44 protein-coding genes are annotated in these 44,202 nt (G+C 60.6%); 20 read left to right on the top strand and 24 right to left on the bottom strand.

The features are described from left to right. Positions 1-112 precede the first annotated feature (112 nt). A complete protein-coding gene (locus tag NW848_RS12875) occupies positions 113-400 on the bottom strand; it encodes a DUF6464 family protein (protein WP_414402640.1) in 288 nt (95 codons plus the stop codon). A gap of 177 nt (positions 401-577) precedes the next feature. On the opposite strand from NW848_RS12875, the gene NW848_RS12870 reads away from it, so the two are divergent. Continuing rightward, positions 578-1,660, top strand: a complete 1,083-nt coding sequence (locus tag NW848_RS12870; protein WP_011429455.1) for an Mrp/NBP35 family ATP-binding protein — start codon at positions 578-580, stop codon at positions 1,658-1,660. On the opposite strand, the gene NW848_RS12865 is transcribed toward NW848_RS12870, so the two are convergent. The 4 genes from NW848_RS12865 to cysE form a co-directional block, all read right to left on the bottom strand. Beyond that, positions 1,657-2,025, bottom strand: coding sequence for a hypothetical protein (locus tag NW848_RS12865; RefSeq protein WP_011429456.1), 369 nt, complete (start codon positions 2,023-2,025; stop codon positions 1,657-1,659). The genes NW848_RS12870 and NW848_RS12865 overlap by 4 nt on opposite strands. Positions 2,026-2,089: 64 nt before the next feature. Then, the gene (locus tag NW848_RS12860) at positions 2,090-3,913 is read right to left on the bottom strand and encodes a BamA/TamA family outer membrane protein (protein WP_228375416.1); all 1,824 of its coding nucleotides are present in this window, start codon (positions 3,911-3,913) and stop codon (positions 2,090-2,092) included. A gap of 393 nt (positions 3,914-4,306) precedes the next feature. Beyond that, positions 4,307-4,654, bottom strand: a complete 348-nt coding sequence (locus tag NW848_RS12855) for a hypothetical protein (RefSeq protein ID WP_414402639.1) — start codon at positions 4,652-4,654, stop codon at positions 4,307-4,309. A gap of 368 nt (positions 4,655-5,022) precedes the next feature. Further along, entirely contained in the window at positions 5,023-5,826 is an 804-nt protein-coding gene (gene cysE / locus NW848_RS12850; protein ID WP_011429460.1) for a serine O-acetyltransferase, read from the bottom strand. Between the two features lie 186 nt (positions 5,827-6,012). Between cysE and grxD the strand changes: the two genes are divergently transcribed. The 3 genes from grxD to NW848_RS12835 are packed head-to-tail and all read left to right on the top strand — an operon-like array spanning position 6,013 to position 7,052. Then, positions 6,013-6,351 carry a Grx4 family monothiol glutaredoxin gene (gene grxD, locus NW848_RS12845; RefSeq protein ID WP_168173360.1) on the top strand — a complete coding sequence of 113 codons (339 nt, stop codon included), beginning with the start codon at positions 6,013-6,015 and terminating at the stop codon, positions 6,349-6,351. Between the two features lie 8 nt (positions 6,352-6,359). Continuing rightward, a complete protein-coding gene (locus NW848_RS12840; RefSeq protein ID WP_099812425.1) occupies positions 6,360-6,662 on the top strand; it encodes a BolA family protein in 303 nt (100 codons plus the stop codon). Between the two features lie 39 nt (positions 6,663-6,701). Continuing rightward, positions 6,702-7,052: a phage holin family protein gene (locus NW848_RS12835; protein ID WP_099812424.1), complete on the top strand. Its 351-nt coding sequence runs from the start codon at positions 6,702-6,704 to the stop codon at positions 7,050-7,052. A gap of 409 nt (positions 7,053-7,461) precedes the next feature. On the opposite strand, the gene topA is transcribed toward NW848_RS12835, so the two are convergent. Continuing rightward, positions 7,462-10,227 carry a type I DNA topoisomerase gene (gene topA / locus NW848_RS12830; protein WP_414402638.1) on the bottom strand — a complete coding sequence of 922 codons (2,766 nt, stop codon included), beginning with the start codon at positions 10,225-10,227 and terminating at the stop codon, positions 7,462-7,464. A 200-nt stretch (positions 10,228-10,427) separates the two neighbouring features. Between topA and NW848_RS12825 the strand changes: the two genes are divergently transcribed. Next, a complete protein-coding gene (locus tag NW848_RS12825; protein WP_011429465.1) occupies positions 10,428-10,847 on the top strand; it encodes a VOC family protein in 420 nt (139 codons plus the stop codon). A gap of 227 nt (positions 10,848-11,074) precedes the next feature. On the opposite strand, the gene NW848_RS12820 is transcribed toward NW848_RS12825, so the two are convergent. From NW848_RS12820 to ebsA, 5 genes are all read right to left on the bottom strand, one after another. Further along, positions 11,075-13,153, bottom strand: a complete 2,079-nt coding sequence (locus NW848_RS12820; RefSeq protein WP_011429466.1) for a DNA polymerase III subunit gamma/tau — start codon at positions 13,151-13,153, stop codon at positions 11,075-11,077. An 88-nt stretch (positions 13,154-13,241) separates the two neighbouring features. Continuing rightward, a complete protein-coding gene (locus tag NW848_RS12815) occupies positions 13,242-13,715 on the bottom strand; it encodes a hypothetical protein (RefSeq protein ID WP_187147164.1) in 474 nt (157 codons plus the stop codon). A gap of 91 nt (positions 13,716-13,806) precedes the next feature. Next, entirely contained in the window at positions 13,807-14,499 is a 693-nt protein-coding gene (gene coaE, locus NW848_RS12810) for a dephospho-CoA kinase (RefSeq protein ID WP_099812421.1), read from the bottom strand. A gap of 99 nt (positions 14,500-14,598) precedes the next feature. Beyond that, positions 14,599-16,266: a citramalate synthase gene (gene cimA, locus NW848_RS12805; RefSeq protein ID WP_414389665.1), complete on the bottom strand. Its 1,668-nt coding sequence runs from the start codon at positions 16,264-16,266 to the stop codon at positions 14,599-14,601. Then, positions 16,256-16,627 carry a type IV pilus biogenesis protein EbsA gene (gene ebsA, locus NW848_RS12800; protein WP_414401301.1) on the bottom strand — a complete coding sequence of 124 codons (372 nt, stop codon included), beginning with the start codon at positions 16,625-16,627 and terminating at the stop codon, positions 16,256-16,258. The genes cimA and ebsA overlap by 11 nt, the downstream gene beginning before the upstream one ends. Positions 16,628-16,915: 288 nt before the next feature. Between ebsA and larE the strand changes: the two genes are divergently transcribed. From larE to NW848_RS12785, 3 genes are all read left to right on the top strand, one after another. Further along, complete coding sequence (larE, locus tag NW848_RS12795; protein ID WP_011429471.1) at positions 16,916-17,740, top strand: ATP-dependent sacrificial sulfur transferase LarE; 825 nt, start codon at positions 16,916-16,918, stop codon at positions 17,738-17,740. Between the two features lie 47 nt (positions 17,741-17,787). Next, positions 17,788-19,614, top strand: coding sequence for a DUF3769 domain-containing protein (locus NW848_RS12790; protein ID WP_414402636.1), 1,827 nt, complete (start codon positions 17,788-17,790; stop codon positions 19,612-19,614). A gap of 280 nt (positions 19,615-19,894) precedes the next feature. Then, positions 19,895-20,176, top strand: a complete 282-nt coding sequence (locus NW848_RS12785) for a DUF1830 domain-containing protein (protein ID WP_011429473.1) — start codon at positions 19,895-19,897, stop codon at positions 20,174-20,176. A gap of 24 nt (positions 20,177-20,200) precedes the next feature. Here NW848_RS12785 and NW848_RS12780 read toward each other — a convergent pair whose 3' ends face one another. The 3 genes from NW848_RS12780 to NW848_RS12770 are packed head-to-tail and all read right to left on the bottom strand — an operon-like array spanning position 20,201 to position 21,916. Continuing rightward, positions 20,201-20,575: a hypothetical protein gene (locus tag NW848_RS12780; protein ID WP_011429474.1), complete on the bottom strand. Its 375-nt coding sequence runs from the start codon at positions 20,573-20,575 to the stop codon at positions 20,201-20,203. 31 nt (positions 20,576-20,606) lie between these two features. Continuing rightward, the gene (locus NW848_RS12775; RefSeq protein ID WP_414402635.1) at positions 20,607-21,332 is read right to left on the bottom strand and encodes a hypothetical protein; all 726 of its coding nucleotides are present in this window, start codon (positions 21,330-21,332) and stop codon (positions 20,607-20,609) included. A gap of 41 nt (positions 21,333-21,373) precedes the next feature. Continuing rightward, positions 21,374-21,916 carry a DUF3110 domain-containing protein gene (locus tag NW848_RS12770; protein WP_011429476.1) on the bottom strand — a complete coding sequence of 181 codons (543 nt, stop codon included), beginning with the start codon at positions 21,914-21,916 and terminating at the stop codon, positions 21,374-21,376. 481 nt (positions 21,917-22,397) lie between these two features. On the opposite strand from NW848_RS12770, the gene speD reads away from it, so the two are divergent. From speD to NW848_RS12755, 3 genes are all read left to right on the top strand, one after another. Continuing rightward, on the top strand, positions 22,398-22,856 hold the full coding sequence (gene speD, locus NW848_RS12765; RefSeq protein ID WP_099812417.1) for an adenosylmethionine decarboxylase: 459 nt from the start codon (positions 22,398-22,400) through the stop codon (positions 22,854-22,856). A gap of 28 nt (positions 22,857-22,884) precedes the next feature. Beyond that, positions 22,885-23,823 carry a polyamine aminopropyltransferase gene (locus tag NW848_RS12760; protein WP_011429478.1) on the top strand — a complete coding sequence of 313 codons (939 nt, stop codon included), beginning with the start codon at positions 22,885-22,887 and terminating at the stop codon, positions 23,821-23,823. Positions 23,824-23,922: 99 nt separating this feature from the next. Next, positions 23,923-25,074 carry an NAD-dependent epimerase/dehydratase family protein gene (locus NW848_RS12755; protein ID WP_011429479.1) on the top strand — a complete coding sequence of 384 codons (1,152 nt, stop codon included), beginning with the start codon at positions 23,923-23,925 and terminating at the stop codon, positions 25,072-25,074. On the opposite strand, the gene NW848_RS12750 is transcribed toward NW848_RS12755, so the two are convergent. The 9 genes from NW848_RS12750 to NW848_RS12710 form a co-directional block, all read right to left on the bottom strand. Then, the gene (locus NW848_RS12750) at positions 25,071-25,982 is read right to left on the bottom strand and encodes a histone deacetylase (protein ID WP_414508685.1); all 912 of its coding nucleotides are present in this window, start codon (positions 25,980-25,982) and stop codon (positions 25,071-25,073) included. The genes NW848_RS12755 and NW848_RS12750 overlap by 4 nt on opposite strands. A gap of 49 nt (positions 25,983-26,031) precedes the next feature. Then, complete coding sequence (locus NW848_RS12745) at positions 26,032-26,352, bottom strand: hypothetical protein (RefSeq protein ID WP_011429481.1); 321 nt, start codon at positions 26,350-26,352, stop codon at positions 26,032-26,034. Positions 26,353-26,932: 580 nt separating this feature from the next. Next, positions 26,933-27,304, bottom strand: coding sequence for a ribosome silencing factor (rsfS, locus tag NW848_RS12740; RefSeq protein WP_414508684.1), 372 nt, complete (start codon positions 27,302-27,304; stop codon positions 26,933-26,935). 42 nt (positions 27,305-27,346) lie between these two features. Continuing rightward, positions 27,347-27,943, bottom strand: coding sequence for a bis(5'-nucleosyl)-tetraphosphatase (symmetrical) YqeK (gene yqeK, locus NW848_RS12735; RefSeq protein WP_414508683.1), 597 nt, complete (start codon positions 27,941-27,943; stop codon positions 27,347-27,349). Continuing rightward, positions 27,936-29,747 carry a translation elongation factor 4 gene (gene lepA, locus NW848_RS12730; RefSeq protein WP_011429485.1) on the bottom strand — a complete coding sequence of 604 codons (1,812 nt, stop codon included), beginning with the start codon at positions 29,745-29,747 and terminating at the stop codon, positions 27,936-27,938. Before lepA ends, yqeK begins: the two co-directional genes overlap by 8 nt. A gap of 266 nt (positions 29,748-30,013) precedes the next feature. After that, positions 30,014-30,538 carry an NYN domain-containing protein gene (locus NW848_RS12725; protein ID WP_011429486.1) on the bottom strand — a complete coding sequence of 175 codons (525 nt, stop codon included), beginning with the start codon at positions 30,536-30,538 and terminating at the stop codon, positions 30,014-30,016. Positions 30,539-30,685: 147 nt separating this feature from the next. Next, entirely contained in the window at positions 30,686-31,672 is a 987-nt protein-coding gene (gene glyQ, locus NW848_RS12720) for a glycine--tRNA ligase subunit alpha (protein WP_414403009.1), read from the bottom strand. A 45-nt stretch (positions 31,673-31,717) separates the two neighbouring features. After that, positions 31,718-32,488, bottom strand: coding sequence for a peptidase (locus NW848_RS12715; RefSeq protein ID WP_414508682.1), 771 nt, complete (start codon positions 32,486-32,488; stop codon positions 31,718-31,720). 59 nt (positions 32,489-32,547) lie between these two features. Next, positions 32,548-33,978 carry a DUF697 domain-containing protein gene (locus NW848_RS12710; RefSeq protein ID WP_414508689.1) on the bottom strand — a complete coding sequence of 477 codons (1,431 nt, stop codon included), beginning with the start codon at positions 33,976-33,978 and terminating at the stop codon, positions 32,548-32,550. 176 nt (positions 33,979-34,154) lie between these two features. Here NW848_RS12710 and NW848_RS12705 point away from each other — a divergent pair, with 176 nt between their 5' ends. The 9 genes from NW848_RS12705 to NW848_RS12665 all read left to right on the top strand — a co-directional run bounded on the left by NW848_RS12705 (position 34,155) and on the right by NW848_RS12665 (position 42,984). Beyond that, positions 34,155-34,439: a DUF427 domain-containing protein gene (locus tag NW848_RS12705; RefSeq protein WP_011429490.1), complete on the top strand. Its 285-nt coding sequence runs from the start codon at positions 34,155-34,157 to the stop codon at positions 34,437-34,439. A gap of 23 nt (positions 34,440-34,462) precedes the next feature. Beyond that, a complete protein-coding gene (locus NW848_RS12700) occupies positions 34,463-35,077 on the top strand; it encodes a TolB family protein (RefSeq protein WP_414511179.1) in 615 nt (204 codons plus the stop codon). Positions 35,078-35,111: 34 nt separating this feature from the next. Beyond that, positions 35,112-36,296, top strand: a complete 1,185-nt coding sequence (locus tag NW848_RS12695; protein ID WP_414508681.1) for an LL-diaminopimelate aminotransferase — start codon at positions 35,112-35,114, stop codon at positions 36,294-36,296. Positions 36,297-36,912: 616 nt separating this feature from the next. Continuing rightward, positions 36,913-37,656: a hypothetical protein gene (locus NW848_RS12690; protein WP_414511178.1), complete on the top strand. Its 744-nt coding sequence runs from the start codon at positions 36,913-36,915 to the stop codon at positions 37,654-37,656. A 246-nt stretch (positions 37,657-37,902) separates the two neighbouring features. Beyond that, complete coding sequence (hisD, locus tag NW848_RS12685; RefSeq protein ID WP_011429494.1) at positions 37,903-39,216, top strand: histidinol dehydrogenase; 1,314 nt, start codon at positions 37,903-37,905, stop codon at positions 39,214-39,216. A gap of 49 nt (positions 39,217-39,265) precedes the next feature. Next, a complete protein-coding gene (locus NW848_RS12680) occupies positions 39,266-40,090 on the top strand; it encodes a hypothetical protein (RefSeq protein ID WP_041438096.1) in 825 nt (274 codons plus the stop codon). 96 nt (positions 40,091-40,186) lie between these two features. Further along, complete coding sequence (locus tag NW848_RS12675) at positions 40,187-40,492, top strand: hypothetical protein (protein WP_011429496.1); 306 nt, start codon at positions 40,187-40,189, stop codon at positions 40,490-40,492. A gap of 24 nt (positions 40,493-40,516) precedes the next feature. Further along, positions 40,517-41,701, top strand: a complete 1,185-nt coding sequence (locus NW848_RS12670) for a tetratricopeptide repeat protein (protein ID WP_414508679.1) — start codon at positions 40,517-40,519, stop codon at positions 41,699-41,701. Positions 41,702-42,213: 512 nt separating this feature from the next. Then, the gene (locus NW848_RS12665; protein ID WP_414402964.1) at positions 42,214-42,984 is read left to right on the top strand and encodes an RNA polymerase sigma factor SigF; all 771 of its coding nucleotides are present in this window, start codon (positions 42,214-42,216) and stop codon (positions 42,982-42,984) included. 195 nt (positions 42,985-43,179) lie between these two features. Here NW848_RS12665 and NW848_RS12660 read toward each other — a convergent pair whose 3' ends face one another. After that, entirely contained in the window at positions 43,180-43,950 is a 771-nt protein-coding gene (locus tag NW848_RS12660; RefSeq protein WP_414402963.1) for a hypothetical protein, read from the bottom strand. Positions 43,951-44,202: the final 252 nt, after the last annotated feature.

Here is a 44,202-nt window from a genome sequence, read left to right as displayed (position 1 = left end):
ATTCTCGGAAGCTCCCGTCTACAGCCCGTCAGGGCTTAGCGGGAGAGGATGTCACACTCTTGTCTAGATCCACACACGAATTCTGTAAGATACCCGCACGAGACCAGGGGGACTAACCTGTTGACCCCGCTCCTGGGTCGGTGGAGCTCTGGCAACGCGCGACGTAGTGGGGGCAGCGACAGGGGCCCAGGGGGTTCACAGCACAGGGCAGATAGGGCGAGCGAGAAAAGTAGCGGCAGGAGGGATCCCAACTCGAGGTGGGCTGCAGCTGGTGGGAGGGAGTGGGCTCATCCCAGCTTGAGGGGCGACGGGAGCCTCTCTTTTCCAGCAGAGGGAGCAACTGGGCCAAGAACGTCAGGCCCAACCACAAACCGACTCCCAGGATCAGCGCTGGCACCATTGCCCTCCTCCGTCGGCCAACAGCCTTGTCTTCCAACCAGAACCAGCCTAGGCCAGCCGGTTGGCAGAGGGCCAGCCTTGGCAGACAGTTTCGCAACTGTCCTGGTTAGCCAGCGAAGAGCCGGGAGAAAAAACGACTAGAGTGAGAAATGGAGCCGTTACCTCGTTTTTGAATGCCATGACCACCTCCACCCTCGATGCTGCCGCCATCCTTGAGGCGTTGCGCCCGGTTCAAGATCCGGAGCTGCGCCGCAGCCTGGTGGAACTGAACATGATCCGCGACATTCGCGTCGAGCCCAAGCGGGTGGCCTTTACCCTGGTGCTGACCACGCCGGCCTGCCCCTTGCGGGAATTCATTGTGGACGAGTGCAAAGCTGCCATCCGCCGCTTGGCCCCAGTTGAAGCCATTGATGTCACAGTAACGGCGGAAACCCCCCGCTCCCCTTCTCTGCCGGATCGCCAGTCTGTCCCCGGCGTGCGCAACATCATCGCCATCTCCAGCGGCAAGGGAGGCGTGGGCAAAACCTCCGTCTCGGTCAATGTGGCCGTGGCCCTGGCCCAGAGCGGAGCGCGGGTGGGGCTGCTGGATGCCGATATCTACGGCCCCAATGTGCCGCTGATGCTGGGCCTCCAGGATCGCTCTTTGTTGGTGCGCAAGCGGGAGGACGGCGGCGAAGACATCTTCCCCCTGGAAAATTACGGCGTCAAGATGGTGTCGATGGGCCTGCTGGTGGGGCGGGATCAGCCGGTGATCTGGCGGGGGCCAATGCTCAACGGCGTCATCCGGCAGTTTCTCTATCAGGTGCAGTGGGGGGAGCTGGACTATCTCATCGTGGATATGCCCCCCGGCACCGGCGACGCCCAACTGACCCTGGTGCAGGCGGTGCCCTTGGCCGGCGCCGTGATCGTCACCACACCGCAGTCGGTGGCCCTGCTGGATAGCCGCAAGGGCTTGAACATGTTTCGCCAGTTGGGGGTGCCCATCCTCGGCATTGTCGAGAACATGAGCTACTTCATTCCCCCCGACCTGCCGGATCGCCAGTACGACATCTTTGGCTCAGCAGGCGGAGAGACCACGGCCCGCGAGCTGGGTGTCCCACTGCTGGGGCGGATCCCGCTGGAAATTGCCCTGCGGCAGGGGGGAGATGCGGGCCAGCCCATCGTGGTCGGTCAGCCTGAGTCTGCTTCTGCCCAAGCTCTGCAGCAGATCGCCAAAACCTTGGCCGGCCGCGTCTCCATGCTGGCCTTGGGGGCCGGCTAGAAGCGCTCCGCTTCCACCAACGACACCCCGAAGCTGCGTCCTCCCAAGACAATGCCCTCTTGGGCCTTGCCGCGCACGGTTACGGTGCTGTTCATGGCCGGCAAGCCCTTGTCGGTGATGACCCAGAGGGAGCCGCTGCTGTCTTGGATCTCGTACACACCCTGGCCGAACACCCCTATCTGGTTGACCACGCGACCGCGGACGTACACATTGGTGTAGCGGGAAGGATTTTGTTCGATCTGGGCAATCGGGGTTGTGCCAATGCCTAAGCGCGCCAACGGCCCACATCCTGTCAGGGCTAGGCTGGCACAGAACAAGAGTACCAGGGATCCACCGCGGAACGATTGGCCGAGTTGCCGTTTCATGGGTTGCTTCCCTCACGAGCCCTTGCTCTCACCATAGCAAGCCGGCAGCAGATCCACCGCCAAGCTAGAACTTCTCGCCAATGCCAAAGTGCAGTTGAGGCCGGCCGGCCTCCCCTTGCCCGATGGCGTAGTCGATGCGCAGCGGCCCCAAGGGAGATTGGATGCGGATGCCGGCCCCCAGCCCCAAGCCGCTGCCCGGCTTGTTGCGCACCGCCGCCGGATTGCCGATGACCGCCGCGCCGCTGCCCAGATCGGTGCCGTAGTCGGCGAAGACCACCGCCCCCACCGGGTCGAACAGGGGGAAGCGCAACTCCGCCGTCGCCGTGGCAAAGCTGCGACCGGAGCCGACGCCGCCCTCAAAAAATCCCCGCACCGAGCTGCCCCCGCCGATGGGGAAAGCATCGTAGGGAGCCAAGTCGCCAATCGTGGTGCCCGCCCGCACGTCAAAAGCCAGCACCTGCGGTCGCTCGCTGCGCGTCTCGAACAGCTTGACGGGAATGAACTGGCTGTAGCTGGTCTCGAGGCGGTTGGCGTTGAGGCCGTTCTCCAACAGACGGACCGACTGTTCGGTGGAGAGGCGAAAGACGGATCCCTGGCTGGGGCTGTTGGGGTTGTCGCGGCTGTCGTGGACAAGGCCGAACCGCAGGGTGGTGTAGCTGTCTTGGCCGCTTGCGCTGAAGGTAATCGGGTTGCCCAGCACATCGAAGCGCTCCTGCTCGCCGTTGCTGTTGCGGGCTTCCACAAATTGGACGCGGGTGCCCAGGCTGGCCCGCCAATTGCCCCCAATGGGACGGGAGAAGGTGACGCCGCCGCCCAGCCGGTTGATGCGCACGGGATCCCCGTTGGGCAGGGTCAATCCCTCGTTGAAGACAAAGCTGGAGCTCTGCTGGTTGGCGATGTTGACGTTGTAGGAGGTGGGGATCTCCAGCGTGGCAATGCGCGGGTCGGTGAAGTTCAAATCGAACAGAGTTTCGTTGGTGCCCACCTGCACGTTGAAGCTGGCGCTTTGGTTGTTGCCGCCCAAGTTTTCTTCCGAGACGTTGAGGCCGGCAAAGACCCCTGTGGCCGAGCTGACGCCGATGGTGCCGCTCAAGGTGCCGGTGCGGCGCTCTTCCACGTTCACCACCACCACCACCTTGTTGGGATCCTGGCCAGGGTTGAGCCCAACATTCACATCTTGAAAAAGGTTAAGGTCGAAAACTGCCTGGAGATCCTTCTGGATTTGGTTGCGGTTAAACACATCCCCTGGCTTGGTCTTGAGCTCGCGGGTGATGATGAAGTCGCGGGTTCTGGTGTTGCCTTGAACGCGAATGTCCTCGATCTCCCCTTCGGCAATTTCCAGAGTGAGGGTGCCATCTTCGGAGGAGCGCACGTCGGTCACCTTGGCCAGCACGTAGCCCTTGTCGGCGTACCACTGCTCGATCTCGGCCACTGCCGCTTGCAGCTCGCCAAAGTTGAGCACCCGCCCTTCTTGATCGGCAAAGGCCTTCTTGAGCACCTCCGGATCCAGAACTTTTGCCCCTTCTGTGCGCACGGCTTTGAGGATCGGATTGGGCTTGACCTCAAAGGTAACCCGCACCCCCAGGGGCGTATCGGAGGGCACCGCCCGCACATCGGCAAAAAACCCAGTGGCAAACACAGCATTGATGTCTTCCCGCAGTTGGGAGCGAGTGGAGACCTCGCCGGCCCGCGTGCGAATAGCCTTGTAAACCTGCTCGATCAACTCTGGGTCGTCGGTTCCTTCCACCACCACTTCCGCTACCAAAACTTCTGGCTCGCCAGCGGCTGGGGTAGGTGTAGGGGAGGGTTGGGCGGGGGTATCGCCATTGGTGCGCAGATCCAGGGTGCCGGGCGGGGGAGCTGATTGCGCCCAAGCCGCGGATCGCATCGACAGACCGTTCGCGAAAGCGGTGCGTAGCACTACCCCACAGGCGAACACTGAAGCAAGCCGGAGTCCGAGTTGCTGGGAACGGTTCATAGGGATCCCTCACACACCGCCAAAATCCAAAGAGCTAAGTTGCAGAACTTCTTATTGCCCGGCAGCGGACAATTGCCCTGAATTATATCAACCCCGACCCGGGCAGAGCTGAGCATTGCCGCGAGCCGGATTGCGGGCTTGGGCAGTGTAAACTACCCGACTCCAACCGCTAGGCGGCACGAAGCAGGCTTTCAGTAGCCCCCAGTCCCCCTTCGCCCCCCGTACACGGGGGGTGTGGGGGGTGGGGAGTCCAGTGCGGGGCTCCTGCGGCTTCTAGCTGAAGTACAAGCAGCAGCCTCTTCTTTACGGCAGGCGCAGGGATCCCTGGCAGCGCTGGCCACAGGTCTGGGGCTCGGCTGCCTCGGCGGACAGGTTGGCTTGGGAGTTGAGGATAAGAATTGTCATGGGGGCGGGGGGCGGTGAGGGGCTGCTGTGCCAACCCCACCTGCCGGCGAAGTGCCGCGTTGGGGCGCTGGGCACAACGAAGACGATGTTTTGTAGGACATTGCCTTGTAGAGGGGTGGCGCTGTTCTGTCTGCTGTCGAGGAGCACTGTTTGCTGCGGGAGGAGTGTCTGGGCCAGAGCGGCTGGAGCGGATCCCAAACTGAGCAGAGCTGCCAGACCAGAAAAGATGAGCTTGCTCGGCAACATCAGCCTTCCTCTCCAAAATGCTGGGACGCCGGCACCTTAGCTAGTTCCATCCAAAAAGCTCTATCGACTTGCCGCAAAAAAAGCTACGCTCTAGAGCAAAATTTCTCCTGGGCACAGAGAGCTTGCAGAAACGCCCTCCTCCTCTCAGGAAGCTGCAAAAAGGTTGTGGGCAAAAATTCTGGACAGCCCAATCGGGGTTGAGGGCAAACAGGCCGACTGGGCTCGAGGGGTTATCCCGGGCAGACAGCCAGACGGGCAAAGCTGAGCAGAACCGCCCTGGGTGCTGCCCCTTTTCCCAGGAGTTCTGAGCCGCCAACCTGCCCTACAGTTAGCCGGCACCAAGGATGCTCCCCGCCATAGCCGCAGCCTCATTCGCATCTGACCTGATCCTGGCGGTCCTGTTCCCGCTCTTGGTTGAGGCGGGCCACCTGGGCTTCCAGCTCTTGAATGCGGTGCAACAACTGCTCGATCGCCCGTCCCACTGGGTCAGGCATGAGGTGGTGATCTAGGTCGATGCCATGGGCGGGGATGCGGCGTTGATGGGGTGGGATGACCGCTCGACCTGGGATCCCGACCACCGTCATGCCGGGGGCCACATCTTGAATCACCACTGCGTTGGCTCCGATGCGGGCTCTAGCACCGATGCGAACCGGCCCCAGGATCTTCGCCCCTGTGCCCACAATCACCCCATCTTCTAGGGTGGGATGCCGTTTACCTTTGGTCCAAGAGGTGCCCCCCAAGGTAACCCCGTGGTAGAGGGTGACGTCATCGCCAATTTCCGCCGTCTCCCCGATCACCACGCCACAACCATGGTCGATGAAAAAGCGCCGTCCAATCCGGGCTGCCGGGTGAATTTCGATCAACGTAAAGGAGCGAGAAATGAAACTGAGCAAGCGGGCCAGAAAAAAGCAGCGCCGTTTCCACAGCCAATGGGCGATGCGGTGCAGGAAGAGAGCATGTACCCCTGGGTAGGTGAGAAGCACCTCCCAGCGGTTGCGCGCCGCCGGATCCCGCTCGAAGACACAGTCGATGTCTTCCCAGAATTGCTGCCAGAACCCCAGTTTTGGCTCCGGCTTGGCAGAAGAGGGAGAATCACTCCCCCCTGTCTCGGGGCTTTCCACCGCCGACGGCAAGGACTTCGTCCCGCTAACACGAGAGGACTCTGTTAGCATGAATGGCCTCCGGTGAGAAACCTCCACTGCTTCCCCTTCTAGCACTTTTTGTTGTCAGCAGGGGGATCCCCCGCCAAGCTCCAGGATGCCTGTTGACGCTTTTCGTCAAAAGCAGATGAAAATGAGATCACGATAGGAGCCGAATTGGCCTGTCCCCTGTTGTCGCTAAACTGGCTGGCTACCATGCTGGATCCCCTTTTGGAAGAGAAAATCCGCAACCAGGTCCGCACGCACAAGGTGCTGATTTACATGAAGGGCACCCCAGAAATGCCCCTGTGTGGGTTTTCCTACGCCGCCGTTCGCATATTGGATAGCTTGGGCTTCCCCTACACGGCAATTAACGTGCTGGAGGATCCTGAGCTTCGCCAAGGGATCAAAGAGTTTTCCAACTGGCCGACCATTCCGCAGATCTATATTGACGGGGAGTTTGTGGGCGGCTGCGACATCCTCCAAGAGATGCACGCCCGCAACGAGTTGCGTCCCCTGGTCGAGGCGGCTTTTGCCAAGGCCGGCACTCAATCTTAAAGGATCCCATGCTCACCTCGAACCGCCTTCGGCAGCTCTTGGCTGAGAAGCTGCAAGCCCTCTACGTCCACGTGGAGGACGAATCACACCGCCATGCCGGCCATGGGGAACGGCAACAGGGATCCGGGGGGCACTACCGCGTGCAGGTGGTGTCGCCTCTGTTTGCCGGCAAAACTTCTCTGCAACGGCATCGCCTGGTGTACGCCGCCCTGGCCGAGGAGATGGGGCAGAGTATCCATGCTTTGGCGTTGCAAACTTACAGCCCGGAAGAGGTGCCGACAGCCGGGATCCCTCACAATTGGATAGCATAGAGGGCGAAATGGCTGCCCCAGCGGGGTAAGGGAGGAAGTATGGCAGCTCTTTTGGCCACCTGGCTGATGTCGGCCTTGAGCGTGATGATTTTGGCCTGGCTTTTGCCCGGGATCCACGTCTCCGGGTTTGGAGGTGCCTTGGTGGCGGCGCTGGCCATTGGGCTAGTCAACAGCTTGGTGAAGCCGTTTCTGCAGTTGATCACCCTGCCGATTACAATCCTGACGCTAGGTTTGTTTTGGCTGATTTTAAACGGCATCTGCTTAGCCATTGCCGACTTTTTGGCCGGGGATGCTTTCAATATCGACAACTTTGGTTGGGCGTTTGTCGGCGCCATCGTGCTCTCCATCGTCAGCGGCTTGGTTCAGCGCGTCTTCGAGCAAGCCAGCTAGGCTTGAATTTCTCGTAAACTACCCGGCTCCGACCGCCCCCCCTACATCCCCCCTTGCGGGAGGGAGAGAGGCTGAGACGAGCTGCCCTCCAATGGAGCCGCCGAATCTCCCCGCGTCAGGATTACCGGTGAGAACTCTGTTCCGCTTGGGCGAGCAGCAGCGGCGCCTACCGTTGGGGTCTACGGCCCGCTAACCCAGGTGGGTCTCCCCAGTCGTTGGCTGGAGCACTCCGCGCCGAGTCATGCGAGGCCGAGTCAGTTCCCCTATGCCCCACGGTACTGGGCAGCTTCAAAGACCAAAACCTTGAACCTGCGTCTTTAGGGCCTACGGCCCGCCAAAGGCGAACCGCGCAGCGGTAGGACGGGGCTTTGGACCCATTTTTTGGGGTAACAAGCTGGAGAAACGGTTCTCAGGCCCGCGCTTTGGGAGTGACCTCTAGGATGGTGGGACGGGATCCCGTTTGGGCCGTCTCTTGAACATGGCTCGCCTTGGCCGTCCCATTGCTGCTAGGGCGGCTTTGCGAGGTGCGCTCCTTTTGGGATCCTGCCGACGGGACAGCTCCCTCAGCCTTCCTGGCCGTGGTGCTGGCTTTTGCCTGCGCCTTGCCGGTTGAGCGACCCTTCCCTTTGGCGGAGGAACCTTCTTTTTCCGCCAGCAACTCCAGCGCCATCTCCAGCGTCACGGCTTCCGGGGAGAGATCTTTGGGCAGTGAGGCGTTTACCTTGCCGTGCTTGACATACAGACCATAGGGGCCGTCGTGCAAGGTGACCGGCTCGCCATCCTCAGGATGGGATCCCAGCTCGCGCAGGGGCTTGGCCGAGCCGCGCCCACGGCCTTTTTTGGGCTGGGCCAGCAGCTCTAGCGCCCGCTCTAGGCTGATGGTCAGCACATCCTCATCGGCAGGCAGCGAGCGGAAATCCCCGTCGCAGACCACGTAGGGGCCGAAGCGGCCAATGCCGGCCTGCACCTTTTTCCCCGATTCCGGGTGCTCCCCCAACGTGCGGGGCAGGCTGAGCAGCCCCAGGGCAATCTCAGGGGTGACCTGCTCCGGCTTCAGCCCTTTGGGCAGGGAGGTGCGCTTGGGCTTTTTGTTCTCCTCCGACACCTCTCCCAACTGCACATAGGGGCCGTAGGGACCCTGGGGAATTACGTAGACCGGCTCTTGGGTTTCCGGGTGGAAGGCGATGGGCTTGGGACCTTCCTGCTTGCGCCGGATGAGCTCCTCGATGTGTTCGGCGCTGAGATCGGCGGGGGGAATATCCTCCGGCAGGTTGGCGCGCACCTCTCCTGATTCAGTCTCTACCGACACATAGGGGCCGTAGGGGCCGATGCCGATCTTGACGGGCAGGTTCTCCAGGTAAATGGAGCGGGCCAGGCCGGAGTCGATTTCCAACTCGCGCGCCTTCACCTGGCCTTCTAGGCCCTGCTCGCCCAGGAAGAAATGGCGCAAGTAGGGCAACCAGTCTGCCTGGCCAGAAGCGATGTCATCGAGGGTTTGCTCCATCTCGGCAGTGAAGCGGGTGTTCACCAGGTTGGGAAAGTATTTTTCCAGCAGCTCGGTCACCGCAAAGGCGGTGTAGGTGGGCACGAGGGCGTTCCCCATCGACCTGACGTAGCCGCGGCTCATGATGGTGTTCAGGATGGTGGCGTAGGTGCTGGGGCGGCCAATGCCCTCGCTTTCCAACACCTTGACCAAGGATGCTTCCGTATAGCGAGGCGGCGGCTGGGTTTCGTGGCCCACCGGCTCCAACTGCAGGCAGCTCAAGGGATCCCCCTGCCGCAACAGGGGCAGATGCACTTCCCGATCTTCCAAAGCCGCCTCTGGGTCGTCGGATCCCTCCACATAGGCGCGGAAGAAGCCGGGAAAGTCAATGCGCTTGCCGCTGGCCCGAAACACCGCATCGTCCACCGCGATGAGCACGATGGTGTGGGTCTGCCGCGCCTCGGCCATTTGGCTGGCGACAGTGCGCTTCCAGATCAGGTCGTAGAGGGCCAGCTCCTGCCCTGTGAGGGGGGTTTGGCTGGGCAGGCGAAACTCCGAGCCGGCGGGACGAATGGCCTCGTGGGCTTCTTGCGCCCCTTTGGTTTTGGTGGTGTACTGCCGAGGTTCGGGGCTGAGGTACTCCTTGCCGTACATCGACTCCACGCAGGCGCGGGCGGCGCGGATGGCCTGTTCCGACAGGTGTACCGAGTCGGTGCGCATGTAGGTGATGTAGCCCTCTTCGTAGAGCTTTTGGGCGATGCGCATCGTCTGCTGAGCCGACAGGCGCAGCTTGCGGTTGGCCTCCTGTTGCAGCGTGGAAGTGGTGAAGGGAGGGGCGGGCTTGCGGGTGGAGGGGCGTTCTTCGACCGAGCTGACGACCCAAGCTTTCCCCAGCAGGCGATCCCGTAGGGCCTCGGCCTGGGCTTGATCCAACAGCACCACATCCCGTCCGGCTATGAGCTGCCCGGTGCTGGGATCGAAGTCTTGCCCGCTGGCCAGACGTTTGCCGCCCAGGCTCACCAGCTCTGCCGGGAAAGAGGCCGCTTGGCTTGCTGTCCTCGGTTGCAAATCCGCTTTCAGATCCCAGTAGGTGGCTTTTTTAAAGGCGCGACGCTCCCGCTCCCGATCCACCAAGAGCTTCACCGCCACCGACTGCACCCGACCTGCCGAGAGTTTGGGGGCAATTTTTTTCCACAGCAGCGGCGACAGAGTGTAACCCACCAGGCGATCCAAGATGCGGCGCGTCTCTTGGGCCCGCACCAGTTGCTCGTCCACCTCACGGCAATTTTGCAGCGCCTCCTGAATGGCCTCGCGGGTGATCTCGTGGAACACCATGCGGCGGGTGGGCACCTTGGGCTGCAGCACCTGTTGCAGGTGCCAACTGATACTTTCCCCCTCCCGGTCTTCGTCAGTGGCCAGAATTAGCTCGTCGGCTTTCTTAAGCGCCTCCTTCAGCTGTTTGACTACCTTTCTTTTGTCCTTGGGGATCACGTAGAGAGGCTCGAAGTTGGCGTGGACATTGACCCCGAGACGGCTCCACTCTTCTCCCTTCACCTCTTCGGGAATGTCAGAGGCCGACTCCGGCAGATCGCGTACATGTCCCATCGAGGCTTGCACCTCATAGCCGGCGGGCAAGAAGCCGCGGATGGTACGGGCTTTGGTGGGAGATTCGACAATGACCAGCTTGGGCATGATGATGTTGACTAGAAGGAATCGACTGAAGGTGGTGAGCCTCCCGACCCAGGGGTGCGGCGGATCGGCGCCCACAATCGGGTCTACCTATGGATCTATCGCTACTTCTTCTGGAGCCTAGCAAGTCTGCTTGTGCTTGGCTAGCGATCCTGGGCGGTTGACCTGGGCAGTCTGCTCCTATTCGACCTCTTAGCACAACCATGAAGCTGCATCACTTTTCCATTCGCACCGCCGATATTTTTCGCTCCATCGCCTTTTACGAGGGTCTGGGCTTTGTGGTGGAAGAACGGTTTACCGCTGGGATCACCTTAGCCTGCTGGATGCTCAGCCCCTGGGGTCGCCTGGAGCTGATGCAGGTGCCGCAGCCCCATCCTGCGCCGGATCCTTTCGGGGATCCCCACTATGTGGGCTACTACCATCCCTCTTTGGAGATCGGCCCTGAATGGGGATCCCTGGCCGACTATCTACAGCATCTGGAGGCACAGGTGCCCCTTACCTTGCTGTTGCCGCCGCAGTGCCAGCAAATTGGCGGCCAAGTCTATGAGGTGGCGTTCATCGCCGATCCCGATGGCCTGCCGATCGAACTCATCCGCCCCCAGGGATGCCCAGGATCAGAATAAGGTTTGCCCCGACGCAGGGATCCAGGAGATATCTCCTCAATTGACGGAACGGGTGGAGGCGGTCGCTCTCTCTAGCTGGGCTGGCCCTTAAGGATCCCAGCGCTAGAGGCGTTCCTTGATGGGCCAGCCAAAGTGGCAGGGGCAGAACCAGCGCCCAGTCCGGCGCCTGCGCCGAGAAGCGGATCAGATCATGGGGCCCAAGGGTCAAGACAATCCCAAAGTAACGCCTAGAAAGGTAGCTCCTCCTCTGCGGGGGCTAGGGGGGACTGGGTTGCCGGCGGGCCGTAGGCTTCACCCAGATCCGGGGATCCCTCTGCTTCCAGGCTCTCGAGAGCGGACAGTTCTGCCGTCGCCTCCTCGGGCGAGGCCAGGATCCCTTGCAAATCTATCAGGCTGCCGTTGAAATGGTCGGCAAAGCGGCGGGCCACCTCCGCCAGCTCGTGGGCAAGGTGGTAGGAGGGAGGCTTTGCCGCTTGCGCTGGCGGGATGGAGTTCTCGCCAGGGGTCTCTGGCTCAGCAGGAGGAGGTTGCCCGACTCTACCGTAGCTTTGGGATCCCGCCTTGGGAGATGGCGATAAGTCTTTGGGGAGGTTGTCGCCCCTGGGGGTTCGGCTCTGCAACTTTGCAGGGGCGAGGGGTGGAGCCTTTTCGCGACCTGAGGTTTCGCCAGCACTCCCCTCACGATGGCGGGACGAAGGTCCCTGCTGCACCACCAAATTTAGCCGCACCGGGCGCTGCAGCAGGTTGTGGAGCGCAGAGCAGAGCTCGGCTTCTTTGCTGCGCACCTTGTCCACTAAGCCCTTATTGGGAAAAGCAAGGGTAATCTCTAAGGTCTCCGTCCCGTCAGAGCCAACGAGAGACTCCTGCTGCAAATAGCCGGATGCCAATAGGCCTCTGGTGATGGGGCGAAGGTTTTCAAGAAACTCCTCCCACCGGGGCCGCAGCAGCTTGAGGGGATGCGGATCTTTCGCTTTTTCCGGGCTGGCCGGCTTCTCCCGACTTGGCTTTGCCGTTTGCGACGGCGGGAGGGATCCCCCTGTTGCAGCAGGGGAAGGGGCTGGGGTCTCTGGAAGGGTTGTCGTAGGAGCTGTCAGCTCCTCGCTGGCTGGGACGGTGGGGCTAGGGGTCTTTCCGACCGTTGGCGGGCCGACGGCTGGGAGCGGCTCTCCGCCTTTGGCCTCTATTGACGGCAGCGGGACGGCACTCTGGCGAAGCTGGCCCAGCAGATCCAGCAGGGCGATCTCCAACCAAAGCTGGGGTTGCCCGCTCTGGCGAATTTGCGGCTCGCACTGGCGCAGGTGGCTCTGGGCCGCCAGCAGCATCTCCACCGAGTAGCGAGGAGCCCGCTGCTGCAGAGCTGCCCAGGTGGGATCCGTTACGGCCGCCAACTGCCGCTGTTGGGGGGCCGTCTTGGCCAGCAGCAGATCCCGGTAAAAAACCACCAGGCTCTGCAGCACCACCAGGGGCTCTCTGCCCCGCTCCAGCAATTGTCGCGTCTGGGCCAGCACCGCCTGCACATCCTGAGCCAGCAACGCATCGGTCAAATCCAAAAGCTGCCGCTCCGGGATCCCGCCCACCAAGTCCCATACGGCTTCTGGGGTGATGGATCCCTCCAGCAAGCTGAGCTGATCCAACAGGCGCTCGGCGTCCCGCAGCCCGCCCTGGGCCAGTTGGGCCACCAGGTGCAAGGCTTCTGGTGCAATGGGGATCCCTTCCTGGGCGGCGATCTGGCCCAGGTGGGCCACCATGTCGTCGAGGGGGATGCGGCGGAAGTCAAACCGCTGACAGCGGGAAACGATGGTGGGCAGAACCCGCTGTGGGTCGGTGGTGGCCAGCACAAACACCACGCGAGGAGGCGGCTCTTCCAGCGTCTTCAGCAACGCGTTGAAGGCGGCATTGCTGAGCATGTGGCACTCGTCGATGACATAGACCTTGTAGCGGCTATTTACCGGCGCAAATTGGGCCCGCTCGATCAGCTCGCGGATGTTGTCCACGCCGGTGTTGCTGGCCGCGTCGATCTCAATCACGTCCAAAGAAGAGCCGGCGGTGATGGCGCGGCACTGGCTGCATACCTGACAGGGATCCGGCGTTGGCCCCTGCTCGCAATTTAAAGACTTGGCCAAGATGCGGGCGCTGGAGGTTTTTCCGGTGCCCCGCGGCCCACAGAACAAGTAGGCCGGCGCCACCCGCCCCAGCCGGATGGCATTGGCCAAAGTCTGCACGACTGCCCCTTGGCCCACCACCTCGGCAAAGCGCTGCGGGCGGTATTTCAAATGAAGGGGTTCGTACTTGCCAGCAACGGCCATTTTTTCGAGCTCTCCAGTCGCCTTGCAAGCGCGCCCCCGCCGAAACCGCTCTTGCTGGGCAATGCTGAGGCATCCCAGGGGGGCTCCCCTATTCTGGCTTCTCCCTTTGTCCCTCAAGAGCGATACTGGGCCTGGGAGGAGATGTCGCTCCCTGGGCGGGCAGAGCTTTGGGATCCCGGCGGCGCAGCGGAGGGATCTGCGGCAATTGCACCTTCCAGCCGGGGGCATCCAGTTGATCCACGTGCTGCAGCCGGTAGCTGAGCTGGTACAGTTCCCTCTTGAGCCGGCGATTTTCTGCCTGCATGGCGGCGATGCGCTCGCGGATGGGCTGCAGGCGGGCCTGAAGTTTGCGCCGGTAGAGCTCCGGCAGCTCCTGGAGCATCTGCTCCAACACCTGCTTTTCTTGGTAGAGCTGCTCGATCTCGGCCTCGTAGCTGCGAATTTGCCGCTGTTGCTTTTCTTGGCGCAGCTCCAACAGGTCGATCTGGCTCTGCAGCAGGCGGTTGCGCTCCCGCAAAAGCTGGATCTCCCGCTCCCGCGCCGCCAGCGCTGAGGTCCACAAAGACTCTCTCCCGCTGCCACAAAGTGCTTCCTGCATCGCCTCTTTCTCGATCCATCCAGACATAGCTGCAAAGAAAGGGATCCCTCCCCCGTCACTCTATCCGGCTCGGCGGGGTGGGGCAAATGGCCCCTCCTTCTCTGGGGTGAGCCCCCAGGGCTTGCCTAACCTGGGCTTCCAGCTGCGCCAGGGATCCGGAATTGTCCAGCACTACATGGGCGCGACGGGCCTTTTCTTCTAGGGGCCACTGGCTGGCCAGGCGCGCCTCGATTTCTGCCGCCGTCAGCAGATCCCGCTGCGCCAGCCGCTGCCGCTGCTGCTCCGGGGTACAGGTCACCACCCAGATCTCGCTGGCCCAGTTTTCCATGTGGGCCTCAAACAGGAGCGGGATCATCAGGCAAACGGTGGGATGGCCTTCCCCGTGAGGACATTGGCAACTGGGTCGAGCCTCAGTCGCTTCCTCAGGCGGCGCAGATGCCCCGTGGGCCTCGAGAAACTCCCGCAGCCGCGCTTTGACAAAAGGATGGATCTGGGCTTCCAGCCAGGCCCGCTCGGCGGCATCGGCAAAGACAATCCGCCCCAACTGGCGGCGATCCAGCGCTCCAGAGGGATCCTGGATGGCCCGGCCGTAGCGCTGCAGCACCCGCTCGCGGATGGGGGATCCCACCGCTAGGGCTTGCCGCGCCATCTGATCTGCATCGGCCACCGGGATCCCGTGCCGTTCCAAGAGGCGGGCCACCGTGGATTTGCCTGTGGCTATGCCGCCCGTCAGGCCGATGATTCTCATGGGAGCTGGGTGATTTCAAATGAGTTGGAGACAGGCCCAAGCGCTCCGCGCCGGCCCTCACCCCCAGCCCCTCTCCCAGAGGGAGAGGGGAGATCCCCTTCAAGGCGAGGCCCTTTGGGCAGAGGGTGGGGAAAGGCAAGGTTCTGTTAAGAGACTATACTCAAAGCCTTCCACCAAGGCCCGGCAGGAGGCTTCGATGATGTTGGTGGAAACTCCCACCGTGGTCCAACGGCGGTGGCCGTCGCTAAACTCCACCAGCACCCGCGTCTTGGCCGAGGTGCCGGCCCGCCCGTCCAAGATGCGCACCTTGTAGTCGGCCAGGTGAATGGCCTCCAGTTGCGGGTAAAACTCCAGCAAGGCTTTGCGCAGCGCCCCATCCAAAGCCGCCACCGGCCCATTGCCTTCCGCTGCCGTCACCCGCGTCTGCCCCCGCACCGCAATCTTCACCGCCGCCAAGGACTGCACCTCCGTTGCCTCGCCGCTGGGATCCCAGTCTTTGCTGCTCCAGTCGGAGCGGGTGGTGGCGCTGACATGGAAGCTGAGCACCTCAAACGGATGCGAGCGCTGCCCCAACAGCTCCCGCACCAAGAGCTCAAAGCTGGCCTCAGCGGCCTCAAACTGGTAGCCCTGCAGCTCCAAGGTCTTCAGCCGCTCTAGGATCAAGCGGGCCTGGGGATCCGACTTGTCCAGCCGGATCCCGAACTCGGCCACCTTGCTGAGGATATTGCTCAGCCCCGCCTGTTCCGAGACGACGATGCGCCGGCAGTTGCCCACCTGCTCCGGGGCGATGTGCTCGTAGGTGAGGGGGTTTTTTTGGACGGCGCTGACGTGGATCCCGCCCTTGTGGGCAAAGGCCGACCGGCCCACAAACGGCGCGTGGTCATCTGGGGCCAGGTTGACCACCTCGCTGATGGCGCGGGAGATCTCTGTTAGGTGTTGCAGCTTCCCCTCCGGCAGACAGCGGTAGCCCAGCTTCAGTTGCAAGTTGGGGATAACGCTGCACAGGTCGGCATTGCCACAGCGCTCCCCGTAGCCGTTGATGGTGCCCTGCACCATGCGCGCCCCCGACTGTACTGCCGCCAGGGCATTGGCCACAGCAGTGCCAGAGTCGTTGTGGGTGTGGATCCCCAAGGGCAAATGCCCCAGGTGATGGGATTCGGCCAAGACGGCTGCCGTGATGGCGGCGATCTCGTGGGGCAGGGATCCGCCGTTGGTATCGCAGAGAACCAGCCACTCCGCCCCTGCCTCGGCAGCCGCCACGAGGGTTTGCAGGGCGTAGTCGGGGTTGTGGCGGTAGGCGTCGAACCAGTGCTCGGCATCGTAGATCACCCGCCGCCCTTGGGAGCGCAAATAGGCGATGGTGTCGCGGATCATGGCCAGGTTTTCCTGCAGCGTGGTGCCCAGCCCCTCCGTAACATGCAGATCCCAAGACTTGCCAAAAACCGTCACGTAGCGGGTTCCCGCCGCCAAGATGGCCTGCAGCAGGGGGTCATCGGCTGCCCGCCGCCCCGGCTTGCGGGTGGAGCAAAAGGCCACCAGCTCCGCCTGCTCCAGCGGCTCTTCCCGCAGTTGCCAGAAAAATTGTCCATCTTTGGGATTGGCCCCCGGCCAGCCCCCCTCAATAAAGGGGATCCCCAGCCGATCCAGCAGCTTGGCAATCTGCACCTTATCTGGCACCGACAGCGACAGCCCCTCCCGCTGCGCCCCATCCCGCAGCGTGGTGTCGTAGAGGGTGATGGCGACCGGAGAATCTGCTTCAGTCTTCATACCGCATCAACTTTTTGTAAAAGGCGGTGGTGAAATCCGGCGGCTGCCCCCGCTGCACCAGCGCTACCACGTCGATGAGGTAGTCCACAAACTCGTAGTTGGCGATGGAGAGCTGGTAAGTGAGCTCGGCATCCTGATCGAAGACCACCTGCACCACGGTCAGATCTGCGGGCAACAGCGACGTGTGCCAACTGGCCAGGAAACGCACGGGCTTGTCTCCCTCGATGGCCCTCTGTCCTTCCAGGCTGCCTTTTTTGTAAAGGCCCACGGCCAGGGGCAGGTACTGCCGGCGGGCAACCGCGTAATAGGGCTGATAGACGGACACTTCCGACGGGCCGGCGGGTTCGAGCTGCAGAGCCATGGCGTGTCAAGGGAAGAAAACGGTTAAGGACGGCAACAACCCCAACTGCAATCCAGCCTACCGCCTCGACGACTTGCTGGTCTAAGGGTTAGGGGCTCTAGGAGGGATCCGGCACCTTCTTTGGGAGAAAAGCGTTGGAAAGTCGAGAAGCTCTGCGGAAGAATAGGAGAAGTAAAGAGGGGATCCCCCCAAGCGACTCCCTCTTCGGCATGTCCTGGACCCATGGACACCAACCAAGACAGGAACATCCCTTCCCCCGCCCCAGCTCTGGCGACGGAGTGGGATCCCGTGCTGCAGCAAAAGTTTGAGCAGCTTGCCCAGATCTTGGCCAAGATGGGGCGGGTCTTGGTGGCCTACTCAGGCGGGGTGGATAGCAGCCTGGTGGCCAAGCTGGCCTGGGATCAGTTGGGGGAGGGGGCCCTGGCCGTCACTGCCGCCTCCCCTGCCCTTTTGCCCGAAGATCTGGAGGAGGCCATCTGGCAAGCCCAATCCATCGGCATCCGCCACCAGATCGTCGAGACCCAGGAGCTGCAGGATCCCCGCTACGCCGCCAACCCCGCTAACCGCTGCTACTTCTGCAAAAGCCACTTGCATGACCTGCTGTGCCGGCTGGCGCAAGCCCAAGGATACGACTACGTGGTGGATGGCCTCAACGCCGACGATCTGGCCGACTACCGGCCGGGAGTGCAGGCAGCTCGAGAGCGGGGCGTGCGTTCCCCCCTGGCGGAGGTGGGGATGAGCAAGCTGGAGGTGCGGCAACTGTCTCGCCATCTGGGCCTGCCCTGGTGGGATAAGCCGGCTCAGCCCTGCCTCAGCTCCCGCTTTCCCTATGGCGAGGCCATCACTGCCGAGAAGCTGCGCCGAGTGGGGGCGGCAGAGCGCTATTTGCGCAGCTTGGGCTGGCACCAGGTGCGGGTGCGCTCCGAGAAAGATACTGCTCGCATCGAACTGCCCCCTCACCAGATCCGAGAGTTTGTGCAAAAAACCGATCTGGAAGCGCTGGTCAGGGCTCTGCAATCCTTCGGCTACCTCTACGTCAGTCTCGATTTGGAGGGCTACCGCAGCGGCAAGCTCAACCGCGCCCTCAACCCGCCCCCGCCGACAACGGGCTGAGCCAGCCCGGGGGCTTGGGCTGAAGTTTTGCGCAGGTTTGGGGGAGTATGAAAGGGTTTTGGTGGCTCTGGCTTTGCTTGGGGGTGTTTGGCCTGGCAACGGCTGCTCCTGCCTCAGCCCAGAAAGACCAGGTGGCAGCCGCTCAGCCTGGGGATACGAGTGCCCCCGATACCCTTGCGGATCGCACGTTACGGCTGCGCTCCGACCGCCAAACCTTCGACCAACGGGCGCAGGTTTTCCAGGCGGAAGGAAATGTGGAGATGCGGCTGGGCCGCTCTGTGCTGCGGGCAGACCGCCTGCGCATCGAGCTGCAACAGCGGCGAGCCCTGGCCGAGGGCAATGTCTCGGTGGAGCTGCATCGGCAGCGCATCCAGGGATCCCGCCTGGAATACGACTTTGAGCGGGAGCAGGGAGTTTTGGAAGAGGCCTTCGGGCAGGTGGATATCGGCCAGTTGCAGGCCGCCGGATCCCCGGCAGCGGCCCTCTCGCCGCAGCGGCTGGTGCGCTTTCGCGCCGTTCGCATCCGCTTCGCTGCCAACAACTGGGAAGGAGAGCAAGTGCAGTTGACCAACGACCCGCTAGATCCGCCAGAGCTGGAGATCCGCAGCCCGCGAGTGACCTCCGCCCTGCAGCCGGATGGTTCCAGCCTGCTGATGGCCGAGGCGGGGCAACTGGTTTTCGACCAGGTCTTTTTTTTGCCCCTGCCCATTCGGCTGCGTCTTGACTCCTTCAACCGTCAGCCTCCGGTCAGCCTTTTTTACGATGACTTCGACCGGGAAGAACTGCGGCGCGGCCTGATCCTGCAAGCCAACATCGAGCTGCTGCAGGATCCCAACCTCAGCTTGGTGCTCTCCCCCCAACTGTATCCGCAGCGCCTCTGGGGGAGCCTCCAAGGGATCCGCGATGGGGTTGGGCTGCGGACGGATTTTCGTTGGCGGCAACCGGAAGCCAATGCCCAAACCTCGCTGTTTGCCGAGCTGCGCGGGATCGTCTTCGAGGAATTTGCTCGGCGCTTGCGGGCGCAGGTCGAACACCGCGTTACCACCGGCGACGGCGGCCAAGTCACCTACACCTATGCTTATCGGGAGCGTTTTTTCAGCGGGCGGCTGGGGTTTCAGATCGTGGAAAATCGCTTCGGTGTCAGCTACAACTCGCCCACCCTCCTTCTCGGCGACACCGGCTTGAATTTCAGCTACCGCATAGCCGCCGACTCCATCGACGCCCTAGGACAACTCGGCGACATCGACACCGATCCCGATCTAGCCCTGGCCAAGACCACCGACCGCATCCAGCTCACCCGACTGCAACTGGGGGCAACCGTGAGCCGCTCCTTTCCCATTTGGCGGCCCCCCAAGACGGCAGCAGATCCCCCACCCCGCTTTTCCGCTTTGCCCATCGAACAGGGAATCTGGCTCAACACCGGCCTCAGCAGCAGCCAGTCGTTCTACTCCAATGGCCGTGCCCAAAGCTATACTGCCGGCAGCATTGGCCTCGACGCGGTAATCGGGGCTTTCGTGGCCGATACCTTCGACTACACCAACCTGAGGGTGACCTACTCCAATGGCTTTTTGGCGGGGGCCTCGCCGTTTTTGTTCGACCGCATCACCACGCGGGAGCAGCTTGTTCTGGGCTTTTTACAGCAACTGTACGGCCCGCTGCGGGTGGGGGCCGAAACCACACTGGATCTCCAATCCGGCCAGCAGGTGGATACCACCTATCGCCTGGGTTACGACCGCCGCACCTATGGATTTAGCTTGCAATACAATCCGGTGCGTCAGTCGGGGGCGCTGGAGCTGCGGGTGGAGGGCCTGAACTGGGATCCCCGCCAGTCCTCGCCGAAGCCGACGACCGGAGCGAGCCTCCACGAGCCGTGATCCCCAAACTCCCAAGGGGACTCAAAATGTAATCTTAACTACTGCTCTGCGGAGATTCTCTGTGAGAAATTGCCTCGCCGCAGGGAGAAATTTCAATCCAAATCCCTCCTGATTTGAAGGGCCATTCTGAAAAATCAAAACGGTAAGATAAAATACAGAAATTACTTTTCCAGGATTCATTTTTGCTGGTTGGGATCGCCGTATCAAAGGCTACTGCAGCGATCCCCAGGCGGTGTTAGGGTAGATAATAGGCTGAGCAGAGTGGGCTGGTGATCTAATTATGCAAACACTTGATGCGATCCCCGACAAAAAACGAGTAGAGCGAATAACCTGTAGCTACATCAACGCGACCAGCTCCGTTCAGGTGGTTCGCATCACAAATATCGAGAACTGGTACTTTGAGCGGGTGGTCTTCCCAGGGCAGCGGCTGCTGTTTGAGGCAGTGCTGGGAGCCAAACTGGAGATCCACACGGGCATGATGGCCAGCTCCATCCTGACGGATATCATCCCTTGCGAAAAGCTGCGCGTGCGAGAGACGGAGCCGGTGACGGTGGGCGCCTAGATGCCCCGAGGCCAGCGGTGTGGACTAGGTCTCGCGACCTTGCTCCTTTCTCTCCTCTCTTTCCGGGCTAGGGGAAGGTTGGGGTGAGGGGCGAGGCTTGGGCGGCAGTGGGATCTCAAGGAAACGGGCGCTCAACCGCACCGGGCTGATCTCGCGCCGTTGCGGCGGCCACGGGATCCCCAGCCAACGGGCCGTGAGCTCCAGCAGGCTGGGGGGCGGTGTGGGAGTAGGGGTGGGCGTTGGTGGTGGGGTGGGGTACAGATCCAAGCGCGGCGGACGGGGGGTGCTGACCCGAAAAGCATCGGGGGGAGGTTGGGTCAGCGGCACATTGGGATCCCCGCACCCCAGCAGGCCCAGCCCCAGCAGGATGTACAGCGTTGCGGTGCCTCTGCTTCTCATGAACAAGCTGCCGAGCATCGACACCAGACTATCACCGGGATCCCAGGGCTCTGAGCTGGGTTTGCAGATCTGCTTCCAGGGCAGATAGCTTGCGAGCTATGGCTGCGTAGCGGTTGGCAGTCAAGTTTTTGGCGATAAATTGCTCCAGCAGTTGCTGATCCCGGGCAACCATCTGGTTAAAGTACTGCTCTACGGGAACCCGTGGGTCTTCGATCAAGGCTCTGCACATCTGCAAAGCCGTGATCAACTGGGCCCGCACCTGCAAAAAGAGCGACTGGATATACCGCTGCTCGGCCTGGCTCAGTTGGCGAAAATCTCGCCAATACTGGCCCCCCTCCAGCGATTGTTGGAGCTCTTGCACCCAGCGGTTGTACTCTTTTACCTTGCGGGCGAGATCGCTGGCAAACTCCATGATCTTGGGAGGGCTATTTAGGAGGTGGGCCTCCTGCCAGCGCTGGCGAATGCGGCGCAGGCTCTGCTGCAGCTCCAAGCTGGCCCAGAGGAGCCCCAGCAAAACCACCGCCAGCAACACGACGGCCACTGTATACAGTAGCCAATAGCCGGGATCCCGCATCCCCAAAAAGATCACCAGGGCAACCACCAACAGGCAGAGGGCCAGCATAACCCAGAAGCGCAGTTGTTGTTGTTGCAGACGCAGGTACCCTTCCCTCAGGCCAAATGCTTCACAGCAAGCCTCCAGATCCGCATCCATGATCTGGCGAAACTCCTCTAGAGAGATTGGTTCGGCAGTGATCATCGAAGACCCTCGCAACGCAATCTGGGTTGAAGTCCAGGCCGTTAGGATTTGCCCTGCCAATTCCGCGCGGCTTCCGTACTCTCCTCCAGCGGCTCCAGCACCTCGCTGGCTGGAACCACCATCAACCCATAGCCCCCTTCGCGACAAAAATCGACGATCTCCTGAGTATCAAAGCGCTCGGCCAGCGGCTTGGGCAGCCCCTGCTGGGCCAGCCTTTGGGCATATTTTTTCGCCCCAAAGGCGCTCTCAAACGCAATGACAATGTCCTGCCCCCCGATCTGGCGTGTGCAGATCCCCTCTTGGCCATTGGCTTGGTAAAGCAGCACGATGACCTGGGAAGGCAAGTCTTCCGGGCTAGCCCAAGCCAACTCCTTCTCAGCCTGGGATCCGCCGCCGAGCAACACATCCCGCGCCTCGTTGAGCCGTGCCAGTTGCGCCTCCAGCAAGGGCCTTTGCCGTTCGTCCTCCAGCTCCAAGAGGGCGGCACTAAGGGTTTGATATTCTCGAAACCACTTCCTCCGGATCTCCCGTTCGCTGGCATCCGGCGGCAGGTTGAGAACTTGGAGGGCCTCGGCGGTGTCCATCGACAGCCTCTGCTCGGATTGAGAGGAACGTCACTGTCCACAGTCTAGACTAACCGCTCTGGGAGCTTTGAGAGGGGGACTCTTCCAGGGATCCCCGCTCCTTGGCGCTGTCAGCCGGTCGTTGGGTAGGAAGCCGAACTGCTGAGCAATTCCCCTTGCACCACGTTCGAGATGCCGCCAGCGGGGTGGGCAGATATCGGGCTTGGCCAACTGGATAGGCAAATCGGGCAGAGCAGCAAAGGATGGTGTGGCACAGCAAGTGGGGGTTGCCTGCCAGCAGCTACTGCAAGTTGTGAAAGAATCGCCGCTCTCCCCCTGCGTGGGAGCAAGCCGGCAGGGCTGCGGACAACGTCAAGGTTAATTCTCAGTTAAGAAAAAAGCCGTTGCGGGGTGTAATCCCGCTGCATCTATGAGAAGATGGTAAAGCTGTGCTTTTTGTTCGCACGGCTTCGGTAGTCTATCTGGCCAATTAGGGGATAGTATGCTGCACACACTATCTGGCCAATTAGGGGATAGGTCTCTGGCTCTGATCGGGATCCACTGCATCCTAGAGCTTTACGACTGCCCGGCCAAACTTCTGGATGATGTTTCCCTGGTGCAACAGGCCTTGCGGGAGGCAGCAAGACGCTCCAACTCCACCCTCTTGGGCGAGCTTTGCCATCCGTTTGAGCCACAGGGGATCACGGCTCTGGCCCTTTTGGGAGAATCCCATATCTCCATTCACACTTGGCCCGAAGCGGGCTATGCAGCGGTGGATGTGTTCACCTGTGGTCGCCACACGCGGCCCGAAGCAGCCTGTGAATACTTGATCCAGGTGTTTCAAGCGCGGCGGTATTCGCTGCGCAAGCTACCTCGCCGAACCACGGATGCGGCACCCATTGAAGAGATGGCGGATTTTCCCGAAGCGCTAAGCTGTGAAACGGCCGGACGAAGGCGCTGAGATCCCGCCACTTTTTGTCAGGTGTCCTATGAACACCCCAAAGAGCTTCTTCTGGGCGCAGGAGTACTTCACCCCCTGGGACTACACTGCCCGTGCCATCACGCGCATTCTGGCCTACCGAAAAACCCGTTTTCAGGAGATGCTGATCGCCGAGACGGGAGCCTATGGCAAGGGCCTGATGCTGGATGGCCACTGGCAGTCCACCACGGCGGACGAATTCCTGTACCACGAGGCTCTGGTTCATCCGGCCCTGGTGCAGGTCGTCCAGGCGGGTGGGATCCCGCGGCGAGTGTTGATATTGGGTGGTGCGGAAGGGGCGACGCTGCGGGAGGTGCTGCGCTGGCGCTCGGTGGAGCAAGTGGTGATGGTGGATATCGACGGGGAGGTGGTGGAAGCCTGTCGAGAGCATCTGCCGGAAATGCACCAAGGATCCTTTGCGGATCCGCGGGCAGAGGTGGTGATCGCCGACGCCTTGGACTTTCTTGGCCAGACGGAGCCGATCTGGGACGCGATCCTTTCCGATCTGTCGGATCCCGTTGAGGCCGGCCCGGCCTACCGCCTCTTTACCCAGGAGTTTTTCCGCCAGGTTCGCTCCAAGTTGCAGACCGCTGGGGCTTTTGTCATCCAAGCTGGGCCGACGGGTCCAGTGGAGTTGTGGCAGCACACTCGCATCGTTCACACCTTGAAAACGGTGTTTGCTGCTGTGCAGCCCTACGCTATCTACGCCCCCACCTACGGCGGGCCGCTGGGGTTTGCCCTGGCAGCCCAGGATCCCATCTCTTCCAGGCCGGAGCCCGAACAGGTCGACCAGATCCTGGCCCAACACCTGGATCCCGACCGCGGAGCGCTGCGCTTCATCGATGGCATCACCCTCCTGGGACTCTACCAGGTTCCCGCCCACCTGCGCCGTGCCATTGCTGCTGAGACCACCGTCTACACCCTGGCCAACCCTCCTCAGGTCGAGTAATCTGGCGGCCCAATCCGCGATTAAAAGTGGGATCCCAGGGTATTTGTCTTCGGTGCCATAACTTGGTAGATTCGTGAGCAGCCGAATTTTGCTTCCCCGATGAAAGTCCTGGTTATTGGTGGTGACGGATACTGCGGCTGGGCAACGGCCCTACACCTGTCCAACAGGGGCTATGAGGTGGCCATTCTCGATTCCTACGTGCGCCGCCTCTGGGATCTGCAGCTAGGGGTTTCTACCCTGACGCCCATTGCCCAGCTCGAGCAGCGGGTGGATCGCTGGAAGGGGCTGACCGGCAAGGATATTCCCATTTTCGTTTGCGACGTCACCAACTACGAGGCCCTCATTTCTTGCATGCGTCGCTTTGAGCCGGAGGCCATCGTCCACTTTGGCGAGCAGCGCTCTGCTCCCTACTCGATGATTAGCCGCGAACATGCGGTGATGACCCAGGTCAACAACGTGGTGGGCACCCTGAACATCCTCTACGCCATCAAGGAGGAGTTTCCCGACTGCCACCTGGTGAAGCTGGGCACCATGGGCGAGTATGGCACCCCCAACATCGACATCGAGGAGGGGTACATCACCATCGAGCACAACGGCCGCAAGGATACCCTGCCCTATCCCAAACAGCCGGGTTCCATGTATCACCTCTCCAAGGTGCACGACAGCCACAACATCCACTTCGCCTGCCGCGTCTGGGGCCTGCGGGCTACCGACCTCAATCAAGGGGTGGTGTACGGCGTGTTAACAGAAGAAACCGGCATGGATGAGGTGCTGATCAACCGCCTCGACTACGATGGCGTGTTCGGCACGGCCCTGAACCGCTTTTGCGTTCAAGCCGCAGTGGGCCACCCCCTGACGGTGTACGGCAAGGGGGGCCAAACCCGTGGCTTCCTGGATATCCGCGATACGGTGCGCTGTGTGGAGCTGGCCATCGCCAATCCTCCTGAGCCAGGTCAGTTCCGGGTGATGAACCAGTTCACCGAGCAATTTAGCGTGGAGCAACTGGCGCTGATGGTGCAAAAGGCCGGAGCCGCCATGGGCCTGAAGGTGGAAATCAACTACTTGGAAAACCCCCGTGTCGAGCTGGAGGAGCACTACTACAACGCCAAAAATACCAAGCTCCTAGACCTGGGCCTACAACCCCACTACCTATCTGACTCGCTTTTGGACTCGCTGCTCAACTTCGCCCTCAAGTACAAAGACCGCGTGGATGTGCGGCAGATCCTGCCCAAGGTGAAGTGGAAGGGCTAGCTCTCCAGGCAAGCTTGGGCCAGGCTCAGCCAGCCGCGGGCCAGATTCTCCAGGTCATAGCCCCCTTCTAACCCGAAGACGGTCTTGCGGGTCACCTCCTCCAGGCAGAGGTGGGCCATGCGGCCAAAGTCTTCCGGCTCCAGCAGCATACTGGCCAAGGGATCCCCTTTGGCACAGTCAAAGCCGGCGCTCACCAGCAGCAAATCCGGTTGGAAGGCCCGCAAAAACGGCAAGACCTTCTCATCGAGAGCTTTTTTGTAGACCGACCAGTCTGACCTGGCAGGCAGAGGCACGTTGCAGAGGTTGCCGTGGATCCCGGTTTCGCGAGCGGAGCCGGTGCCGGGGTAGAGGGGAAACTGATGGATGGAGGCATAGGCCAGTTGGGGATAGCGCTCCACCACCGCCTGCGTGCCGTTGCCGTGGTGAACATCCCAATCGAAAATCGCCACCCGCTTCACCCCCGGCTGATCCAGCGCCCACAGCGCCGCAATGGCTGCGTTGCTGAATAAACAAAACCCCATTGCCCGTTCTGGCTCTGCGTGATGCCCAGGCGGACGACACAGCACCAAAGCAGGCTGAGCCGCGGCCAAAGCCGAGGCCGAAGCAGCAATCCAGGCTCCAACTGCCTGCCGCGCCGCCTCAAAGCTCGCTGGGGAAACGGCGGTATCGGCATCGAGGCGACCCCCTCCTGCCGCAGCCAACTCGGCCACCCGTTGAATGTGCCAGCGCGGGTGTACCCGCTCCAGTTGTGCAAGATCGGCCAAGGGGGGATCCCGCCATTCCAGATGCTCGGCGAAAGAGGCACCGCGCAGCGCCTTGACAATGGCCTGCAGGCGAGCCGGACGCTCGGGGTGAAACGGCCCGGCGTCGTGGCGGAGAAAAGTCTCAGAATAGTAAACGGGCAACATACCAGGGCAAGGTAGCGTTCTTGCAGTCTAGCCTAAGCCCATCTTCCCTCTACCCGTAGAAGGCTTCCGACATGGATCCCGCATAGGGATCAACGCCAAAAGAAGCTTGTTGCAGCTTTTGATTGACCACCTCCCGCACTACCGAGCGGAGCAATTCCAGCTCAGAAGGGTTGAGCTGATCGCGGCTGGGACACTCATCGGCAGCCAGCCACATATAAACAGCAGGAACCCGGTTTAAGATCTGCTGCATCAGCGCTTCCCGCTCCCTGGCATCGTGGAAAACCTGCTGATGGGGGTGCTCAGTACAGAGGACATTTTCCAGTTCTCCCAAAGCCAGGTACTCAACGATATTAACCAACATCTTTTCCATTTGTCCCTCCTAAAAATCCCCGTCGCTCTTAAAACAGGCATTAAACAAAAAGTGCAACTTTCTCCTTTCCTCCTTCGCCGCTCTTTGCCTCGGACTCTTGCCTACAGGCCGGATAGCTGAGCCGGCGGCAGATCCAGTCCACCAGCGGGAAGAGGTTGTGGATTTGTCTGCTAAGATCTCCCCTGCGGCCAATCCTTAGCCCCCTCTATTTGCCCCGTTTGCCCTCCCCTCTGCCGCTGAAAGCAGCCAACAATCAGCAGCCGGAAAATCTCTTCGCTGGTATCCGGTACCAACGAAAAATTATCGGCTTTTTGAGAAGGACAGGGTAGGCCATTTAACAAAGACTATAGAAACTCAACCGCAAGAGGGAAGAAGATCTTACCCAGCTACTCCTCCTCCAATACGCTAACACGTAACTATGTAGGAAGTTATGGGACTATTAAGAAGTTTACACATTTCTTGACGATCGGCTAACACTTTCGTTTGGCAAAGACACCCACTTGAAGAGCTAAGCGGAGCAACTCTTCGCCTGGCTACAAGCTCTGAAAAGCTGCCAAGATCTAAGGATCTAAAACTATGTCTAGCCTGCTATTGGCAAATCGACTCGCTGAGCCTGGATCCAGAAAGATTCCAGGTCGTAATAGTCTCTTTCCTCCTGCATGAACACATGGACGATGAGATCGGCATAGTCGATCAGTATCCAAGAGCCTGACTCTTGACCTTCGATGCGGCGCGGACTCTGTTGCCACTCCTCCCAAACCTTTTCCTCGATTGCTCGGGCAATGGCGCGGACTTGCGTAAGCGAGTAGCCGCTGACCAGAAGAAAGTAATCTGCCAAAGTGGAGACTTGGGATACATCCAGCAGAACGATATCGCCACCTTTTTTCTCTTCTGCCGCGCGAGCTGCACTCAGCGCCATGCAATAGATGGGATCCCCAGCAGGGGCAGGCATGAGATGTAGCAACTAAAACCCTCCTGAAACGACTGAGTTAACCTAGGACACCGCTTTTTCTAAAGGATGTAACAAAAAATGATTCCGAGTCATGAGTGTGCGCGGATGAACCACCTGATTCCGGTCTAGCAAAAATTTTAGGCTCAAGTCACATACTCCCACTACGGTTTTAGACAAATCTACAAAAGCCATCTGCCGCAACCGCTCCAATTCTGGGCTGTTGCCCCGATTCGGCTCCAGGGCATCGGCCACGAAAACCACGCAACTGAGCGGATCCATGCCGGGCTGCCCTAGCGTGTGGTTGGCAATGGCCGCCAAAATCTCCGGGTCCTGTACCTGAAACTGCTCCCGCGCCACCAGGGATCCCACCTCAGCGTGCAGGATGTGAGGTTCGGCCCGCTCAATTTCATCCAGCTCCCGTTCCTGAGCCACCCTTTGCAACAGTTGCTCCGGGGGGAAGGACTTGGCCAAGTCGTGCATCAGCCCTGCCCAAGCAGCTTTTTGCTCATCCAGCCCATAGTGAGCTGCCAGTTGCCGGGCCATCGCCTCTACCCCCAAGATGTGGCGAAGGCGAGGGGGGGGCACCTGCTCCTGGAGCCAGGCCAACACCTCTTCCCGCCGTAAGACCGGGCTAGTCATTTTGCAACTTCAGCACCGCCATAAACGCCTCTTGGGGCACCTCGACGGTTCCCACCGCCTTCATGCGCTTTTTCCCCTCCTTTTGTTTTTCCAACAGCTTGCGCTTGCGGGTCACATCCCCCCCATAGCACTTGGCCAGGACATTTTTGCGCAGGGCAGGAATAGTTTCGCGGGCTATCACCCGAGAGCCAATTGCTGCTTGAATGGGCACCTCAAACTGGTGGCGTGGGATCAGCTCGCGCAGCTTGGCTACCAAAGACCGGCCCACATAAAAGGCTTTGTCCCGATGCACAATGGTGGACAGAGAATCCACCACGTCGCCGTTGATGAGGATGTCCAAGCGCACCAGGTCGTCGGCGCGGTAACCCACCATTTGGTAATCCATACTGGCGTAGCCGCGGGTGCGAGATTTCAGTTGATCGAAAAAGTCGGTGACCACTTCTGCCAGCGGTAGCTCATACACGAGCGTAGTTCGACCCTGCGCCAGGTATTTCATGTCCTTAAAGGTGCCGCGTTTGGTCTCGCACAGCTCCATCACGGTACCGACAAATTCCTCAGGAAGAATCACCTCTACCCTCACAATCGGCTCCTCAATGCTGGTGCGCTCGTTGGGGGGAGGCAGCTTGCTGGGATTGTCTACCCGAATCACAGAGCCATCGTTGAGGGTAACCTGATACACCACCGTCGGAGCGGTGATCACCAAATCCAGGTTGTATTCCCGCTCCAGGCGTTCCTGCACCACCTCCATGTGCAGCAGGCCCAAGAAACCACAGCGGAAGCCAAAGCCCATCGCAGGGGAAACTTCCGGCTCAAAGTAGAGGGCGGCATCGTTGAGCTTCAGTTTTTCCAGAGCTTCTTTGAGTTCGGCGTATTGATCGGAGTTGCTGGGGAAGAGGCCGCAGAAGACCATCGGCTTGGCTTCTTTGTAGCCGGGCAGAGGCTCAGAGGCCTTGCGATGGACAAGTGTGATGGTATCCCCGACACGGGCGTGCTCGACACTTTTAATGGCGGCGGCAATGTAGCCCACTTCCCCAGCATGGAGAGACGCAACGGACTCTTGATGAGGGCGCATCACCCCCAGCTCGGTAATTTCGTATTCCCGACCGGAGGCCATGAAGCAGATCTTATCTCCCGTCTTCACCTCCCCATCCATGATGCGCACATAGACAATCACGCCGCGGTAGGAGTCGTAGTAGCTATCGAAAATTAGGGCCCGCAAGGGATCCGCCACTGTATCCCGCGGCGGGGGCACCCGCTGCACAATGGCCTCTAGGATCTCTGGGATGCCGATGCCCATTTTGGCAGAGGCCAAGATCGCTCCGCTGCAATCGAGGCCGATGACCTGCTCGATCTCGGCGATCACCCGCTCCGGCTCCGCCCCCGGCAGGTCGATTTTGTTAATGACCGGGATGATCTCCAGGTTGTTCTCCAGGGCCAGATAGACGTTGGCCAGGGTCTGCGCCTCCACACCTTGAGAGGCATCCACCACCAGCAGCGCCCCTTCGCAGGCGGCCAGGGAGCGGGAGACTTCGTAGGTAAAGTCCACATGCCCCGGCGTATCGATGAGGTTGAGGACATAGTCTTGGCCGTCTTGGGCGCGGTAGTTCATGCGGGCCGCCTGCAGCTTGATGGTGATGCCCCGCTCCCGTTCCAGTTCCATGTTGTCCAACAGTTGCGGCTTCATCTCGCGGGCTGAAACGGTGCCGGTCGCCTCCAGCAGCCGGTCGGCCAGGGTGGATTTACCGTGGTCGATGTGGGCGATGATGGAAAAGTTGCGAATGCGGGAGACGGGAACGTCGGTCATAAAAACCTGGTTGGGGCAAAGATTTTTTACAATGCTAGCCTCTTTGGCCCTCTGCCTGGGCCAAGGTTGCCCAGAAGTTAAAGTGGCTGGGACAGCTTTTCCCGGCAACGCCGACGATGGCCGGTGTAACAGATGGGTCGCTTGCGTGGCAGCAATTTTACCAAGCAGACTTTCTCTCAAGGCGGAGAAACCCGAAGGGCCTCAGGTGGGTTGTGACAACTCCGCCGGGGAGCTGTGGGGCCAGCTCGAGAGTAGAGGGATCAGCCCTACTTATCCAGCTTCTCGATGTAGGGGCGAATGTCGTTGAGGTCGATGTAGCGATCGGTGGCATTGCGCAGCTCGCGGGCGATCATTCCTTCAGTGGAGACGACTGTAATCAAAGTGTTTTTGGAGCGCAACAGCTCAACGGCCCGCTCAAAATCGCCATCGCCGCTAAACAAGATGATCCTGTCGTATTGCCCAACCGTGTTGAACATATCGATGACGATCTCGATATCCAGGTTGGCCTTCTGGGAGTAGCGGCCAGAGTCTTCGTCTCGATACTCTTTAAGGATCTTGGTGCGCACCGTAAAACCCAAGCTGATCAGAGCATCTCGAAAGGCCCTTTGATCGTTGGGATCCTTGATGCCGGTGTACCAAAATGCGTTGACTAGCTCGACGTTGGGCTGTGACCTGACAAAATAATCCAAGACTCGGCGCGGGTCGAAAAACCAGCCATTTTTTTGTTGAGCATAAAACATATTGTTCCCATCGATAAAGATGGAAACCCGCGTGACGGGATGGCGAAACATAAAGATTTTTCTCGGAATAAAGGTGGACTGGTCAGGAAAAGAGGGTGAAAACGAGAGTGTCGATTATCCTAAGGTAAGGGTGGCCACGGCAGGCCAGCGCCTGCTGATACCGATCACCCATCATAGCGAAAACAGGGATCTTTTTCCCTAGCCATTAGCCCAGGCGCCTTTGGAGATCAGGGTGGGTTCCGGCTGCCGCAGGGCATAGCTGGATCCAGGGCGGTCGGCTTGGCTAACGTACAGCTCTGCCAATTGTCGGGCCAGGTTGCGGATGCGCCCAATGTAGAGGGTGCGCTCGGCTACGGCAATGACGCCGCGGGCATCGAGCAGGTTGAAGGTGTGGGAGCACTTGAGCACATAGTCGTAGGCGGGCAGGAGCAGCGACACCGCCAGCCGATCGGGAAGCACCTGTTTTTGCAGCTTCTGCTGTGTGGTTTCGATCAGGCGCTTGGCCTCGGCTTCGTAGAGCCGGAACAATTCCAGTAGCATCTCCGGATCGGAATACTCGAAGTTGTAATAAGATTGCTCGACCTCATTTTGGAAATAGATTTGCCCATAGGTAATCCGGCCTAGGGAAGGGTGCTCACCCCAGCAGAGGTCGAAAACCGAGTCCACCCCCTGTAGGTACATGGCCAGGCGCTCTAGGCCGTAGGTAATCTCCACAGAAACGGGGCGACAATCCAGCCCGCCCACTTGCTGGAAGTAGGTGAATTGGGTTATTTCCATGCCATCTAGCCACACTTCCCAGCCCACGCCCCAAGCCCCCAAGGTGGGAGATTCCCAATCATCTTCCACAAAGCGAATGTCGTGTTCTGCCGGGTCAATGCCCAGGGCCCGCAGGCTCTCCAGGTACACCTCCTGGATGTCGTCGGGGGAGGGCTTGATCAGAACCTGGTACTGAAAGTAGTGCTGCAGACGGTTGGGGTTTTGGCCGTAGCGCCCATCGGTGGGGCGGCGACAAGGTTCCACATAAGCCACCCGCCAGGGATCCGGCCCCAGGGCGTGCAAAAACGTGTGGGGGCTCATGGTGCCGGCGCCTTTTTCCAGGTCGTAGGGTTGCAGGATGAGGCAGCCTTGCTCCCCCCAAAACTGCTGCAGGCGAAAGATCAAGTCCTGAAAGGTGTGGGCTGACATACCAAGGGCTGAGCAGGGATACCTTATCCTACCAATCTCCCCCCCTCAGTCGATCAGCTCTTCTTGATCGGCATCCGCTGGGTCTGAGTGGTTCCACTCGATGGGCGGCATTTGGTCGAAGGCTTGTTTGAGGGCGCTCTCCCAGAGCTTGCGCATTTTGGCCAGGTAGGGATCCCCGGTGCGCAGGCGCAGACGGTGGGTGACCTTGAACTGATCCGCTTGCACCATCACCAAATCGATGGGGGGGCCGACGGAGATGTTGGATTTCATGGTGGAGTCAATGGAGAGGAGAGCGCATTTGGCCGCATCTGCTAGCGAGGTTTCGTAGGAGAGGGTGCGATCCAGGATGGGTTTGCCGTATTTGGTTTCCCCCATCTGCAAAAAAGGGGTTTCCGGGGTGGCCTGGATGCAGTTGCCCTGGCTGTAGATCAAAAAGAGGGCCGGCTCTTCGCCTCGGATCTGTCCCCCCAGCAACAGGCTGCACTGGGCGTCGATACCGTCCTTTTCCAGCCAGGGTCGGTCTTGCTCCTGGATGTACCGAATTTTGGATCCCAGGTAGCGGGCCACGTCGTAGAGATGGGGGAAGGTGTGGAGATTGGAACTTTCCGGTTGGCGCAGATCCCGCTGCACTTCGGTCAAAACGCCCTGGGTGATGGACAGGTTGCCGGAGGTGCAGATCAAGATCACCCGCTCTTCGGGCACGGAAAAATCGAACAGCTTTTGGTAGGTGGAGACGTAGTCCACCCCGGCGTGGGTGCGGGAATCTGCCGCCATCACCAAGCCAAAGCGGGTGATGATGCCAAGGCAGTAGGTCATGCGAACGATGCGGCTCGGCTCTCTGATTGTAGAGGGATTGTAGAGGCGATTGTAGAGGTTCAGGGGAAAGCAAATCCGATTTTGTGGCGGATTTCCTCCCGCAGGCGGGCGGTGATCGAGGCTTCGTCCAAATCGGCCAAAATCTGGGCTATGGCGGCTTTGGGGCCCTCTGGCCCCCAACTGGCTCCCTGGGCCAGGTAGTGGCGGGCGGACTCGCCGATGGCATAGCAGGAAAACCCGGCCAAGACCGCTTGCGTCAGGGCCACCGAACCGTAGGCCCCTAGGGAGAATCCTCCAGCGAAGGGCAGGGATCCCCCCAGCAAGGTTTTCAGGGATCCCAGGCCCAAGAGCGCCACCCATTCTCCTGCCCCCAGGCTGAGCATGCTGAGGACGATCTTCTGCAGCAGTTGTGCGGCTCCCGCGCTGCTCATGGGCCAGCCATAGAGGCGGGACAGGCGCAGGATCAAGGCAATATCCAGGGCCAGCCCTCCCAAGGTATCGAGCAGGGTAACGGGGTTGAGGGCAACGGCCAGCGCCTTGGTGCGGGCAGCGGCGGCGATGAGGTCTTGGGCTTGCTGGGCGCGGCTTTGCAGCTTGCGCTCGATGACCTGTTGGTTGACGCGATCGGCAAACAGGAGGGCATTCAAGGCCAGCAGGGAGCGCCCCTCCCGGTGCAGCACCTCCAGGATCTTCAGGCGCAGGGCGTCCACTTGGGGGGGGCCGATCTCCATCTCCACGCCGAAGCTGCCATCTGGCCTCTGCACCAGCCGCGGCACGCGCGGGGAGGCCGCCACCATGACGATCTCGTCGGGAGAAAGAAGTTGCCGCACCCGTTCGTTGCGGATCTTGTCGTAGATGGCCTGGCGATCCGCCTCCGGGTACTGGTCGATCTTGTTGAACACCAGCAGCATGGGCTTGCCCGCCTCCCGCAGGGCCGCCAGGGCCTCAAACTCCACCCGCGTCAGATCCCCGCAGACCACAAAGAGGATCAGATCGGCCCGCTGCGCCACCTCCTGGGCCAGCCGTGCCCGCTCCTCGCCGTCCACTTCATCCAGGCCGGGCGTGTCGATCAGCTCCAGACGGGATCCCTGCCAGTGACTAACCTGAACCGACTGCACCGAGGCAGGGGGCAGACGGGATCCCTGCAGGGCTGCTGCAGAGAAGGGGGATTGGGGGCGGGTTTCCCAACTGATGTTCCAAGCTGCCGCTTGCTGGGTGCGGGTAATGCCGTGGGTGGGCCCCGTCTGGAAGACCGGCTCCCCCAGCAAAGCATTGAGCAGAGAAGATTTGCCCCGCCCCACCAGGCCAAAGGCAGCGATGTGGATCACCTCGGTTTCCAGCTTGTCCAGCAGCGTCTGCAGGCTCTCCAGCTCCCCTTCCAAACCCGCCATCTCCTGGGGGCTTAGATCCAGTTGAGCCACCCACTGGCGCAGGCTGCGCTTGGCTTGCTGGTAGTTGAGGTCATCTTCTAGGGTGTTGCGGCGAGCCATGGCAGTGACGCTCAATAGCAGTGGAGAACAGCCCGGCAGGGGCGGGTGTCAACCCTCAACGACAACGATGACGATAAGCAGAAACGCTAATCTCAAAGAAAGGCAGTTGGCCTTGCCGGGATCTGCAACTTTAAAAATAACGTTGAGAACTGGGAGTTTGCGACAGGAGCTTTTTCATGCCGAGGGCCATCTGGAACGGGGTGGTTGTGGCGGAGACCGACCGCTACGAAACCGTGGAAGGCAACATCTATTTTCCGCCGGAATCCCTGCGCTGGGAATACTTCCAGCCCAGCTCCACCCACACCACCTGCCCCTGGAAAGGACAAGCCAGCTACTACACCCTGGTGGTCAACGGCCAGGAGAACAAAGACGCCGCCTGGTACTACCCGGATCCCAAGCCGGCTGCAGCCAACATCCGCGGCTACGTGGCCTTCTGGAAGGGCGTCGAGGTAGAACTCTAGCCGAGCCGAGTTGCCAACTGAGTATGATGGAGAAGAATTGGAGGGGCAATGCGATGCTGACCGATGGCCAGATTCCACGCAGCCCAACCCGCTGGGCAAGCAGGTGGTGTTGGGCCGGCTTGAGCCTCCTGTTGCTCGGTTGTGGCCCGGCAGGGTTTCGCACGCCGCGCCCCACGCTGGCCGGCAGCGGCCTCAACAGTATCTTCCCCGATGGGGAGCCCTCCTTCAGCGGGGATGGTCGCTACCTGGTGTTTTCCTCCGCCCGCGGCGGCAGCCAGGATATTTTTCTCTACGACACGGTGGAACAGCGGCTGGTGGACTTGCCCGGCCTGAATTCCAGCGACGTGGCCGCCACCTCGCCCGACATCAGCGCCGACGGCCGCTACATCGTTTACGTGTCCAATGCGCTGGGCAAATCGGAGATTTTTCTCTACGACCGCCAAACCCGCCGCGTTGAGAATATCAGCAGCCGGGTACCGGGAGATGTGCGCAACCCCACCATCAGCGGCGATGGCCGCTTTATCGCCTTTGAGAGCAACGGTCGCGGCCAGTGGAACATCGAGATCTTCGACCGTGGCCCGGCAGCGGCCACACGGCCCTCTGCCCCCAGCTCTTCTAATGCCGGCAGCAATCCCTAAGGGGATTCAGGAATAGCCAACCTGGACTTGTCGCATGCTCGCTGCCTTCGCCCAACGACTGGAGCCGCTGCACTCCAATGTCTTTGACCAGCTAGACCAGGCCAAGTGGGAGGCGCGCCGGTCGGGCTTGGATGTCATCGACCTTTCTTTGGGCTCCTCAGACCTGCCCCCGCCCCCGGAAGCGCTGGCAGCCATTCAGAGGGCCCTGGCAGATCCCTCCACCTATGGCTACACCCTGTTCCACGATACGGCCGAGTTTCGCGCCGCCTGCGCCCAATGGTATCTCAGGAAGTTCGGCCTGGAGATCGACCCAGAAACTGAGGTGCTGCCGCTGATCGGATCCCAGCAGGGAACGGCTCTCCTACCGCTGGCCCTGCTCAATCCCGGGGATGTTGCTTTGATCACCGACCCGGGCTACCCCTCCCATGGGGGCGGGATCCATCTGGCGGGCGGGATCCCCTACTATCTGCCCCTGCGGGCGGAAAACCGCTTCCTGCCCCAGTGGGATGAGATCCCGGCGGAGATCTGCCGTCGGGCGCGGCTGTTGGTGCTGAGCTATCCCCACAACCCCACCACCGCCACCGTCACCCCAGAGTTTTGGCAGGAGACGCTGCAATTTTGTCAGCAGCACGATATCTTCCTGGCCCATGACTTTCCCTATGTGGACTGGCGTTTCGACGGCCAGGTGGCTCCCTCGGCGCTGCTGGCGGATCCCGGCAAGACCCGCACCATCGAGTTCTTTTCCCTCTCCAAGTCTTACCACATGGGGGGGTTCCGGGTGGCCTATGCCATCGGCAGCCGCGAGCTGATCCGAGCTTTGCGCCTGGTGAAGTCCACCATCGACTTCCACCCCTACCAGGGCATCCTGCGGGGGGCGGCGGCGGCCTTGGCAGCTCCCGACAGCTTTTTGGATCACTGGCGGCAAGTGTACCGCGAGCGGCGAGATATCGCGGTGGCGGCTCTGCACCGCATCGGCTGGCCCGTGCCCCTGCCGGAGGCCACCATGTACCTGTGGGCGCCTTTGCCGGAGTCGTACCGCGGTTCCTCGGCCCAGTTTTGTCTAGACTTGGTGCGGGCCACCGGCGTTGCCCTGTCTCCAGGCTCTGGCTTTGGCCCCAGTGGGGAAGGCTACGTCCGCTTTGCTTTGGTGGTCGAGGGATCCCGGCTGGAGGAGGCAATAGGTCGGATTGGGGAGTTTTTATCCCAGGGCCTTGCTTAGCCCTCACCCCCGCCCCCTCTCCCAAAGGGAGAGGGGAGTTAGGGCGGCGCGTTCGCGACAGCGTTGCGTCGCAACAACAAGGGAATGAACCATCTCATTGCTATTTGATAATGACCGTAAAATAACGGCCGCGGTTTCCTTGCCGCAGCTTTTTCGAGTTTCATCAGCTTTTTGCAGACGAGGGGGATCCCTGTTACGCGAAGGGTAATTGCAGCGGCTGCGGTCAGTGTGCTGGAAAGCGCTGTACTGGGCAAAGATTGGCAAAGACTGTAGGAATAGGCTGCAGCCAGCCGGTGTCGGCTAATCTGAGCCAGGATAGGAGTTTTGACACTCCCTCGACTAAAGTCGGTGGATTCTTACGCAGTCCACAGTTGGACTCGTAAAGGCGCTGTCAAGACGCCCCTAGACGGTTCCTAGAGACAAAGCCTCAAGGTTCCGCTTACTTACTTGCTTTCAGTACTGTCCGGGTTTTTCACCGGGTTAGGTGCTAACTTAAGATTACAACATAATAACATTGGCGAGCGACTCAAGTCGCTCGAAGGCTTTTCCGCCCCGCACTAAAGTACGGGGCTACCGACCTACTCTGCTGTGTTGGCCGAGTTGGCTCCTGAGGGGCATGGAGAAGGAAACGCTCGAGAGTTTTTTGTCCATCCGCGGGGTGATGGGGGTGGCGCTCCTAAGTCGGACAGGCCGCCCTTTTTTCTACCGTTCTTTTCAGAACTTGGACAGCCGGCAGCAGCAGGCTCTCGCCGAAGGGCTGTTTCAAGTTTTGCAGACCATGCCCCCGGGACTGGACTATTTTGACTTTCAGTTTGCCGAGCAGCGGGTTTTCGTTTACCCTTTGGGGCCGGAGTGGGTGCTGCTGGTGGCGGTCAATGACGACCTGGTGATGCCGGTCTACACCTTGGCCGTGAACCGCCTGCGAGCCGAGCTGCAGCAGGATACGCCAAAGGGCTTGGCCACCTTTCGTCTATTGACCAGCCAGGCGGAGGCAGGCCGGAACGCTACCCAGCCCAGTTCCGCTCCTGCGGCGGGCCCGCGCATGGAGATGGATGTCTTCGTGCAATCTCTGAACCGTCTCTGCCAGATTACAACCGGCTATTTGGGCAAGGCGGTGATCGTCAACTATTGGAAGGCAGCACGGCAGGAAGTGGTGGAACGCCAGGGATCCAAAGCAGAATGGCTGAACCAGTTCGAGATCGAGCGCAGCGGCCAGATCCACTACCGGGGATCCCTCAAGGAACTGGACGAATCTCAGCAAAGGGTGCTACGGGATTGGGTGCTGGCTTTTTTCCGTCGCTGTGAAGAGGTAATCCACGATTTTCGCAACTTGATCAAATCGACAGAACTGGGCCTATGAAAAAGGGGCAGGCTTTTTCCTAAGTAGGGCTATCGGCGAACTCTACCCGGCTCTTGGTCGAGGAAAATCCAGGCTAAGCTATGACCATGATCAACCCGGATCACGCTAGGTGCAGACGGGATCCCTGACCGAGGGTAGCTCCTCTGGTCACTGCGAACCGGTGCAGCGAGGATCTGCTTTGCTACCGCGATGCCACCGGATCCCTCGCTACCATCTGCTTACGGCACGCTAAGCGAAGGAGTTGCCATGCTGAGAATCGTCACCCAGCTAGCTGAGGCTGAAGCCGAGCTTAGACGGATCTCGGAGCGCACTCAGGCTGACCAGAACTTGCACCGCGAGGCAACCGTGCGGGAGATCCTACAAGCGGTACGCCGCCAGGGGGATCGCGCTCTCCTGGCCTACACGGCGGAGTTCGACCAGGTGGAGCTGAGCGTAGCCGAGCTAAAGGTGTCGGGGGCTGAGCTGGAGGCAGCCTACCAGGCGGTATCTCCGCAACTGCTATCGGCCCTGCGCTTGGCCAAACAGCGCATCGAAGCCTTTCACCGGCAGCGGGTGCCCAGCAGTTGGGTGAGCTTTCCCGGCCCCGAGATCGTCTTGGGCAAGCAGTACCGCCCGGTGGATCGCGCTGGCCTCTACATTCCAGGAGGGCGGGCCGCCTATCCCAGCACGGTGTTGATGAACGCCATTCCGGCCAAGGTGGCGGGGGTGCCCGAGATTGTCATGGTGACCCCGCCGGGATCCGACGGGCTGGGGGGCAAGGGGATCAGCCCGGCTATTTTGGTGGCCGCCCAAGAAGTGGGCATCCACACCATCTATCGCGTCGGCGGGGCCCAGGCTATTGGGGCCTTGGCCTATGGCACCGAGACCATCCCCAAGGTGGACGTGATCACCGGCCCCGGCAACATCTATGTGACGCTGGCCAAGAAGCTGGTCTACGGCACGGTGGGGATCGACTCGCTGGCGGGGCCTTCCGAGGTGTTGATCATCGCCGACGAGAGCGCCAATCCCCTCTACGTGGCTGCCGATCTGCTGGCCCAAGCGGAGCACGATCCCTTAGCAGCCGCGATCCTCCTGACCCCCGATCCCAAGCTGGCCCAACAGGTGCAGCAGGCTGTAACCACCCAGATGGAAGCCCACCCCAACCGTCTGCTGGTGGAGAAGGCGGTGGCCAACTACGGCCTGATCGCGGTGGTGCCGGATCTGGCCACAGCGGTCAACTTGTCCAACCAGTTTGCGCCGGAACACCTGGAGCTGCAGGTGGCGGATCCCTGGGCTCTGCTGGATCCCATTCGCCACGCGGGGGCGATCTTCCTGGGACACTACACCCCAGAAGCGGTGGGAGACTACCTGGCCGGCCCCAACCACACCTTGCCCACAGCGGGGGCGGCCCGCTACGCCTCAGCGCTGGGAGTGGAGACCTTCCTGAAGCACTCCAGCCTAATCCAGTACGGCTCGGCAGCCCTGCAGGAGGTGGCCGGCGCGATCCAAGCTCTGGCGCAAGCCGAGGGGCTGCCCGCCCATGGCCAGTCGGTACAGGTACGGCTGGCGGAGGAGCACTAACCTAGCCTAGACAGGGCTTGAACCGCAGTGAAGACGGAAGGTGGAGCAGATGGGGAGCCGGCTCAGGCAAAACTGGCTGGGGCAACTGGGGGGAGCCCTTGTGGCGGTTTGGATCGTCTGGGCGGAGGGGAGCGCCGCCTGGCCGAAGGACATAAAAGACATAATGTCGGCTGCCCCCGAAGCAATCTCTTCTCCTGCCTTGCCCATCCCGTGGGAGTGGGTATACGACTTGCAGGAGCAGGCGCGGCAACGGCAGTGTACGCTGGTGGGCCTGTTGCGCAGCCGGCCCCTGCCGGCCCCGGATCCCCAGTGGCAGGTGTACACTCGTCTGGATTTGGTTGCCACGCCTCAGACCAGTCGGTTGACCAGTGTGTTGTTTGCCAAGAACACTCGTACCCAAGCCTTGCAAGTGATCTATCAAGCTGCGGCGTCTGTGTACGACCCCGTTGAGCCATTGGATTTTGCCATGATCCTGCCTCTGGCCTGGCAGGACAACACCCTGCTGGCGCGGGAGTACGCAGGCTGGTTCCAGACCGACTTGAGCTGGGATCGGGCGGTGATCTGGCCCTTGCCCGCCGACTCGAACAGGATCCCACCGGTACAGGTTTGGGAGCCACCGCCGGCCCTGGGGTATGCCGAGCTGCTGGACTGGGATCCCCAGGCGCGAGGGCGGGTGCTGTTTGCCGTGGCCGATAGCCTGGAGGAGGTGCCGCGGCTGGTGAGCGTTGGCCCTGGTCAAGACTTGCTGTTGCGAGGGACGGCACCGCTGCCAACCTCCGAGCCTCCTCTCCCGCAAAAGGGCTGGACCAGCGCTACCCTCGCAGGGTCGGTACCCATTTGTCATGCCAACAACTTTGGGCTAAACATCAGGTAGTTCCTCCCCAGGGTTTTGGAGCTGCTGCCGATCTTTGGGGTGCTTAGGAGCCGAGGGGAGGATCTAGAGCAGCCCCTAGCGGGAGAGGGAGTAAGCATGCCTAGACCCCAAGTACGACGCGGCTGGCCTTTAGAGGCCTTTGTGGGCGATGTTATTGTCTGTACGCTGGAGGGATCCCATCTGGATCAGGTGACGGAGATCCGGATCAGCCCGGCGGGCAAGGGGATCCGGGTTAGCTTCGGGGATCCCTTGGGGCGCTCCCAAGAGCCGGTGCAGGCCACTGCCGAGGCGCTGACTGTGACTTTTGAGATCGATCCCAGCACCTACCCCGGCGAAAAGCGCATCGAGCTGATCTCGCCGGCAGGGCCCAGCGATCCCCTGCCGTTTTTGGTGATGATGTAGAGGCGCGCAGAGGGGAAGTGAGTCATGGCGTTGGCAACTGCCTCGACCGACTTGGGCGCGCTGCTGCTGGGAGTGGGTCTGTTGCTCCTGGTGGGAGGCTGGGCTTGGCGGCTGCGGCGACAGCAGCGAGCTGCTCCCCCAGAGGCTGTTTTGCCGGCAACGGCGGTTGACCTCTCTGCCCTTACGGCGGAACAGGCGGCCCAACTGCAGCCCTTCGAGCAGGCGGTGGGAGATCGGCCGCGGGATCCCATTGCCTGGTACAACCGCGCCACCACCCTCGACCAAATGGGGCAGGCCCAAGCCGCCCTGGCCAGCTACGACCGGGCCCTGCAGCTGAAGCCGGATTTTCCCGAAGCCTGGAACAACCGCGGCTCTCTGCTGGACGATCTCGGCCGTCACCAGGAGGCGCTGGCCAGCTACGAGCGGGCTTTGCAACTGAGGCCGGATTTTTTCGAGGCCCGCTTTAACCAGGCCAACACGCTGCGGCAACTGGGCCGCTACCAAGAAGCGCTACGCGCCTACGAGCAGGTTCTCACCTTCCGCCCCGACAGCGGGGAAGCCTGGCATCTGCACGGGCTGACCTTGGCCTCCTTAGAGCGGTGGCAGGAGGCGGTGAACAGCTACGACAAGGCCCTGGCCATCAATTCCAGCGATCCCCGGGTTTGGCAAAGTCGCGGGCTGGCCCTGGTGCACCTGGAGCGCTACGCCGAGGCTCTGGCCAGCTATGAACGGGCTCTGCAACTGGGATTGGAGTCGGCCTCTCTCTGGGCCGGCCACGCCCTCGCCCACCACCGCCTGGGCAACTGGATGGAAGCTCTCAACAGCTACGACCGCGCCCTGCAGCAGGATCCCCGGCGTTCTCAGATCTGGGTGCAGCGCGGCCTGGTGCTGATGGACTTGAACCTCTACGGGCTGGCCATCCAGAGTTTTGACCGAGCCCTGCAGATGGATCCCGACGATGCCGAGGCCCACTACGCCAAAGCCTGCTGCTGCGCCTGGGAAGGCCAGGTGCCCCAGGCCCTGCAAGCCTTGGAGCAAGCCCTGCGCCTGCAGCCGGAACGCTACCGCCCCTTGCTCGCCTCTGAGCCCTATTTCGACCTCATTCGCGGTGAGCCGAGCTTTACGGCCTTCCTGACAGCCCTCTCCGGCCTTGGAACCGACACGAACTCTACCTCCCTGACGCGAACGGCTCCATCCTCTGCTTCCTAGATTTCTTCTGAGGTTCCAAAGTGAGCCAGCAGCAGCAATCCGGCGATTCCGCCAAATGACGGAGAGAAATTCGGCTCTTTTGCTGAAGAAAGCTGCTGATTTTCCGTAGGGATGCTGTTGCTTGCGGCGGAAAACCCAGTAAACTAAGAACGCTCCAGCTCCTGGCAGATCTCGGAGGCAAGCTGTGTTCTTGTTAACATCTGGTAGCATTTTCACGGCTACAACCTGATACTGTCTGCCTGCAAGCTTCTTCGCGGTTGGTTCCAGCAGAAGTCTGGCCTAGGGAGAATGGGGGTCGCCTGGCATCCTCTGCCTTTGAGTTGTTTGGGTGCTGAATCCAACCTTGAATGGCTTCAGCTCAAAAAGAAAAAAAGTAGTTGTCTATGCTAACGGCTCCTCAGCAGCCTTCTCTCGACGACTCCGAGCCGCCGGCGCCATCGACAGCCGCGGCTCCCCTGTTTTCTGCCAAAGCTGGTGCTGGGGATTCTGGATCCGGAGCTGTGGGTGCGTCTATGGCATCCAAATATGAAGATGTTAAAGCTCAAACTGCTGCACTGTTGCGACTCTACCACCAGACTCGGGATCCGGCCCTGCGCAATCGACTGGTGGAGCTAAACCTAGGATTGGTGCGCAAAGAGGCCCACTACTGGCGTAACCAATGCGACGAAGGATACGACGACTTGGTGCAAGTGGGTTGCATAGGGCTCATCCAAGCCATCGAGCGCTTCGATATCAGCCGCGGCCTGGCTTTTAGCTCCTTTGCCATGCCCTACATTCGCGGAGAAATTCAACACTACCTGCGAGACAAAAGCCCAACAATACGGATCCCACGCCGCTGGGCGACGCTGCAGCGACAAGCCAAGAAGGTGATCGCGCGCCTGAGACAAGAGTTGGGCCGTCCTCCCTCTGAGGCGGAGGTGAGGGAAGCCCTCAACCTAACAGAGCAGGAATGGCGAGAGCTGCAGCTGGCCCAACAAAACAGCCTTTTGCTCAGCCTAGATGCTCCCGTACAGGTTGAAGAAGACAGCGTTGCTTTGGGGGATACCATTCCCGATCAGCGCTACCGCAGTTTTCAACTGGCCGAAGAAGATCGCATCCGCCTGCAAAATGCCTTGGCCAAGCTGGAGGAGCGCACCCGCCAGATTTTGGAATTTGTCTTCTTCTACGACCTCACCCAAAAAGAAACAGCAGAGCGGCTGGGGATCAGTGCTGTTACCGTTTCCCGACAGGTCAAAAAGGGCCTGGAGCGCTTGGCTAAGCTGCTGAGTCAGGACATTTTTTAGGGCGTTGCCGAGAAGGAAGATCCCTGGGCTTCGCGACAGTCTCCAGCGCTTTTCCAGGCAGATCTGAACCCTCTCCCAAAGTGGAGATCAAGGCGACAAAGAGCCTCACAACGACTTTCCCGTAGTCCAAGGCTTTGGTTACTTCAATATCAGTGCAGCATCCTGGTCGAAATAGCTGTAACTTGTGTCTTCGCTTTAATCTTTTTTGTCTCGAGCTTTGTCTGAAGCTTGATCTTTGTCTTGGGAACAATTTGCTCCCCGGTTCTGCAGTTGGCTTAGTTGAGAGCGCACCTGCAAGGCAATTTGCAAAGCAGCATCCAAAAGCTGCGACTGTTCGCTGGCCTGTTCTCTTAGCTGGAGCGCAGTCAGAGCTGCCAGCTCGTCGCCGAAGAACTCCCTTTGCTGCTCAATAAAGTCTTTGTTCTGTCGCAAGATCCGTTCAGTTTTCAAGGCGCGGATTAGGTCGCTGCGAGTCAGCTTCAGAGCCTCGATGATCTGATCCCGCTGGGGCAGCTTGGCCTCAGGATTGCCCGCCTCTACCAATTCATCGTTGATGTGAATGGCTTGAATGAGCCGATTGTAGCGATCTACTTCTTCTAGCAAGTTCAGCAAGAGCGGCATGCGGCGGCTGCGGAAAATCCAATAGGCTTGGCCCAAAGCGGCAATGGCTGTCAGGATTCCCCATTCCACCAGCCAACTTTCCCAACTGCTGCGCAGGCCAGGGATCAAAATTCGCCCCACCAAGGTCAGCAGGGATCCCCCTGACCAAAAGGTCAAGAAACGGCAGAACAAATCCAGCACCAACAGCAGGCCCAGTAGATTCCAAAAGGCGGAGAACTGGCGCAGCCGGTCTTTCCAGCGACGGATAGGCCGAGGTCGGTACAGCCAGGCTATGGGTACCCCAGAAAGGTTTTCCACCAGAAAAGGGGAAATGACCAGCTCTTGTAAATCCCGCCGCATGGCCATGGACTCTGCCAAGGGCTAAGTTTTCCACCCAATTCTACTGCCGGCACCTGAGATCCTGCTGAGATCCCTTCTCAGGGGTAAAAGCTGGCCAAAGAGGAGACAAGCAGGGTGAGTAGCCCAACTACGCCAACTGAAGGCACCTCTGGTTGAAGCGGAAAACTTTGCGGTCAAGTCGCGATTTTTGTGGGTTTCTCTTCCGCGGCCCAAAGCGGGCCCATGTCCAGGTAACGCCGGAAAGCCCAGTCCTCCGTG

The sequence above is a fragment of the Synechococcus sp. RC10A2 genome, assembly GCF_047502605.1.
This window is presented reverse-complemented; position numbering and strand designations above follow the sequence as displayed.

Bases quoted from the DNA above. Each gene is read 5' to 3' on its own strand.
- NW848_RS12875 (WP_414402640.1), bottom strand. From the start codon at position 400: ATGGTGCCAGCGCTGATCCTGGGAGTCGGTTTGTGGTTGGGCCTGACG.
- NW848_RS12870 (WP_011429455.1), top strand. From the start codon at position 578: ATGACCACCTCCACCCTCGATGCTGCCGCCATCCTTGAGGCGTTGCGC.
- NW848_RS12865 (WP_011429456.1), bottom strand. From the start codon at position 2,025: ATGAAACGGCAACTCGGCCAATCGTTCCGCGGTGGATCCCTGGTACTC.
- NW848_RS12860 (WP_228375416.1), bottom strand. From the start codon at position 3,913: ATGCGATCCGCGGCTTGGGCGCAATCAGCTCCCCCGCCCGGCACCCTG.
- NW848_RS12855 (WP_414402639.1), bottom strand. From the start codon at position 4,654: ATGTTGCCGAGCAAGCTCATCTTTTCTGGTCTGGCAGCTCTGCTCAGT.
- cysE (WP_011429460.1), bottom strand. From the start codon at position 5,826: ATGCTAACAGAGTCCTCTCGTGTTAGCGGGACGAAGTCCTTGCCGTCG.
- NW848_RS12840 (WP_099812425.1), top strand. From the start codon at position 6,360: ATGCTCACCTCGAACCGCCTTCGGCAGCTCTTGGCTGAGAAGCTGCAA.
- NW848_RS12835 (WP_099812424.1), top strand. From the start codon at position 6,702: ATGGCAGCTCTTTTGGCCACCTGGCTGATGTCGGCCTTGAGCGTGATG.
- topA (WP_414402638.1), bottom strand. From the start codon at position 10,227: ATGCCCAAGCTGGTCATTGTCGAATCTCCCACCAAAGCCCGTACCATC.
- NW848_RS12825 (WP_011429465.1), top strand. From the start codon at position 10,428: ATGAAGCTGCATCACTTTTCCATTCGCACCGCCGATATTTTTCGCTCC.
- NW848_RS12820 (WP_011429466.1), bottom strand. From the start codon at position 13,153: ATGGCCGTTGCTGGCAAGTACGAACCCCTTCATTTGAAATACCGCCCG.
- coaE (WP_099812421.1), bottom strand. From the start codon at position 14,499: ATGAGAATCATCGGCCTGACGGGCGGCATAGCCACAGGCAAATCCACG.
- cimA (WP_414389665.1), bottom strand. From the start codon at position 16,266: ATGAAGACTGAAGCAGATTCTCCGGTCGCCATCACCCTCTACGACACC.
- ebsA (WP_414401301.1), bottom strand. From the start codon at position 16,627: ATGGCTCTGCAGCTCGAACCCGCCGGCCCGTCGGAAGTGTCCGTCTAT.
- NW848_RS12790 (WP_414402636.1), top strand. From the start codon at position 17,788: ATGAAAGGGTTTTGGTGGCTCTGGCTTTGCTTGGGGGTGTTTGGCCTG.
- NW848_RS12785 (WP_011429473.1), top strand. From the start codon at position 19,895: ATGCAAACACTTGATGCGATCCCCGACAAAAAACGAGTAGAGCGAATA.
- NW848_RS12780 (WP_011429474.1), bottom strand. From the start codon at position 20,575: ATGAGAAGCAGAGGCACCGCAACGCTGTACATCCTGCTGGGGCTGGGC.
- NW848_RS12775 (WP_414402635.1), bottom strand. From the start codon at position 21,332: ATGATCACTGCCGAACCAATCTCTCTAGAGGAGTTTCGCCAGATCATG.
- NW848_RS12770 (WP_011429476.1), bottom strand. From the start codon at position 21,916: ATGGACACCGCCGAGGCCCTCCAAGTTCTCAACCTGCCGCCGGATGCC.
- speD (WP_099812417.1), top strand. From the start codon at position 22,398: ATGCTGCACACACTATCTGGCCAATTAGGGGATAGGTCTCTGGCTCTG.
- NW848_RS12760 (WP_011429478.1), top strand. From the start codon at position 22,885: ATGAACACCCCAAAGAGCTTCTTCTGGGCGCAGGAGTACTTCACCCCC.
- NW848_RS12755 (WP_011429479.1), top strand. From the start codon at position 23,923: ATGAAAGTCCTGGTTATTGGTGGTGACGGATACTGCGGCTGGGCAACG.
- NW848_RS12750 (WP_414508685.1), bottom strand. From the start codon at position 25,982: ATGTTGCCCGTTTACTATTCTGAGACTTTTCTCCGCCACGACGCCGGG.
- NW848_RS12745 (WP_011429481.1), bottom strand. From the start codon at position 26,352: ATGGAAAAGATGTTGGTTAATATCGTTGAGTACCTGGCTTTGGGAGAA.
- rsfS (WP_414508684.1), bottom strand. From the start codon at position 27,304: ATGCCTGCCCCTGCTGGGGATCCCATCTATTGCATGGCGCTGAGTGCA.
- yqeK (WP_414508683.1), bottom strand. From the start codon at position 27,943: ATGACTAGCCCGGTCTTACGGCGGGAAGAGGTGTTGGCCTGGCTCCAG.
- lepA (WP_011429485.1), bottom strand. From the start codon at position 29,747: ATGACCGACGTTCCCGTCTCCCGCATTCGCAACTTTTCCATCATCGCC.
- NW848_RS12725 (WP_011429486.1), bottom strand. From the start codon at position 30,538: ATGTTTCGCCATCCCGTCACGCGGGTTTCCATCTTTATCGATGGGAAC.
- glyQ (WP_414403009.1), bottom strand. From the start codon at position 31,672: ATGTCAGCCCACACCTTTCAGGACTTGATCTTTCGCCTGCAGCAGTTT.
- NW848_RS12715 (WP_414508682.1), bottom strand. From the start codon at position 32,488: ATGACCTACTGCCTTGGCATCATCACCCGCTTTGGCTTGGTGATGGCG.
- NW848_RS12710 (WP_414508689.1), bottom strand. From the start codon at position 33,978: ATGGCTCGCCGCAACACCCTAGAAGATGACCTCAACTACCAGCAAGCC.
- NW848_RS12705 (WP_011429490.1), top strand. From the start codon at position 34,155: ATGCCGAGGGCCATCTGGAACGGGGTGGTTGTGGCGGAGACCGACCGC.
- NW848_RS12700 (WP_414511179.1), top strand. From the start codon at position 34,463: ATGATGGAGAAGAATTGGAGGGGCAATGCGATGCTGACCGATGGCCAG.
- NW848_RS12695 (WP_414508681.1), top strand. From the start codon at position 35,112: ATGCTCGCTGCCTTCGCCCAACGACTGGAGCCGCTGCACTCCAATGTC.
- NW848_RS12690 (WP_414511178.1), top strand. From the start codon at position 36,913: ATGGAGAAGGAAACGCTCGAGAGTTTTTTGTCCATCCGCGGGGTGATG.
- hisD (WP_011429494.1), top strand. From the start codon at position 37,903: ATGCTGAGAATCGTCACCCAGCTAGCTGAGGCTGAAGCCGAGCTTAGA.
- NW848_RS12680 (WP_041438096.1), top strand. From the start codon at position 39,266: ATGGGGAGCCGGCTCAGGCAAAACTGGCTGGGGCAACTGGGGGGAGCC.
- NW848_RS12675 (WP_011429496.1), top strand. From the start codon at position 40,187: ATGCCTAGACCCCAAGTACGACGCGGCTGGCCTTTAGAGGCCTTTGTG.
- NW848_RS12670 (WP_414508679.1), top strand. From the start codon at position 40,517: ATGGCGTTGGCAACTGCCTCGACCGACTTGGGCGCGCTGCTGCTGGGA.
- NW848_RS12665 (WP_414402964.1), top strand. From the start codon at position 42,214: ATGGCATCCAAATATGAAGATGTTAAAGCTCAAACTGCTGCACTGTTG.
- NW848_RS12660 (WP_414402963.1), bottom strand. From the start codon at position 43,950: ATGGCCATGCGGCGGGATTTACAAGAGCTGGTCATTTCCCCTTTTCTG.